Below are 57,141 nucleotides of genomic sequence, written 5' to 3'. Positions count from 1 at the left end.
AATTATCCTTGTCTTCCAGGAACAACGGCGAAAGTGTGTCTTCCGGTTTTATTTCCATTTGAAGTTGTTGCCAGAATGGCGAGTCATTTTTGATTTTTAGGCTTTGCTCATTGGTATCGTCGATTAAGCCCTTATTAAGGGTGATACTGAGTGAGCCTCTGAGGTTTTGGTCGAGTGTATCCAATGGTGTTTGGTTATCTTGTTGTGATTTAATCGCGCCGTTGATATCCAGTTTAAGCGGATAGGCTTTGGTACCAGGATAGGTGTTCAAATTCAGCGTAATTGTTGAGTTGTCTATGCTTAAATCTAATCCTTTCCATTGGTTTTCAATATATTTTTCTATGGTTTCTGAGGTGAAATAGGCAGAACACAGTGGCGCTGCCAGACCGGAACAAAATTGCGCTTCTGCCAGTTTCGGGTAATTGTTGACGGTAAGTGGAAGACTGACGGCAAGATCTTCAATTTGTATTTGTGCTTCAGGTAGTGCCAGTTTTTGCATGGAAAGTGTGGATGCGCCGCGATATTGATGGTTTTCTTCCATTGATTGGCTTTTTACGGATAAGTTCTCAGACACAACATTGCCATAATTGAATGATTGCAATGCAATTTCCGCGTTGCTATTGCCACCGGATTCTTTTGCCCATTTCTCTTTCAATTTTAACAAGACTTTGTTGTCTTCTTTCGGTGGGGTTTTTACCGTGAAGGAATCCAGATAAAAAGGAATGAATGCTAACTCATTTTCCAAGTTGTAATTTTCCAAGTGATAGATAATTTTGGCGCCTTTCGCCTGCCATTGCTTGTTTTGATCTTCCGGTGTTTGTTTGACGTTACCGACATTAAGTTGCAGATTAATATCTGCATTGTCGAGATGACGATTGTCCATTTTGAGGCTGAAGGTCGTGTCATTCAAATTGAAATAAGGTTTTTGATTTTTCGGGGCTTCAACGGATTTTACGGTAAGCGAACCTTTGAGCTCTTCATTTTGGGTCAACACGGCAACCAAAAAATTGACGGCATTTTTTATGCCTTGGTTATCATTGGTGAGTTTTTTAAATTCATCGGCAAAATCGACCGCACTTTTCACGCCTTGTTGGGTGAGATTGAGGGATAATCCGTTAATGGTGGTCTGGCTTTCTTCTGTGGGGCGTTCTTTGTTGGCAACGCGGAGGATATCACTGCTGAATTTGGTGGTTAAATCGCGCTGTTGTGCTTCTTCGTTTTTCTTAATATCAAACTGATATTTCGCACTTTTAAGCTGAATTTTAGTATTTTCACCGTTCATTAAATTTAATTCGGCATTTTTTATGTTAAGTTCAATGGAGGAAATATCATATTGATTATCACCCACAGGTACGAAATGAAACTGCCCGTTAATTTGTTCCAGTTTGCTGTTTTTATCGTAATTGAAGCCGCTTAAATCGGTTTTAATGTTGACATCTTTGTTTTCTGCGTTGAAATTTAGGGTAACGGCAAGGTTTTGTGATTTATTGGTGAAGTCACGGAATCCGGTTAACACATACGATTGCAGGTAATCTCCCATCGGCGAGAATTTACTGTTAATGGTATTTTTATCAATAGTGATGTTGAGATTTTTGTTTAATTGGTGCACCAGTTGATCGGACAGTTTGGATTCCGCTGTGATAAAAAACGGGAGAGCAGTAAGCTTGGCAGAAATCACATCGGTGGTTTTGCCATCAGGATTTTCAAGGCTAAAGGTTAAATGGCGGCTGAAAAAATTGTTATTCGTTTCGGTTACATTGAGGCGAAGTTGATTATCCAAGGAATAAGGGAATTTTTGTAGCACCTGCTCCACTTGTTGATTGGTGTAAATTTGTGCACCGCTACCGATAGCAACGATGATAGCGGCAAGTGTTAACGTGACTTTTCTTTTTTTGCTCATGTTGTCCTCAAGTTTGAATTTTATCGGTTCCCCAAAGGGGAACACCTATACCCAACCATAGGTAATTTATTACCTATGGCAGTTTCTAAAACGTCGTAAATGATTACTCATAAATCACAAAAAGTGATTTATTCGCCCCTATGGGGCCGCTGGCAGAGCCAACGTTCAAAAAACGTTGTTTTTTGTGCCCGCACTTAAGGCTTGTGTGCTCATTAAAACACACAAGCCCTAATCTTTTGAATACAAAGTGCGGTTAAAATTTCAATTATTTTTTAATTTTATTCATTTTTTAACAGGAAAACCCCTTGTTCGGAAAGTTGAATATAAGCTTCCTGCAATGTCGGGTTGAAGTGTTCCGGGCGGCTGTTAATCAACAAATCTTTGCCATGCCATTGCGCCACCACTTCCCAATGGTTACCCATGTACACCGCACTTTTAATGGTGCAACGTTGGGCTTCGCTGCCGGTTTCGGAAAGATAAACCGCTTCCGGACGAATCCCCACCAGGCAATCACTATCTGCCAAATGAAATTGTGCAGCGTCTTTCAGGGTTAACTCATAGCCGTCAATATTGACGGTGTTACCTTGCAATTTTGCCGGGAAAATGCTGGATTCACCCATGAAGTTGGCAAGAAATAGCGAGTTCGGGCGTTGATAAAGATCTTTCGCCGACGCTTTTTGCATAATTTTGCCTTTGTTCATTACGATAACTTCATCAGACACCGCGAAGGCCTCCGTTTGGTCGTGGGTCACATAAAGCGACGTGATGCCGAGACTTTGTTGTAATTCACGGATTTTTTCACGCATAGCGCGACGTAAGTTGGCATCCAGGTTACTTAGCGGCTCATCGAACAATAACACTTTTGGTTTGAGCACAAGCGCACGGGCAAGTGCCACACGTTGCTGTTGACCGCCTGAGATCTGATCCACATAGCGCTCTTCAAACCCGGCTAGATCCACCAATTCCAAGGCTTCTTTCACCCGCTGTTTACGTTCTTCTTTGCTCACGTTTTGCATACGCAAGCCGTAGCCCACGTTATCGCCGATGCTCATGTGCGGGAATAAGGCGTAGGACTGGAACACAATACAAATATCGCGGTTTTGAATGGAGGATTTGGTGACGTCTTCGCCGTCAATAAAAATTTGACCGGATGTCGGGTTTTCCAAGCCTGCAACCAAGCGTAAAACTGTAGTTTTACCGCAACCGGACGGACCGAGCAGGGTGACCATGGTGCCACGTTTAATGGTTAAATCCAAATTATCAATGACGACGGATTCGCCGAAAGATTTGGTGATATTTTTTAATACTAAGAAATCATTGTTCATATTTTTACCTACAACTTAATTCATTTTTTTCGCTTTGGAACGGGAAATGCGGGTGTCACCGACAATCCAGTCGAAGAATAAAATAATCGCCATCATTACCACGATTAAGAGGGAACCATATGCTATCGCGATACCATACTCGCCGTCTTCTACGCGGTTTAAGATATATGAGGTAGCTACCCTGGTATCTGCAGTAACTAAGAAGACAATCGCACTAACAGTTGTCATTGCACGAACAAAGCTTGTTACTAACGCAGATAGCAGCGCCGGTTTTAATAGCGGGAAAACAATAAAACAAATTGTTTTGAATGAGCTGCCTTTAAGAGATAAAGAGGCTTCATCTAATGATTTGTCTAATTGCCCTAAACCTGCAATTGCAGCACGCATACCTACAGGCATATTACGCATGATCATTGATAGAATAACAATGAGGCTGGTACCTGTAATGTAAATAGGCGCGTCATTAAAGGCAAGAATATAAGATACACCGGCTACCGTGCCCGGTACGGCAAAGCAAAGCAAAGTGAGAAACTCTAATGTTTTCTTACCTTTAAATTCTCTTCGTACAGTAATGTATGCAATTAATAAACCAAACAATGCAGTGATCGGTGCAGCTGTAGCTGCGAAGATAACGGTTTGAATCAATGATGGCCATGCTCCATCGCTGAAGCCTTGTCCAAATAAGGTAATGTAATTTTTCAGTGTTAGAGTGTAGTTTACACCCCAGTTTACGGTGAAACTACCGTAGAAAATACTACCGTACAATAATATGTTAAATACTACCCAACCCCCTAAAATAAAGGTAATGGCGTATTTCATTGTGGTTGGTAATTCTTGTACATCACCTCGATAAGATTTACCTGATACAGTTGTATAGGAACGATTGCCTATCCACCAATATTGGATGATAAAGATACCTAAAGAAAAGACTAACAATATTGTACCCAAGGTACTTGCAGAGGCGTAGTCCAGTTGGGAACCGGCTATATAGAAATAAATTTGTGATGATATAACATCAAAACTACCACCTAAAACTAATGGTGTACTAAAGTCAGCGATAGACTGGATCGCAACGACTAAGAATGAATTAGCTAATGCCGGTTTCAATAATGGGAAAATAATATTAAAGAAAGTTTGATAGCGATTAGCTCTTAACGTATAGGAAGCTTCCTCAATAGATGGATGAATAGACTTTAATGCCCCTTCTAAGATCATAAAAGACATTGGTGTTAATGCAAGAGTATGGGCAATAACAATACCTGTGAACCCATATAACCAATTACTATCAAATCCCAAGTATTCGACTAGATACCGGGTAATGTAACCGGAGCGTCCTAACATTAGAGTTACCCCTAATCCAACTACAAATGGTGGGGTGACAATAGGTAATATAGAGAATATTTTACCTATTACGGCACTACGTTTGGCAATTCTTGTTGTGTATAACGCGAATATCAAACCAAATGCTGTAGCGAGTACGCCTATTGTGCCGGCAACAGACAGTGAGTTTAGGATGATTCTGACAACATAAGGCTGCTTTATAATATCTATGACTTGCCCGGGAACAAAATCTGTCCCTTTATAGAACATTGACATAAAGATCGCCAATGTTGGATAAACGATAAAAAAGAATATTAATAGGACAATGCTAATTAAAGAGCCAATGATGAATTTATCACTTTGCATGACTTTCATTTTGGCAAGTGCATTCGTAGAAACTCCGATTAGTGCTATGGTGAGAACAAAAATAGAATAGCCCAAACTGATTTTTGCAATTGTGGCTGAGACCATCACAAATCCAAAAATTATACAGGATAAAATGAACTCTATTTTTCCCTGATACACAGCTCCTTTCTGTTTACATAGACGAGAAAATATAGGAATAAGGAATAATGAACCAAACCATAGCCAACTTAAATTAGGTTGACTCCACCCCATTGCGGCAAGTATTTCATCCGAAGTGGAATCCGATATTCCGTAATATAATGCCAATGATGGCAGGAAAATAAAGCCTGCCATTGCTAACATTACCCAAAAGAGATTGGAATTGAGAAAATTATACTGCTTTCTCATAAAGCCTCCGTTTCCAGGTTTACAATTTTATTTATTTAATTTGACTTCATGTACCCAACGATCAATCAAACGACTCCGTACATCGGAAGAACCAAATTTATCAAAATCATATTTAATTAAATTCAATTCATTTGATTTTAATGCGTAAGGAGAACCCTCGGCATTTATATTGGTTAAAATATGGTGAGATTGTCCTGTTTTCCAAGAGAGTTCTTGAGACTCTTTAGACATAGCCCAGTCAACAAATAATTGAGCATTTTTTAAATTACGGGCGTTTTTAATAATGCTTACACCGCCTAGCTCGTAACCGGTACTTTCGCAAGGTACGATGACTTCAATTGGCGCGCCATTTTGTTTTTCAAAAGAATAATTTTGTAAGAATCCAATTCCTACTGTGGTTTCCCCACGGGCTAAATTATGTGCGGGAGCCGTCCCTGCTTTTGGATACTGAGAAATATTTTTATCAAGATCTTTTAAATAGTTAAATGCAGCATCTTCGCCCCAAAGTTGAACAAAAGTGGCAATAGCAGTATATGCGGTTCCTGCGCTTTGAGGATCTGAAATTTGAATTTCATTTTTGAATCTTGGATCTAATAAATCTTTCCAACATTTTGGAACATCAGTAATACCAAGTTTCTTTAATTTCTCTGTATTAACACCAAAACCCAGAACTCCCATATAAACAACAGAGCTATAGTTGCCTTTACGGCGCCCCGGGTCTTTGAATTCCGGCATAACTTCCTTCAATAAAGGAGATTGATATGCTGTTAATAAATCCATTTCAGCTGCCTGTGAGTGGGGATCAAACGTTCCGCCATACCATACATCGGCTTGTGGATTATTGGTTTCTGCTTTTATTTTGGCTAGGGTGCTTCCTGAACTATTACGGATAAAAGTGGCATTTACATCGTATTTTTTAGCAAAAGCTTGGACCTGAGTTTCACACACTGAATTCTGCGCACTGCAATAGACGACTAATCGCCCTTCAGCGAGGGCATTAGTTGAGAAAAAAATGCCACTAAGTACGGTTGCAGATGCGGATACTGTTAATGCGATTTTCGAGAGTTTCATTTGAACACTCCTGTGTTTTTTATTTTATGATGGCGTGCGTCTCCTGACGCGTGTCCTCGGGATAGTGATAAGCGTGTGTCAGGAGACGCACTATCAAACTGCCCCTACGAATAAAAGTGCGGTTAAAAAAACACATGGATTTTTAACCGCACTTTTCAGCGCTATTTCGCTAATTTTACCTCTTGTACCCATTTTTCAATCAGGGCTTTTCGTTGTTCGCTGGCGCCGTATTTTTCAAAGTCGTAATTAATAAGGTTGAGTTTGTTCGGGTCAAACGCTGTTGGAGATTGTTCTGCGGTGGTGTTAGTTAGAATTTGTAAGGAATCCCCTTGTTTCCATGCCAATTCCTGCCCTTCTTTGGATAACGCCCAATCCACGAACAATTTGGCATTGTCGAGGTTGCGCGCGCCTTTCAAGATGCTCACGCCGCCTAATTCATAACCGGTGCCTTCACACGGAACCACCAATTCCAACGGTGCACCTTGGCGCTTTTCCAGAGCATAATCGTGTAAGAAACCGATTCCTACTGCGGTTTCGCCACGGGCGGCGTTACGGGATGGGGTGACGCCGGATTTGGTGTATTGGGAAACGTTCGGATGTAAGGCTTTTAAAAAATCAAAGGCTTGTTCTGTGCCCCACAATTGTACGAAAGTAGCTAACGCAGTGTAAGCAGTACCTGCGCTTTGCGGATCGGCAATTTGTACTTCACCTTTAAAACGTGGATCCGTTAGGTCTTTCCAGCATTTCGGTATGTCTTTAATACCTAACTTTGCAAGACGTTCGGTGTTCACACCGAAGCCCAAAATCCCCATGTAAATGGCGGAGACGTAGTGACCTTTGGTTTTTGCCGGATCGCGGAAGCGTTCTATGATTTCGTCAATGTGTTTGGATTGATAAGGCTCAATCAAACCGAGTTCGGCAGCTTGTGCTTGCGGATCGAAAGTACCGCCGAACCAAACATCTGCTTGCGGGTTATTTTTTTCTGCTTCCACTTTGGCGAAGGTGCTGCCGGAACCGTTGCGGATGAAGGAGGTTTTTACATCATATTTTTCGCTAAAGGCTTTGGTAGTGGTTTCACATAAAATGTTCGTTGCACTACAGTACACCACCAAGCGCCCTTTGGCGGTTGCCGCTTGTGAGGCGAGTAATCCGCCGGCTAAAAGTGCGGTGGAAATGGCGAGAGAAAGTGATTTTAATTTCATACGAATAACCTCTTTAATTGTCCATGAGATATAAAAATTTAATGCCAACCTGCGTTGGCATTTTGTTTTAGGTTATGAAGAATATTAACGAAATTTTTTCAGAATTAATGTGATAATTCTCACAAAAACAATAATTTTATGGAGTGAATTTATCGTTTCAGCTTCTGATTGTAAAAATTTTGTTTATCTATGTTGCTGTAAGGCAGCTGAATTCTAGACAGTAGCTCTATAAAAATCGGATTTTTTTCTTTATAATTCCCCGAATTTATTTACGTGCCTATTACACGCCAAAAGGGAAGGAAATCGGTATGTCAGATACTCAAAATTCATCTTGTATTATTATCGCCATCGCGGGGGCGTCCGCCTCCGGAAAAAGCTCTATTGCGTCCACTGTTCATAGAGAACTGTGCAATGAATTAGGCTGCGAAGAAATCGGCATTATTGCGGAAGACAGTTATTACAAAGATCAAAGCCATCTGGAAATGGCAGAGCGGGTGAAAACCAATTATGACCACCCCAATTCTATGGATCGCGATTTGCTCATTCAACATTTGAAATCCCTCAAGGTCGGCAATGCCGTCGATATTCCTGTTTATAGCTATGTTGAACATACTCGTACCGACGACGTCACCCATTTCACCCCGAAAAGAATCGTGATTTTAGAAGGCATTTTGTTATTAACCGATGAACGTGTGCGTCAGTTGGCGGATATTTCCGTGTTCGTAGATACGCCGCTGGATATTTGCTTTATTCGTCGTTTGCAGCGTGACATGGAAGAGCGAGGGCGTTCTCTGCAATCGGTGATCGACCAATATCGCGCCACCGTGCGCCCGATGTTCCTGCAATTTATCGAACCGTCCAAACAATATGCCGATATTGTAATCCCACGCGGCGGCAAAAACCGCATTGCCATCAATATGTTAAAAGCGCAAATTATGCAGTTATTAAGCCGAAAATAGGAGGCGCCCATGAGATTATGTGATACCGACATTGAACGTTATCTGGATGAAGGGCTAATCTCCCTCAATCCGCGCCCGTCGAACGATAAAATTAATGGCGCCACAATTGATGTGCGTTTGGGCAATTCCTTCCGCGTATTTCGTGAACATTCCGCCCCTTACATTGATTTGAGCGGTCCGAAAGAAGAAGTGTCGGCGCAGTTGGAATCGGTCATGAGCGATGAAATGATTATCGGTGATGACGAAGCCTTCTTTTTACATCCCGGCGTGCTGGCGCTTGCCACGACTTTGGAATCAGTAAAACTGCCGGCGAATATTATCGGTTGGCTGGACGGGCGTTCTTCTTTGGCGCGTTTGGGGTTGATGGTACACGTCACCGCCCATCGTATCGACCCAGGCTGGGAAGGCAAAATCGTGTTGGAATTTTACAATTCCGGCAAATTACCGTTAGCGTTACGCCCGAATATGATTATCGGCGCCTTGAGTTTCGAAGTGTTAAGCGGACCGGCGGCGCGTCCGTACAGCAGCCGCAAAGACGCAAAATACAAGAACCAACAAAATGCCGTTGCCAGCCGCATTGATGAGGACAAATAAATGAAAAAGATCGCAATTATTACTGTGGTCGTCATACTTGCGATCTTTGCATTTTTTGATGTCCAAATTCAGAAACTGGAAACGGTGGTTTCCGCGAAACTGGCGCAACATGAAACCCAATTTCAAGTATTTAGTCTAGGGTTTTTCCCACAACCTTACCTTGCTTTTGAAAACGTTAAACATAACCAAATCAGCATTGAAAAACTGACCGGTAAATTTCCGTTATCCGCGTTGTTTTCTGGGAATGTCAAATTACAGGCGCTGGAAATCCAAAACGCCAAATGGTCTAAAAACGCGCAGAATAGCGCCGATATTCAAATGCGTTTTTCCGATTTCTCCCTTGATAATATTTCTTCCGATGGCATTGTCTTTAGCGGCGATAATTCAGTTACGGTGGAATTGGCAAAACCCTTGTACGGCAACAATAAAATGTTTAATTTTCGTTTTATTAATGGCGTGCTTCAGCGTAGCGACGAGCGAGAATTTACGGCGCAGTTCGATCATGCCGTTTTAAATGAAGAAACTTTAGGCTTTATTCAGGCGGATTTGGATTTATCCCAATACACCAAGCACCTGACCGCAGACATTAATTCTTACTGCCTGCCTGATTCGCCTTGTACCGCACGCTTGGATTATGTCAGTGAGCCGGAAAAAAGTGCGGTCGGTTTTTCCGCTAAAAATTATCCGCTGGAACGCCTGCTAACCTGGCTCACCTTCCCGAAAACCATTACCGGCAATGCCGATGTGGACATCGCCGTGCAATTCGCCCATTCCCAAATTATCGACGGTAAATTCTATTTTGATGCGAGAAACGGCGAATTATTGGGGCTAAATTTGCTGGAACTGGCAGGACGACATTTGCCGATTAACTGGGATGTTTCAGCGTCAAAAGACAGATATAATACTAATACCAAATACGACCGGATGACCAGTAGCTTCCGTTTACAGGGGCATCAACTTGATATTGAAAAAATGATCTTGAAAACCACCGCACTTTTAGGTGAGGGGCGTGGTCGGGTGAATTTGCAATCCATGCAATGCTATGTTGACCTGAACCTTCGTCCAACCGATGAAAAATATACGGACATTGTGCTACCGATTCATTTCTTTAATAGTTGCTATTCGCCGCAATATGAAGTGAATATCGACAAAGCATTTCGCAATAAAATCAAAGAACTTCTTCGACGTAAATTAAAACAATAATATGGTCTCTTTAAAAATTGTGCGACGCCTGAAATTTTTTCGCGTTGTGTTATTGGCATTTGCCGCGTTTATTTTCAACACCACCGAATTCTTACCCGTCGCCTTGTTATCCGACATTGCGCAAAGTTTTGAAACCCCGGTGCAGCAAGCAGGGCTGATGATCACCGTTTATGCCTGGATTGTTTCCCTGATGTCGCTGCCGTTTATGTTAATGACAGCAAAACTGGAACGGCGCAGCCTGCTGATTAAACTCTTTATTGTGTTTGTCGCCAGCCATATCCTTTCCGTTGTGGCGTGGGATTTTTGGATTCTGCTGTTATCCCGTATCGGCGTGGCGTTTACCCACGCAATTTTCTGGTCCATTACCACATCCCTTGCGGTGCGGGTGGCACCGAAAGATAAAAAAGCACAGGCGATCGGGTTGCTGGCAATGGGTAGCGCGTTGGCGATGGTGCTAGGCTTGCCCCTTGGACGGGTTATCGGACAGTATTTTGGTTGGCGTGAGGCATTCGGCATTATCGCGTTCCTGGCGTTTGCCGTGTTAGTATTGCTTTATCGCTTCCTGCCGCACTTGGCGAGCCTCAATGCCGGTTCGTTGAAATCCGTTCCTTTGCTGTTTAAACGTCCGCTGCTGGTAGGATTATATGTGCTGACCATTCTGATTATTTCTGCGCATTTCACCGCTTACAGTTATATTGAACCGTTTATTGTGCGTATCGGCGCAATGAGCGATAGCACCGCCACGGCGATCTTATTGATTTTTGGCTTATCGGGCATTACCGCCAGTTTGTTGTTTAACCGCTTTCACCGTTTCGCACCGGCAAAATTTTTGTTGAGCACCATGGCTATTTTAGTCCTTTCTCTGCTGCTGTTATTGCCGTTCAGTCAAAATCAAATCGCCATGTTCCTGTTGGCGTTTATTTGGGGCGTAGGCATTTCCGGTATCGGTTTAAGTTTGCAGGTGCGGGTGTTGCAACTGGCACCTGATGCCACCGATGTGGCAATGGCGATTTATTCGGGGCTTTATAATATCGGTATTGGCGGCGGCGCATTATTAGGCAACCAAGTCATGCAACATCTCGGACTTGCCAACATCGGCTTCTCAGGCGCCTTGTTTGCAGCGCTTGGGTTGATGTTGTTTGTGTCTATCCATTTTCGTTATGGAAAAGCCAGTAGCGAAAATTTAACGCATTTATAATGAACCGAATTATTCATTAATAGATTAGAGAATATAAAAGTGCGGTGATTTTCCACCGCACTTTTTGCTTTATCTTTTCGCTTTCTTAATAAACTTCATCAAACGTTTACGCTTACGTAATTGGTTCGGTGTGAGTTTATTGCGTCTGCCGGCAAACGGGTTGTTGCCTTCCTGGAATTGCAGGCGAATCGGCGAGCCAATGATTTTCAGGCTACGACGGAAATGGTTGGACAAATAACGCTTATAAGAATCCGGTAATTTATCCACTTGGTTGCCGTGAATTACAATAATCGGCGGGTTGTAACCGCCGGGGTGGGCGTATTTGAGTTTTACCCGACGACCGCTAATCATCGGCGGTTGATGTTCCTCCGTGGCGATTTGCAGAATGCGCGTCAGCATGGAGGTAGTCATCTTTTGCGTGGCGCATTCGTAGGCTTCTTTGATGGAATCAAACAAATTGCCGACGCCGCTGCCGTGTAAGGCGGAAATAAAATGCACGCGGGCGAAATCAATGAAATCCAAACGGCGATCCAGTTCCGATTTCACCCGATTTTTTACTTCTGTATCCAAACCGTCCCATTTATTTACCACGATAACCAGCGAGCGCCCGGCGTTTAAAATAAAGCCGAGCAGGGATAAATCCTGATCAGAGATGTTTTCGCGCGCGTCGATGACCAGCAGCACCACATTGGCATCCTGAATGGCTTGCAGGGTTTTGATAACGGAGAATTTTTCCACCGCCAAATGTACTTTGCCCCGTTTACGCACGCCGGCGGTGTCGATTAGGGTGTAATCCTGATTGTCGCGTTCCATGGGAATATAAATGCTGTCGCGGGTGGTGCCAGGCAAGTCGTAAACTACCACGCGATCTTCGCCTAAAATGCGGTTGGTCAGCGTGGATTTACCGACGTTCGGGCGCCCTACAATGGCGATTTTGATATTTTTCTTGTCGGGCGTCTGTTCCTGCGCCAGCTCTTCGTCTAAAAGTGCGGTGTCTTCTTCATTTGAAAAATCAAAATCCTCGTCCCATTCGTCGAATTCGGCAGTGTCGGCATCATTGGAAGAAACGTCGGGATTTTCCACTGCACTTTCTTCCGTCATTTGCTCTGCCAGCGGGCTGAGTACCTGTTCCATTAAACTCACAACGCCGCGCCCTTGAGAAGCGGCGATTTGGGCAACGTCGCCCAAGCCTAATTGGTAAAATTCGGCGCAGTGGGAATCCGCATCAATGCCGTCCACTTTATTGGCGACCACCACGGTGGTTTTGTTTTGGCGTTGGCGTAAATAATTGGCGATGCCAATGTCCGCCGACGTTAATCCTGCGCGGGCATCCACCAAAAAGAGAACAATATCCGCCTCTTCAATGGCGAGCAGCGATTGCTCCGCCATTTTTTCTTCTACACCTTCTTCCGTGCCGTCGATACCGCCCGTATCAATGACGATAAAATCATGGCCGGCAAGGTGGGCATGACCATATTTGCGATCGCGGGTTAAACCGGGAAAATCGGCGACGAGGGCGTCGCGGGTACGGGTCAGACGATTGAATAGCGTGGATTTGCCGACATTCGGGCGACCCACCAAGGCAACTACGGGAGTTGTCATAAAAACCTCTCATAAATGAAATGTGCCACGGGAAGATTGATATCGGCACTTGAAAAACGGCAGGCATTATAGCGGATTTTAGCCATGATGAGAAATGACAAGGCTTTGGCGTGATAATTTATTTCTAAAAATCACTTTAAAAATTTTCTGTCGGCATTATATTAACCAGGTGAAATTTTATACTGGTCATCTCATCAATTCATTAAATGCTCTGAGTCGTTCTTGTACTTAGCGGCGAATCAAACCGAATAATATAATTTATAAACATTAAGCAATTAAGGATAACTATGGCAAAACAAAATTATTACGAGATATTAGGCGTGGATAAAAATGCCGATCTCGATGCAATTAAAAAAGCGTATCGCAAATTGGTGCGCAAATATCATCCCGATGTCAGCAAAGATCCTGACGCGGTGCAAAAAACCGCCGAGGTGAATGAGGCTTATGAAACCTTGAAGGATACGCAGAAACGGGCGGAATACGATGAAATGCTGGCAAACCCGTTTGGGCGCGCAGGGCAAGGTAATCCGCTCGGCGGTGCTTATCAGGGCAATCCGTTTGAAGGCGCGTATGACGATGGCAGTGGCTTCCGCCGTTATGAATTCCATAGTGGTGCGGGCGGTGAGCCGTTCGGTCAGGGGGATTTCCACTTTGAGGATTTATTCTCCGCTTTCGGTCGTCGCGGTCAGCAACAATCACAAACGCGCCAAACCGGTCCGATAAAAGGCGAGGATCAACACGCCGAACTCAGCATTGATATTTCGGCGGCGTATCACGGTGCGGAGCGTTCTTTAAGTCTGAATATGCCGACCATTGACGAGCACGGGAGAATTATTCAGCAAACCAAAACCCTGAATGTGAAAATTCCGAAAGGGATTGCCGAAGGGCAACAAATCCGCTTGTCAGGTCAGGGCTTACCGGGCATCAACGGCGGTACAAACGGTGATTTGTATTTGAAAATCCGTTTCCATGAACAGCCGGATCTCTATGTGAAAAACAAAAAAGACGTTTGTCAGACTATTGATATTTTCCCATGGCAGGCAGCGTTGGGCGGTAAAACCGTGGTATCCACTATTGCCGGAAAAATGCAAATCAATCTGCCGACGAACAGCCAAAGCGGTAAAAGCATTCGTTTGAAAGGCAAAGGTATTCCGGCAAAAGAAGCGGGCGATTTGTATTTGAATATTCGCATTGTGGTACCGACAGTGGAAAATGACGCGGATCGTGCCGCATGGGAACAATTAAGCGCGCATTTTGCCGCGAAGGCGTAACATCAAGTAAGGAATTTACGTTATGAAACAAAATATTGATATTAAACTGAGTTTTAGTGAAATGTTGAATGTGTGCGCCGGTGAGCGGCAGTGGTTGCTGGCATTGATTGACGAAGGAATTATTTCCGTGGAAGGGCAGCCGGAACAGGCAGTATTTAGTGGCTTTCAAATGGCGCGCGTTCGTCGCGCTCATCGTTTAAGCCATGATTTTGAAGCCAGCGTGCCTGCTTTGAGTTTGATTATGCAACTACTTGATGAGGTGGAGGAATTGCGTAAGCAAACGCGCTCCATTTCGTTGTTAAGCGATCATTAAAAAACATTTGAAAAACACACCGCACTTTGAAAGTCTGAAAGTGCGGTCGTTTTTCTATGCGTTTTTACACGGCAAATGGGTCTTGCAGAATCATGGTTTGTACGCGATCCGGTCCGGTGGAAAGAATGGCTACCGGTACGCCGGTGACTTCTTCGATGCGTTTGATGTAGTCGCGGCAGGTTTGCGGCAATTGGTTAACATCGGTGATGCCGAAGGTGTTTTCTTTCCAGCCCGGCAAGGTTTCGTAAATCGGTTCAACGCCTTCCCAATCTTTCGCGGCGAGCGGGGCGTATTCCACGATGTCACCGTTCGGCATTTTGTAGCCGACGCAGATTTTCACTTCATCGAAACCGTCCAGCACGTCTAATTTGGTCATGCAGAAACCGGAAATGGAGTTCAGTTGAATAGCGCGACGAATTGCCACCGCGTCAAACCAACCGCAACGACGCGGACGACCGGTAACCGCGCCGAATTCGTTACCTTTACGGGCGATTTCAGCACCTGTTTCATCAAATAATTCCGTAGTGAACGGACCGCCGCCCACGCGGGTGCAGTAGGCTTTGATGATTCCCAACACATAATCCAGATTGCGCGGACCGAAACCGGAGCCTGTCGCTACGCCGCCGGCGGTGGTGTTGGAGCTGGTTACATACGGATAGGTGCCGTGGTCGATGTCCAACATGGTGCCTTGCGCGCCTTCAAATAAGATGTTGTCGCCGTTTTTGCGTGCGGTATCTAAGATGGTGGTGATGTCGGCGACCATGCCGGTGATAATATCGGCAACGGCGAACACGTCATCTAAGGTTTTTTGATAATCAACGGGTTCGACTTTGTAGTAATTGACCAGTTGGAAGTTGTAGTAATCGAGGATATTTTTGAGTTTTTCGGCGAAGGCGGCGCGATCGAATAAATCTCCTACGCGTAAACCGCGACGTGCCACTTTGTCTTCATAGGCAGGGCCGATACCGCGTCCGGTGGTGCCGATGGCCTTTTTGCCCAACGCCGCTTCACGGGCGTGATCCATGGCAACGTGATAGGGCAGAATTAACGGACAGGCTTCAGAGATCAATAAACGGTCGCGCACATTCACGCCACGACTTTCCAGTTCGCCCATTTCCTGCATGAGTGCCGCTGGGGAAAGCACCACGCCGTTACCGATTAAACAGGTGACATTATCGCGCAGGATGCCTGATGGAATTAAACGTAGAACGGTTTTTTCACCGTTGATGATTAAGGTATGACCGGCATTATGACCACCTTGGTAGCGCACCACATATTTCACGCGATCGGTGAGCAGGTCAACGATTTTCCCTTTTCCTTCATCGCCCCACTGAGCGCCGAGAACGACAACACTTTTACCCATAATTTTCTGCCTTTTTTAGCTTGAGGTTATAAAAATCAACGGTTGCCTACTTTACTCTTTTCGGCTTGGAATCTCAATGCAACTCCTTTATTTATTCGCCAAAAGGACCGCCCTTTTAGGCGCGGGATAGCCTTCGATGGTTCTGCAATAATCATTGGGATCGAGAAAATCCGCCAGTGATTCATTTTCCAGCCAGTCGGTTTTGCGCTGTTCTTCCAATGAGGTTACCGCCACATCCACACAACGCACATGATTAAAACCGGTTTTTTGTAACCAATGAATTAACGCGGCAACGGAAGGAATGAAATATACATTTTTCATTTTGGCATAGCGATCCATCGGCACTAACACAGTGTTTTTGTCGCCATCCACCACTAAGGTTTCCAGCACTAATTCGCCGCCTTTAACCAGTTGGGCGCTCAGTTGGGAAAGATGATCCAACGGCGATTTGCGGTGATACAGCACGCCCATGGAAAACACCGTATCAAACGCCGCTAGGGGCTGCATTTGTTCAATGCCGAGAGGAATCAGATTGGCGCGGCGATCGTCGTTTAGCAATTTACGCACTGCTTCAAATTGGCATAAAAACAGTTCCGTCGGATCAATGCCGACCACCATTTTCGCCCCTTCACCCACCATGCGCCACATGTGATAACCGCTGCCGCAGCCGACATCTAAAATAATGCGATCCTGCAACGGTGCAAGATGGGGCAGCACGCGATCCCATTTGAAATCGGAGCGCCATTCGCAATCCACATGAATGCCAAGCAAATCATAGGGGCCTTTACGCCACGGCATGAGCTGTTTGAGGTGGTGCACAATACGTTGCCGTTCGCCTTCGGAAAGAGGAGAAACGCTTTCAGATTTGACCGCACTTTTCAAGTCAATGCGGGATGCTGCCAAGTGCGGTAGAAATTCCAAGACTTTTGCCCATTTGGCATAGTCGCCATGGGTTTGTTGCTGCCATTGTTTGAGTTGCAGGGGCAGCGTTTCAAGCCATGGCGAAAGGTTGGTGGTGGCGATTTGTTGATAAAAAGGACGAAAATCGATCATTTTGCTATCTCGCTTATAAGGCTTCTTTGTACGCTTTTTCGGCTTTGTCAAAGGTGTCGGTAATTTCCGCATCCGGTTTTGCCGACAGCAACGAAACCACGAAAATAGCAATGGTTGCTAGTAAAAAGCCCGGAATCATTTCATAAACCTGAGCCAATTCTGTGTTTTGCGGCAACCATTTTTTCCATGCAATCACGGTGATGGCGCCGGTCAACATGCCCGCCATGGCGCCCGAGGATGTCATGCGTTTCCAGAATAAGGAAAATAACACGACGGGTCCAAAAGCACTGCCGAAGCCCGCCCAAGCGAATTCCACCAGTTTTAACACCAGGCTTTTTTCATCTTGTGCAATCCAAATAGCAATGCCGGCAATCACCAACACCATGGCGCGACCAAGCCAGATAAGTTCTTTTTCCGACGCTTTCGGGCGAATGAAGCCTTTGTAGAAATCTTCTGTAATCGCCGTGGAGGAAATGAGTAATTGCGCACTTAAGGTACTCATTACCGCTGCAAGAATAGCGGATAGCAACACGCCGGCAATCCACGGGTTAAACAGAATACGGGATAATTCAATGAAAACCTGCTCCGGTTCTTTATTGACCAGGGCAGCCGATTCAGTGCTGGCGTTGGCGTAAAAATAAATTATGCCGAAGAAGCCGATAGCGATAGCGCCCACCAAACAAAGCATCATCCAGGTCATGCTGATTTTGCGTGCGTTGTTGAGAGAATGGACGGAATCTGCCGCCATGAAACGGGCGAGAATATGCGGTTGTCCGAAATAGCCCAAGCCCCAAGCGGCAAGACTTAGCAAGCCGACGGTGGAGGTGCCGCGGAATAAATCCGTAAAGTCTTTTTGCGCGCTAATTTCCGCTTGTTGTAAGACGTTTTGCAACTCGTTAATGCCGCCAATGGAAATCACCACGAAAACCGGCGTGAGCAATAACGCGAAAATCATTAACGTGGCTTGAATGGTGTCCGTCCAGCTGACGGCAAGGAAACCGCCGATGAAGGTGTAAATGATGGTGGCGAGCGCGCCGTACCAAAGTGCGGTGGAGTAGTCAATTAAAAACAGATTGCGGAATAATTTCGCACTGGCAACCATGCCCGAGGCGCAATAAATGGTGAAAAACACCAGAATAATGGTAGCGGAGACGATCTTCAATAAGTTATGGGACGTGCCGAAACGGTGATGAAAATATTCGGGCAGGGTTAAAGCGTTATTATTGAATTCTGTGTAAACGCGCAGACGACCGGCGATAAACAGCCAGTTCAGGTATGCGCCGAGGGTTAAACCGATGGCGATCCATCCTTCAACCAAACCGGATAAATAAACCGCGCCGGGCAAGCCCATTAACAGCCAGCCGGACATATCGGAAGCGCCGGCGGACATGGCGGTGACGAAACTACCCAAACGGCGACCGCCGAGAATGTAGTCGGAGAAATTTTGGGTGTAATAGTAAGCGGCAATCCCGATACCGAGCATGCCGACGATATAAATAACAAATGTGATAATTGTTGGATCTAATCCAAACATCGTACCAACCTTAGTACATAGACTGCTGAAAAATGTGAAAAGAGGCGCATTTTACCGCATTTGCCCCTATTATTCTATTTTCCTTTTCGTTAGACTTATTAGACGAAAAAAAAATTAGCAAACTTAAGAGCAGGGACATTATGGATTCGGTCGAATTATTGGTCAATGTGACACCCAACGAAACTCGCATTGCCCTTGTAGAAACAGGTATATTAAAAGAAGTACATATTGAACGCCAAGGCAAACGCGGTATTGTGGGAAACATTTATAAAGGGCGCGTGACCCGCGTGCTGCCGGGAATGCAGTCGGCGTTTGTGGACATCGGCTTGGAAAAAGCCGCCTTTTTGCACGCCTCAGACATTGTCTCGCACACCGAATGCGTGGATGAAAACGAACAAAAGCAATTTGTGGTAAAAGACATTTCCCAGCTGGTGCACGAGGGGCAGGATATTGTCGTGCAGGTGGTGAAAGATCCGCTCGGCACCAAAGGCGCGCGCCTTACTACGGACATTACGCTGCCTTCCCGCTATTTGGTATTCATGCCGGAAAACAGCCATGTGGGCGTGTCGCAACGCATTGAAAGCGAGGAGGAACGCGCCCGCTTAAAAGAACTGGCGCTGCCGTTATGCGATGAGTTAGGCGGCTTTATTATTCGCACCGCTGCCGAAGGCGCAAGTGAGCTGGATTTACAACAAGACGCGGAATTCCTGAAACGTTTATGGCGCAAAGTGCTGGAACGCCGCGCTAAATACCCGACCCGCTCCATGTTATACGGCGAACTGGCGCTTACCCAGCGCATTTTGCGCGATTTCATCGGCGCCAAATTAGATCGCATTCACATTGACTCCCGTCTCTGTTTCAATGAAGTCAAACAATTCACCGAAGAATTCATCCCGAATCTAACCGACAAACTGATTTTATACTCGGGAAATCAACCGCTCTTTGATGTCTATAGCGTGGAAACGGGCATTCATAACGCGTTGGATAAACGGGTGAATCTCAAATCCGGCGGCTATTTGATTATTGAACAGACAGAAGCCATGACCACCATCGACATTAACACCGGTGCTTTTGTGGGGCATCGCAATCTGGAAGAAACCATTTTCAATACCAACATCGAAGCTACCAAAGCCATCGCCCAACAGCTCCAACTGCGCAATCTCGGTGGCATCATCATTATCGATTTTATCGATATGCAAAAAGAAGAGCACCGCACCCGCGTGTTGGAATCCTTGCAGGAAGCCCTTGCCGGCGACCCGGTGAAAACCAATGTCAATGGTTTCACTCAGTTGGGGCTGGTGGAAATGACCCGCAAACGCACCCGCGAAAGTTTGGAGCGCGTGCTATGCGGCGATTGCCCCGCCTGCCAAGGGCGAGGAAGGGTGAAAACCGTGGAAACCGTGTGCTATGAAATCATGCGCGAAATCATTCGTGTACACCATGTATTTGCCAGCGAACAATTCGTGGTTTATGCCTCTCACGCCGTCGCCGATTATCTGATTAACGAAGAATTCCACGGCTTACTGGCGGAACTGGAAGTGTTCATCGGCAAACAAATCCAAGTAAAAACCGAAGTGTTTTATACTCAGGAACAGTTTGATGTGGTGGTGATGTAGCCTTGACGATGTAAAAGTGCGGTGGATTTTGCCGGTGTTTTTAGGTCATGGAGAGGCATTAAAAAACACTGCCAAAATCCACCGCACTTTCTGTGAAAACTAACAAAGGAGAGCTTATGAAACTCTATGTTTACGACCATTGCCCGTTTTGCGTGCGCGCCCGCATGATTTTCGGCTTGAAAAATGTTCCCGTTGAACTCGTGACCATCTTAAATGACGACGCGGAAAAGGCATCGTTTTCCCGCCGAAAGTCAACGTCTATGTGGAAACCCTGTCCCGTTTGAACCAGGTGCCGTTGTATTGGGATAAAACGATTTAAATGAGGAGGGAAAATATGAAACCCCTTTGTGTTGTCCTAAGCGGTGCGGGCATCAGCGCCGAAAGCGGCATTCCTACTTATCGCGCGGAAGACGGCTTATGGGCAGGGCATAAAATTGAAGACGTGTGCACGCCGGAAGCCCTGCAATGGAACCGTAAACAGGTGTTGGCTTTTTATAACGAACGCCGCCGAAATTGCGCCGAAGCCAAACCTAATGCGGCGCACAAGGTGTTGGTGGAATTGGAACGCTCCTATAATGTACAGATCATCACGCAAAACGTGGACGATTTACACGAACGCGCGGGCAGCACCAACGTGCTGCATCTGCACGGCGAATTAACCAAAGCCCGTAGCAGTTTTGACCCTGATTACATTGTGCCTTGCATGGGTGATCAATCGGTGAACGACAAAGATCCGAACGGACATCCAATGCGCCCGCACATCGTTTTTTTCGGTGAAAGTGTGCCCGTGTTGGAACCGGCCATTGATTTGGTTTCGCAAGCAGACATTGTGCTGGTCATCGGTACATCCCTGCAAGTTTACCCGGCAAACGGTTTGGTCAACGAAGCTCCCAAGAACGCTCAAATTTACCTCATCGACCCAAACCCGAACACGGGCTTTATCCGTCATAAAGTCAACGTAGTAAAAATGAAAGCAGGCGAAGGCGTGCCTAAAGTGGTGGCGGAATTATTGGAGAAGGCAAAAAACGGTTAGAAAAATGACCGCACTTTGATCTGCACCCCAAAAGTTGGACATCACACCCAACCAATTAAGGTGCAGATTTTTATGGGCACACATTATTCACTCAAATTCAAATATCACATTGTCAAGCTTGTCTTAGAAGAACATTGGGGCGTTCGTGAAGCCGCACAGCACTTCCATATTGCCACCCATTCCTCGACCTTTATCAGGCAAATCAGGGGCGGGATGGTTACCACATGATTCGGTTCAAGTTACAGCGGGAAGGGATTTTTCTCAGTGGCAAAACGGTGTTGTCGCACATGCGGGCGCTGGAGATTCGTTCTTGTGTGAAAGTGAAACGACGTAAGAACGCGGGGAAAACGAGCCATATTGCACCGAATTTACTGCAACGTAATTTTACGGCGACGAAGTTGAAGGAGAAATGGGTGACGGATGTAACCGAACTTCGGGTGGGACGTGAGAAACTGTATCTTTCTCCTATGATGGACTTAGCCAATCAGGAAATTATCGCCTTTACAACGGGACGTCGCCCGACATTTTGCTTGGTTTCGTCAATGTTGAAAAAGACGCTGATTCGGTACTTGAAGATAAATACTGTTCTGAATTTATATTTTCGGCAGTACTAATTTCTTTTGAATCACTATCGTTAATCTTAGTCTCAATATATACCTCTCCAGCAAAAAAATCAGGGCGATCATTGATGTTTTCCCAAATTATTTCCGGTTTTATTTTTAAAAGTGTAAATGGTTTGGGTGGGCACCATCCCGAATCTGCTTTTATTCTACAATGCCAAATAGCAGTGTTGTCAGGCGTGGATTCGACAATATTAAGCGATTGCATTTCACTAAATAATTTAGGGTTATCTGAAGGAACCGATATTCCCTGCTCCAGTAGATAGGCTCTAATTTGATCTGCCGTAGATTTGCTCATTAACCAAAGACCATCGTTTGTATACCAACCATCTGCCGGGCCTTTAGATGTATTGATCTTTAATTTATTTTGTAATAGGTGGCGTAATGCGAGAATTACCATACCAAGCAAACCAACGTGAACCATTTTGAAGTTGTATTTCTATATCAGCAATAACTTTTCCAATATCGTGAACAAGTGCCTGATAAATGACAGCAGCAGTCCAGGCATCTCTTTGCCTTGATTGTTCTTCAGGTGCAGCATTCGGTGGTAAAACATAGTTTTGCCGTAATTTTGCAGCAAAAGAAAGCACCTCCAATCCATGATCAAGCATTCCTCCTAAATGGGAGTGGTGATGGGTTTCTGAGGCAGGTAACAATTGAACAATCTCAGCATAGCGTTCAATTGGTTTTTGGTATAGCGACTCAAACATATCTTGAGTCATGGATACTTGTTGCCAAATTAGATTTAAGTATTTTTGGCGTAATTCACTTTTTAATAATTCCACCGCAGATAATGGGCTGATCCAACCATCATTATCAATCACCGACAGTGTTGGCTGGGTAGAAATACCAAGGGATTCGGTATTACTTTTTTTACTTAGCATTTTATGAAAAATAGAAAACATTATAGTTGCTTCATGTTTTAGTAAGGGGAACTGTTTAATGTTGCAGAATACAAGTGATGGACATCAAAACAACAAATAAGTGATCATTAAAAACGAACAAATATAGTGAGTGTAGTTCCAGCCTTTTGAAAAGGCCTTTTGACCTTTTTAGGTAAGACCTTTCCCTTGGGAAGGTTATCCTTAAATTTTACCCTTAGCCCGATAGGGCTCCCTTGGGCCTTTTACCTTTTGGCAATTTTGTTGTATGATTCCAAGATAGATCATTATTACAATCCGCGCGCGTTGGAGAAAATATGTTAAATCAAGCTAAATCAAAAAATGGGCAAACTCATCTTCAAGAAAGAGTTTTATCAATGTTTGACCAATCCTTAACAGAAGAGCAGCGCTTTTTACAAGGTGTCTTAAATGGAAAAATTAAGACTTACTCACATGAAGATGTAATGAAAGATTTGCGCAAGGCATTGAAGCGATGAAACAAGACTACATTGTTCAATGGTCTGAAATGGCTAGATTTCAGCTTTTAGATAAAGCAGAATATATTTACACACAAAGCCAAAATAAGGAAGTAGCTGACAAATTCATTGAGGAAATAGAGTGTCTATCAGAAAAACTTAGTTATATTGCTGATGCCTATACCGACGGGAAGTTTCATATTTTCCCTCTTAAAAATGGGCATTCAGTAAAGTTTCTTGTTGTTGGAACCTATATTATGATTTACGCTTTTTTGCCAAAAGGTGTGAATCATTAAAGGAGAAAGTGTGTATCATTGGGAGCGGAGCATTTAGAATGTTATTTAAAGAACCCGAATATGAAGAGTTTTTGGTTCAAAAAATTCAAACGGGGTTAGCAGACCTTGCTGAGGGGCGTTACTCAACTGCTGAACAATTTAAGCAAGAAATGGAACAATTATTAGTTCGTAAGGAACGTGATTTACAGCAATTAGAAGGTAATATCACATATGGCTAAGCCGAGGGTTATTTCTGATAATGCTAAGCGTGATATTGCTGAGATTTTAGATAACGCTATTGAGTATACGACTCATACTGCTATTGGTGTAGGGGCACGCGGGTAAATATTGCCTCACGTATCTCCATCTTACCCATTTCTCGCATTCTCGGTGTAAGTCATAACTCTGGATAAACGGTATTGTCTAAAAATTGAGATATGGCCCCCTGCGGATGTTCAATAACATCCACATTCTTGAAGACCATTTGCGAATATTGTTTGGTTACCGGTTTATTCTGGTATGCTCCCTGCCCCTCCCCCTTTAAATACCGTTGCCTAGGCTTCCGACTTCAGCTCAGGGATTTTGTCCTCTGTGATTATACTTGGATACAACCTGTTCCGGTAAAAGTGTGTATTTTGCAACCAAAGTTTGTACGAAACAGCCAGTAACACATTCCCCAATTTTGTAATCTGCGCATTGTGGAGAAGCGCTGGCAGCCATAGAAAATTATTTTTTAAATTCGATAAAAAAAAGATTGAAATGGTGATATTAAAGTAGTATCATCATTAAAAATGATAGAGGAGGTTTTTTTATGCAATTGAGACAACAAGCAACGTTAGGTCTGTGGGGAAAGTGTATCGGTTTACGATTAACAGGCAATTTACGTACAGTCCCTCAGTTTTCAGCGGGTGATATTGTGGATATCGAGATTTCTGAAAATGGTTTGTACATTTCAAAAAGCCAAAAAAAACTGACTGAAGCTGATTTATTAAAAGGAATAACGACTTATAACGCTCATGCAGATGAGTTTAACGTCGCTGCTTTACCGCAGGAATTGGACTATTAAGTATGTATGTACCAAAACGTAACGACATTGTTTGGTTGGATTTTGAGCCGAAGAAAGGAAAAGAAATCGGGAAATATCGCCCGGCATTCGTTTTAAGCCACGAAATTTATAATAAATCAACCGGGTTGATTATTTGCTGTCCAATCAGCACGAGTATTCGTGGTGCGGTAACGGAAGTGCCTATCGAAGGATTAGATAGTCCGAGTGTGGTTGCAACTACATTAGTCCAAACATTAGATTGGCGTGAAAGACATATTAAATTTATTAAACAGGCTGAACCACACATTTATGATGAGGTCCTCAAACGGGTAATCCTGTTACTGGGTGGTGAACGTCTTTTGCGATAAACAGATAAGTTTTGACTCTTTTATGGTTATAGCATACGTTGTGGCATATATATCAATCTTGGACTTAAAATACAGGAGGAGACATGGAAAGAACTGCGAAATTATTCAGAAACGGACGCAATCAAGCCGTACGGTTACCGGTGGAGTTCGAATTTGATGCTGAACAAGTATACATTCGTAAAGAACAAAATGGAGATATTGTACTTTCATTGACTTCTTCAAGAGAAGCTTCTTGGCAGCGGTTGTTTAAGTTACTTCCCAAAATAAAAAATTGTGATGATTTTCTCAGCAAAGAAGAGCGGAATCAAACGATTACGACCCGTTACCCGTTTCCCGGGATAGGTGAATAATAGATGTATATGCTTGATACTAACACGGTAAGTTATATTTCCTACTTAACAGATTTATTCATATTTTTATTTCAACAGATTTCAAAAACTATATTGAATCAAAAAACAATTCCTCTTCCTTTTTTATATATTTTATCTAGTTTTATTTTATCAAAAAAAGGATAAAATAAGAAAAATTTGCCCTTTTAAATTTAAGGATGGATCTAAGGAGAGGTACAATGAAAAAGTTTTTACCTGGTCTTTTATTGATGGGTTTAGTGGCTTGTTCGTCAAATCAACGAATGAGTGACTATTCTCAGCCTGAATCTCAATCTGATTTAGCACCTAAATCTTCAACAACACAATTCCAACCCCAACCCCTATTATCAAAAGCATCTTCAATGCCATTGAATTTGCTCTCTTCATCCAAGAATGGACAGGTATCGCCGTCTGAACCATCAAACTTTATGACTTTGATGGGACAAAATGGGGCACTGTTGACTGTCTGGGCGCTAGCAAAACGCAATTGGTTATGGGCTTATCCCAATATATATTCGCAGGACTTTGGAAATATTCGTAATTGGAAGATAGAACCTGGTAAACACCGTGAATATTTTCGTTTTGTTAATCAATCTTTAGGTACATGTATTGAAGCTTACGGTAATGGTTTAATTCATGATACTTGTAGTCTGGACAAATTAGCACAAGAGTTTGAGTTATTACCTACTGATAGTGGTGCGGTTGTCATTAAAAGTGTGTCACAAGGACGTTGTGTCACTTATAATCCTGTAAGTCCAACATATTATTCAACAGTTACATTATCAACTTGTGATGGCGCAACAGAACCATTACGTGATCAAACATGGTATCTCGCTCCTCCTGTATTAGAAGCAACAGCGGTTAATTAAGCTAAGGAGTTTATATGCAATGGGTAAAGCAATTAAATGTGGTTTTCTGTACGATGTTATTTAGCTTTTCAAGTTATGCTAACTTGAGTGATTTCAAAGTAGCAACTTGGAATCTGCAAGGTTCTTCAGCTGTAAATGAAAGTAAATGGAATATTAATGTGCGCCAATTATTATCGGGAGAACAAGGTGCAGATATTTTGATGGTACAAGAAGCGGGTTCATTACCAAGTTCGGCAGTAAGAACCTCACGAGTAATTCAACATGGGGGAACGCCAATTGAGGAATATACCTGGAATTTAGGTACTCGCTCCCGTCCAAATATGGTCTATATTTATTATTCCCGTTTAGATGTTGGGGCAAACCGAGTGAACTTAGCTATCGTGTCACGTCGTCAAGCCGATGAAGCTTTTATCGTACATTCTGATTCTTCTGTGCTTCAATCTCGCCCGGCAGTAGGTATCCGCATTGGTACTGATGTATTTTTTACAGTGCATGCTTTGGCCACAGGTGGTTCTGATGCGGTAAGTTTAATTCGTAATATCTTCACTACTTTTACCTCATCACCATCATCACCGGAAAGACGAGGATATAGCTGGATGGTTGTTGGTGATTTCAATCGTGCGCCGGTTAATCTGGAAGCTGCATTAAGACAGGAACCCGCCGTGAGTGAAAATACAATTATTATTGCGCCAACAGAACCGACTCATCGGTCCGGTAATATTTTAGATTATGCGATTTTACATGACGCACATTTACCACGTCGAGAGCAAGCACGTGAACGTATCGGCGCAAGTTTAATGTTAAATCAGTTACGCTCACAAATTACATCCGATCATTTTCCTGTTAGTTTTGTTCGTGATCGCTAAGGAGAATACTATGAAAAAATATTTATTGAGCTTCTTATTAAGCATGATATTGACTTTGACGAGTCATGCAGAATCAAATCCTGATCCGACTACTTATCCTGATGTAGAGTTATCGCCTCCTCCACGTATTAGCTTGCGTAGTTTGCTTACGGCTCAACCAATTAAAAATGACCATTATGATTCACATAATTATTTAAGTACACATTGGGAATTAATTGATTACAAGGGAAAAGAATATGAAAAATTACGTGACGGTGGTACGTTGGTTCAATTTAAAGTGGTCGGTGCAGCAAAATGTTTTGCTTTCCCAGGCGAAGGCACAACTGATTGTAAAGATATTGATCATACTGTGTTTAACCTTATTCCAACTAATACAGGTGCGTTTTTAATCAAAGATGCCCTATTAGGATTTTGTATGACAAGCCATGACTTTGATGATTTGAGGCTTGAACCTTGTGGAATTTCAGTGAGTGGTCGAACCTTTTCGTTGGCGTATCAATGGGGAATATTACCTCCTTTTGGGCCAAGTAAAATTTTAAGACCACCGGTGGGGAGAAATCAGGGTAGCTAATATTTTACATATAATTTTATTTCTTCAAATCAAGATGCTTAGTGGGGCGAGGGAATGTAATTTTATTATTATGCTTATTTCATTTTTGCTTTGAGACAGGAAGTAAATGACACAGTTATCCATTGCATTAATAGTGAGTTATCTGAAGATTCGGACTCTAAAAATATTACTATTTATACAACAAGCTCCTTAGTAACTGAAAAAGCGCTAGAAATAAGAATAAATCTATCTACTCGCAACTCTCTTAATAAAGTATAACTTATCAAAGAAACACCTGAACTGCTTTTTGATGGCGATAAGTTAATTGTATTAGAGGTTGATAGTCTTGATAAATTGCATGAAGTATATACTTTTGTAAGTTGTCATATGCGTAAATTTGGTGAATTACATCATTTGGAATTAACTTGTTAAGTTTTGAATAACATAGAAAGGTGAAAGTATGAATTATGCCTTAATAGGAATTTTATTATTTTTAATGTCCACTAATTTAACATCAGGGCTGAAGGGAGCGGATCGAAAAGTAAAAATAAAAGTAGCTCTATCTTATCTTTGTTTTTTTCTTCTTTTTGGTGTATTGATGGTATCTTACCACTTTGCTAGTTCTAATTTGTTAGAAAATCCAATAATGCAAAAACTAACTCAATAGATAAAGCTAGGTGTTCAATGTCATCCGTTTGTAATAAGGTTAATAAGTCATAATAGAAGCGAATTTTGCTCTCCGGTGATTCGATATCTAACGGGCGCATGCGATAGCTATAACCAATCTTCCGTATTGTCGGTCGTATTGTCTTCGTTGCAACGGGAAAGACTGTTTTGCCAGATATCATCGAATTGGATATCGGTATTGAATTGATAATTTTGCCAGACAGACAATCAACAAATCCAGTTCGGCTTCAACACTATCGGCGGAGTCCCCTTTCCATGGCTTGTATAAACATTCGATGGACCAAAAGCGCTGATCCTGGGTTTCGGTGAAAAGTTCTTTTAATGCCTGAATTCGGGTATTACCACCATCTGCGATAATATAATACGGTTCACCCGGGCGTTGAGTAATATTGGGTTTATGATCCAATCCGCGACGACGAATTGATTCTTTAATCATTTCAAAATTCGGGTTGCGGGTTTTCCGTGGGTTATGCTCATAAGGGCGTAACTTGTCCAGGGTCAACATCACGCAGCGATAGAAACTCATGAATTCCGCCGGGAGCGGTTTCAGCTAAACTATAGTAAGAACTTAGTGTCGGTTGTGTATCTGTATCAATCAGTAAGGTTCTTAAACCATGGTCCGCACAAAATGCACCGATATTGGCAGCATTAGTGCTTTTGGCAGAACCACCTTTTGTACAGGATATTGTAATAATGTAAGGTTTTTTAGAAGTGTGGTTAATGCACATATTTTACTCACTTAACAGAAGATTAACGTTAAGGAGTATTTGGGCAACCGGTCCGGAGCTTTAACTTTTTGGTGGGTCGTGAAGGATTCGAACCTTCGACCAACGGATTAAAAGTCCGCTGCTCTACCGACTGAGCTAACGACCCGTGTGCACTTTTCTTTGGAGGGTAGCTATTTAATAAGAAAGGTATTATTAAATGGTGCCCGAGGCCAGACTTGAACTGGCACGCCTCGAAAGGCGAGGGATTTTAAATCCCTTGTGTCTACCGATTCCACCACTCGGGCTTGGAGCGGGAAACGAGGCTCGAACTCGCGACCCCGACCTTGGCAAGGTCGTGCTCTACCAACTGAGCTATTCCCGCATCACTATTTGGTAGCACCAAATAACGGGGTGCATTTTACGGATTTCTTTCTGTTAGTCAAACGGAAATTTTAAAAATTTATTTAACTGATTAAAAATAAATCAAATTTAAGTTATGATCAGTGGCAGTTCGTTAAAACACCTTGAAAAAGGACCGCACTTTATTTGTGGAAGTCTTCCAACAAGCTGTCTTTTGCTGCAGTGAGATATTGCAACATTGACCAAATGGTTAAAATCGCAGCAATATAAAGCAGGACAATGGCAATTACTTCCATGGCAAAGTTATAACGCCATAACAACCCGCCTAACGCCAACATTTGTGATGTGGTTTTGACTTTTCCCAACCAAGATACCGCAACTTTGCTACGACTGCCTAATTCTGCCATCCATTCGCGCAACGCGGAGATAATAATTTCGCGGGAAATAACCACAATGGCCGGCAATGTGATCCAAAAAGTGTGATTGTATTCCACAACCAATACAAGCCCGGCAACCACCATGACTTTATCCGCAACGGGATCCAAAAATGCGCCGAAGCTGGTGGTTTGTTTCCATTTGCGTGCTAGATAGCCGTCCAACCAATCGGTCACTCCGGCGATGAAAAAAATTAGAGTAGTTAAAAATGGCGCCCAATCAAAGGGGAGGTAGAAAGCGATGATAAAGAAAGGAATTAAAATAATCCGAAATAGCGTCAGAAAAATGGGGATGTTAAATTTCATAGGATTGCTTTAGGTTGCCATTGATTGGAGAGTTATTGTAAATCAGATTATGCCTTTTTTAAATGGTAATTTCGTAAAATTTTGTCGCAAAAAGGGTTTTGTTATCAGACCGGATTAGCGTTAATATGCTTGTCAACTTATGTATAAATCATCAAAATAATTTATTTGCTCCGCCAGAGTTGTTAGCTATGCCAACGTTTAAAAAATGTAAATTTTGGTGACCGCACTTTTTCTTTGATTTTATAGGACTCTCCATGTCAGAAAAATTCTCTTTAGCCACCACATTCGTTCATGCCGGCAGAAAAAAACGTTATACCCACGGTTCCGTCAATCCGGTAGTACAACGCGCTTCATCGTTGGTATTTGATTCTTTAGCGGATAAGAAACACGCCACCATTAATCGTGCCAAAGGTGAATTATTTTATGGCAGACGGGGAACCTTAACCCATTTTGCCTTGCAAGATGCGATGTGTGAATTGGAGGGCGGGGCAGGTTGCTATTTGTATCCGTGCGGTGCGGCTGCCGTGACTAACAGTATTCTTTCTTTTGTACAAACCGGTGACCATATCTTGATGACCGGTGCGGCATATGAACCGACGCAGGATTTTTGTAATATCGTGCTTAGAAAATTAGGGGTAACGACCACCTTTTATGATCCGCTGATGGGAGGTCAAATTGCGCAATTGATTCGACCGAATACAAAAGTATTGTTCCTTGAAGCACCAAGTTCGCTCACCATGGAAGTGGCGAATATTCCCGCGATGGTGAAGGCTGTGCGGGAAGTCAATCCGGAAATTGTCATTATGATTGATAATACTTGGGCGGGCGGTGTGCTATTTAAAGCCTTAGAACATGATATTGATATTTCCATTCAAGCGGGCACAAAGTATTTGGTAGGGCATTCCGACATCATGATTGGCACGGCGGTATCCAATGCGCGCTGCTGGGATCAGCTACGGGAACATTCCTATTTAATGGGGCAAATGGCGGATGCTGATAGTGCCTATATTACAGCGCGTGGGTTACGCACATTGGGCATTCGCTTGAAGCAACACGAAGAAAGCAGCATAAAAATAGCGCAATGGTTGACGCAACAACCGGAAGTTAAGGCAGTTTATCATCCGGCACTACCGAGCTGTCCCGGGCATGAATTTTTTAAACGGGACTTTCTCGGCGCCAGTGGTTTATTTTCTTTTGAATTAAAACAAAGACTTACGCAACAACAATTGGAGATTTTTATGAATCATTTCCAATTATTTACCATGGCATATTCTTGGGGCGGTTTTGAATCGCTCATTCTTTATAACCAACCGGAAGAGATTGCAAAAATTCGTTCGAATATTCAGAGAAAATTAGAAGGCACATTAATTCGGCTGCATATCGGATTAGAAAATGTTGATGATTTAATTGCAGATTTAAGCGCCGGATTTATGCGTTTAAAATAATCAATTTATGATTATTTTTTCTTCATTTTTATGTGTAAAATGTGATCTGTATCAGAAAATTGGAACAAAAAAGTGAACTTCTGATTGACACTATTATTTTTCTTTGCCAAGATTGCGAGGCTTCAAAAAGGAAGTAGCTTGAACTCTTCATCATCAAGTGAAGAGTTCAATTTTTACCCTATAACAAATGATTTCTGAAAAGGAATGAAGATTATGAAAAAGACAGTAATCGCATTAGCAATCGCTGCATTAGCAGCAACCGGCACGGCAAGTGCTGTAAAAGTTTATAATCAGGATGGTACGAAAGTTGAGCTTGGTGGTTCAATGCGTATCTTCTTAGGCAAGTTAGGTAAAAATCAACGTGGTGACCTTGTAAATGATGGTTCCCGTATTAAAATTAAAGCGTCTCAAGAATTAGATAACGGCTTATCTGCATTTGTTAGTTATGAGCTTCGTTTCGAAAGAGAAGCTCTTAAAAACAAGCAAAAGGCAAGTAATAATTTTGGTGATCCGACAACTCGTAAATTATTTGTTGGTTTAGGCTTCAAAGATGTGGGTGAGTTAAGTTTTGGTCGCCAGTCTACTAATGCAGATGATGTTTTGGGTGACAGCCTATATTATGGTTCAGGCGATTTAAGTGACTTGACCACTCGTTCTGACAAATCTGTTAAATTCCGGTCTGCAGATTTTAATGGGTTTAGTTTTGGTGTGGATTACTTATTTGGTAATGCAGAGAAGTATAAAGGAACAGCTAATGCGAATCGCTATAAGAATGGTTATGGTGTAGCGGCTTTTTACAATTATGATTTTGCAGAAAATCATAAAATTGACTTTGGTGCTACTTATGCGGTTGACCAATATGATACGTTGACAAGTTCATCAACCAACCGTAAAGAACACAAGTGGTTGCTTGCAACTCACTATCAGCTTGATGCATTGAAGTTAGGCGTAGCATATGGACAATATCATTCTAAAACTAAAGGTGTAGAAGCTGTTAAAACTCGTTATATTTTCTTAGAAGGTAAGTATGACTTGAATGAACTTACAGGTATTCCAACAACCTTTGGTTTACAATGGGAAAGAAAGAGTGCAAAACAAACTTCAGCAGCGCCAAGCCATATTGAAAATCACTATATTGTGAATGTTGATTATGAATTTAATAAACATGTAATTCCTTATGTGTCATATATTCGTGCAACTGATAAAGATGATAAAATCCGTAAAAACGAAAATATTTACGGTGCAGGTTTGCGTGTATTTTTCTAATTTGAGTTAAATCTCATTGAAAAGACCGACTTTAAGTCGGTCTTTTTTTGCTTATTAGGAAAAAGAAGTGTTTTTGGACTGTACTTGATTTTTGTTCTTATTAGGCTAAAATGTATCACAAAATGATACGTTGAGGTGAGGTAATGAATACAAGACTAGAAATTAAACAATGGGGAAATAGCAAGGCAATTCGCTTACCGAAAGATTTTATTCATACACTAAATCTTGATACGGGTGATTTTTTAGAATTAAACCAAGTGGATAATAAATTTATTTTAACGGTTATTCCTAAAAACAGCCCAAAGAAACGATTAACCTTAGATGAACGTTTGCAAAATGAAAACTATCAGATTTTAAATGATTGGGACAATTTTCCTATTGCCGGTGAGGAGTTAATTTAATGTATATTCCTGAACGTGGCGATATTGTAAGAATTTGTTTAAATCCGGTTGTTGGTAATGAAATTCAGGGGGAACAACGACTGGTTTTAGTCATTAGCCCCATCTTCGCCCTCAATCATTAACGATTGCCGTGATAATATCTTGGACTTCCTGCACTAACTCAATGGGTGCAGTTTCCACTTTCTTAATCGCTCGATTACGCCAATCTAATGTTCTGGATTGATTGGCTACAACGCCACCTAATGTATCCAAACCATATCCCATTAAACTCACATAAAAGCCACCTTTTCTAGAAATTGAGGCTTCACCTTGCGTGATCGGGCAGACTAAAATTAATCCATATTGATTAAAACGTTTGATGCGAATAAAAAGTACGGTAGAAACACCAAAAATTTCTACCGCACTTTTCTGTTTTTAAACTGGTTTACTTCGTCAGATCATCAAAGAAACGTTTTACGCCATCTAAGAAGCTGGAGGATTTCGGACGTTGCTTGGTTTGTCCTTCCAGGCTTTCCTCCAGTTTGCGTAATAATTCTTTTTGCTCCTCGTTTAATTTAACCGGGGTTTCTACAATAATTCGGCAAGTTAAATCCCCTGCGTAGCCGCTTCGGGTTGACGTGACACCTTTCCCGCGCATACGGAATAATTTTCCGGTTTGGGTTTCTTCCGGGATTTTTAACTTCACACGACCATCCAGTGTCGGCACTTCAATTTCTCCACCAAGGGCAGCCATGGTAAAACTGATCGGTACTTCACAATAGAGGTTGCTGCCGTCACGTTCAAAAATATGGTGTTCTTTAACATGAATCACCACATATAAATCGCCTGCCGGGGCGCCGTTTTCACCTGCAGCGCCTTCACCTGAAAGACGTAGTTGATTGCCTGTGTCCACGCCCGCCGGGATTTTAACGGAAAGATTTTTCGCTTTATTGACTCTGCCGTCACCATGGCAGGTTTTACATGGTTTCTCAATTTTCTTACCGGTGCCATGACAGAAATGACAAGGTTGTTCTGTTACAAAGAAGCCCTGTTGACGACGTAAACGACCGGCACCATGGCAATGCGGACAGGTTTCGACTTTCGAACCCGCTTCAGCGCCTGTGCCGTGACAAGTATCACATGGGGCTAAGGTATGAATTTTTATGTCTTTTGTAGTGCCTTTTACAGCTTCTTCCAGCGTAATTTCAATGTCGTACCGCAAATCGTCACCACGCACAACGCGTTGGCGCCCACGTCCGCCACCACCGAAAATATCTCCGAACATATCGCCGAAAATATCCCCGAAATCCGCACCGCCAAAACTGCCGCCACCAAAGCCAGTTCCTTGTTCAAACGCCGCGTGCCCATATTGATCATAGGCAGCGCGTTTTTCTTTATCGTTTAGCACTTCATAGGCTTCTTGAATTTCTTTGAATTTTTCTTCTTTCTCTTTATCGCCCTTGGTTCTGTCAGGGTGATACTGCATCGCGAGCTTTTTATAAGCACGTTTGATTTCTTTTTCATCGGCGGATCGGGAGATGCCGAGGAGTTCGTAGTAGTCTTGTTTTGCCATTAGGTGGTTTCCGTTTTGGTCTTGGTTTTGTTCTCTGTTTGAGGAATTTTTCTTCGTTAATTAGTATCGGGTTTCGCCGATGGCGACCTACTTTTCTTTGCTTGTGCAAAGCAAAGTAGGCAAAAGAAACACACCCCGGATAAGCCGCTTTTCCTCTTTCCAATAGGATTTTCCTTACGGAAATTTTCGAACTCGCTACGCTCAAACAAGCGAAAATTTCCTAAAAATCCTATCTCCATTCGGGCGTCTTATACGGGGACCCCGTTTTATTCTTTCTCCGAATTTTCCCCTCTTTTGTAAAGAGGGGGGGGGAGATTAAAAGTGCGGTTAAAAATCATTTAAAATTTGACCGCACTTTTGTTTATCGGTTAGTTATGAGTAAATACACGAAAAGGGCGTAATAATACGCCCTTTGTTATTATCTAACAAATCAATTACTTGTTATCTTTCACTTCTTCAAACTCTGCATCAACAACATCATCATTTGGTTTGCTGTTGCTTTGAGCTTGTTGTGGATCGCCGTGTGGTTGAGCGGTTTGTGCAAGTTTTTGTGCAACTTCGGCTAATGCTTTGATTTTTGCTTCGATAACTGCTTTATCTTCGCCCTTCGCCGCTTTTTCCAAGTCACTTAATGCGCTTTCGATGGTGCCGCGATCTGCTGCAGGTACTTTGTCACCGGCTTCGTCCAATTGTTTGCGTGTGCTGTGGATTAAGTGATCCGCTTGGTTGCGGGCTTGTACCAATTCTTCAAATTTACGGTCGGATTCGGCATTTGCTTCAGCGTCGCGTACCATTTGTTGAATTTCTTCATCGCTTAAACCGGAAGAGGCTTTAATGGTGATTTGTTGTTCTTTACCTGTGCCTTTATCCTTCGCAGAAACGTGGATAATACCGTCTGCGTCGATGTCGAAGGTCACTTCAATTTGCGGCATGCCGCGTGGAGCCGGATTGATGCCTTCAAGATTGAATTGACCTAACGATTTATTGGCTGACGCTTGTTTACGCTCACCTTGTAACACATGAATGGTTACCGCACTTTGGTTATCTTCCGCTGTTGAGAACACTTGTGATTTCTTGGTAGGAATCGTGGTGTTTTTCTCAATTAAGGTGGTCATTACGCCGCCCATAGTTTCGATACCCAATGATAATGGGGTGACGTCTAACAATAATACATCTTTCACATCACCGGCTAACACACCGCCTTGTACCGCAGCACCGATAGCGACCGCTTCATCCGGATTCACGTCTTTACGTGGTGCTTTGCCGAAGAATTTTTCAACTTCTTGTTGAACAAGCGGCATACGGGTTTGACCGCCGACTAAAATCACATCGTCGATTTCAGACGGGGATTTGCCTGCATCTTTTAATGCAATACGTACAGGCTCAAGGGATTTCGCCACTAAATCCTCAACCAAAGACTCTAATTTTGCACGAGTCAATTTGATGTTTAAGTGTTTAGGACCGGTTGCATCCGCTGTGATGTAAGGAAGATTTACATCGGTTTGTTGGGCGGAAGAAAGCTCGATTTTGGCTTTTTCTGCCGCTTCTTTTAAACGTTGCATTGCAAGCGGGTCGTTGCGTAGGTCGATGCCCTGTTCTTTTTTGAACTCATCCACTAAGTAGTTGATGATACGGTTATCAAAGTCTTCACCACCTAAGTGTGTATCACCGTTGGTTGCTAATACTTCAAAGGTTTTTTCGCCGCCTACTTCATCGATTTCGATGATAGATAAGTCGAATGTACCGCCACCTAAGTCGTATACCGCGATGGTTTTGTTGCCAGTGCCTTTGTCTAAGCCATAAGCTAATGCCGCGGCGGTCGGTTCGTTGATGATACGTTTAACGTCTAAACCTGCGATACGACCTGCATCTTTTGTTGCCTGACGTTGTGCGTCGTTAAAGTATGCCGGCACAGTAATAACCGCCTCGGTAACCGGTTCGCCCAAATAATCTTCGGCAGCTTTTTTCATTTTTTTCAATACTTCAGCAGAAATTTGCGGAGGCGCTAATTTTTCTCCTTTCACTTCAACCCACGCATCGCCGTTGTCTGCTTTGGTAATGGCGAACGGCATAATGTCGATATCGCGTTTTACTTCCTCATCTTCAAAACGACGGCCGATTAAACGTTTGATGGCGAATAAGGTATTTTTCGGGTTGGTTACCGCTTGGCGTTTTGCCGGTTGACCGACTAAAGTTTCATTGTCATTTGTATAAGCAATGATTGACGGAGTAGTACGATCGCCTTCTGCGTTTTCGATAACACGAGGTTTTTCACCTTCCATGACGGCAACGCAAGAGTTGGTTGTACCTAAGTCAATACCAATAATTTTTCCCATTTGTTTTCTCCTAGTGAAATTTAATTCTGTGTAATGATTTACAAATTGTAAGATGTGGATGCTTTTCCGCATTTCAAGTCATATTTTTAAAAATTTTTGACAGAGGAAAAGTGCGGTCGATTTCCTGTTCGTTTTCGTAGAATAAGGTTAAAAATATGAACTTCAAGGGAAAATGAAATTTTTTTCATTTTTGTTTTGTGAATGAATTGATCCCTTTTTTATTTATGTTAGATTAGCCGAAATCATTATTATTGCGTATCATCTATTATATAAAGGACATATTGTATGAAAAAATCAGCGTTAGCTTTAGGGGTGGTTGTGGCGTTAGGAGCGACTTGGACCGGTGGTGCTTGGTACACTGGCAAGGTGGCAGAAACGGAATTTGCCCGTCAAGTGGATATTGCCAATAAAGATCTTAACAAATCCGCCTATTCTTTAGGCTTAGATATTCGATTTGATAATGTTTCTTTTGAACGCGGCTTATTCAGCTCTAAAACCAAATATAAAATTCTGGTTTCTGAGCTTGATAATCCCGGTAAAACCTGGGCATTGCCGTTTGAAGGCATTTTATACCATGGTCCGTTGCCGTTAAATCAACTTTCCCACTTTAACTTCATGCCAAGTATGTTCTCGAGTGTAGATTTCATAACCAAAAACGAAACCACAACGCCTTGGTTTGACGCCACGAAAGGTAAAACGCCGGTTATGTTGACGACCTCCGTCGGCTATAACCAAAGTGGTTCATCCAAGGTGGAACTGGTACCTTTTGAGGCACTAATGAAAGACGGTACATTAGCAGCTAACGGTTTTGATGTGAAATTCGGCTTTGTACGCGAAGGCATTAATAAACTGGATTTAGACCTCACCAAACTAGTGTATAGCAAGTCGGATAGTAAAGATTCCATTGAGTTGAATGATGTAAAAATCGACGTGGATTACCGGCGTATTCCGGAGTGGGAATATCTTCCTATCGGTAAAAAATTTTTGTCCGGTGGCGTAATTAAAATTAACGACACAGATGCCGAAGGTAAAACCAATAATGTTGAATTTAAAAACTGGAAAATTGATTTCGATACGGCCAGAAAAGACCAATTTCTGGATTTCGGTGCGAAAATTGCATTTAACGGCATGACTATTCGTGGTATGGGCTTTGGTGATTTGACTATTGATTCTGCTTTTAATCACGTTGACGGTGAAACTTTTAATCAATTAATTCAGGTTTATACCGAGGCGGCGAAAAAGCAGCAAGAAGAATTTGCCGAAGCCAAATTACAGGCAGCGAAGAAATTCCTTGATACTCAACCGCAATTTGTGTTTAGTCCGACATTAACTAATCAAGTCGGTAAAATTGCCTCAAATTTAGATATTTCTATTGCAAGCTCTGATTTTGAAAATTCTATTAGCAAAGGAAAAATCTTCAATCTATTTAATCACTTTATTTTCAAAGTGGATGCGAACAAAGATGCTTTAATCGAAGAAATGGCGAACGCACTGCAATTGAAAAGCCCGGATAGAGAGCAAGCAATGAAAATGGCAGCCACACAAGTGAATGAAGGTGTGAAAAGCGGTGTTCTGCAAGGTGTATTGGTCGAAGACGGTAAACAAGTAAAATTGGATCTCGTATTGGAAAAAGGCCAGCTGAAATTAAATGGTCAGGTGATTTCGGAAGAACAAGTGGCTTCTATGTTATTCTTAGCCGCGATGTCAATGGGACATTAATTTCTCGTCTGGCAAGAACCGAAAATTCGTTAATTTAATTAAAGTGCGGTCATAAAAAATATTATTTTTTATGACCGCACTTTTCATTTGTAAAGCGAACTTTAGTTAAGGTAAATTTTTTGTAAAACAGTAGGTTATGTCACATTTATTCGCAATAATGGTTTGCCTTCCAGTCATTAATTGAGTATCCTTAGCCGCAACAAAAACAAGTGCTATATAAATAGCCAAACATATTTTGCTTTCCGAGTAGTGCCTCCTGTGAGGCACTTTTTTTATCCGATTTTTTCTCAATAACCTAGCAAGTTCCAAAATAAAAAATCCCGCGCTGAACGAACGGGATCTTTTTGAATTGGATGAAACTACATTCTCTCGACGGTTTTAATGCCCAGTAAATCTAATCCTTGTTTTAAGGTTCTTTCTGTTAATAACGCCAGTTTTAAACGGCTGAGTTTTACCTGTTGGTCTTCGTTATTGAGAATCGGGCAGTGCTCGTAGAAAGAAGAGAACACGCCTGCCAATTCATATAAATAGGCACAAAGAATGTGTGGCGTACCGTCTTTTGCCACGAGTTGAATGGCTTCTTCAAATTGCAGTAATTTGATTGCCAACGCGCGTTCTTTTTCATTCGTTAAGGTTAATGGCGCCTGTTTTACCTCTCCGGGGCTGATTTGGCTGCGGTTAAAGATAGAACGAATGCGAGTGTAAGCGTATTGCATATAAGGCGCAGTGTTGCCTTCAAAGCTTAGCATATTGTCCCAATCAAACACATAATCGGTGATACGGTTTTTGGATAAATCTGCGTATTTTACCGAACCGATACCTACCGCCTCGATCACATCGGCTTTTTCCTGCTCGGAAAGTGCGGTGGATTTTTGCGATATTAATACGCCGGCACGTTCAATGGCTTCGTCCAATAAATCCGCCAGTTTTACGGTGTCGCCACTGCGGGTTTTGAATGGCTTGCCGTCTTTGCCGAGCATCATGCCAAAATTTTTGTGTTCTAATTGGAAACTGTCCGGCACATAACCGGCCTTGCGGGTAATCAGCCAGGCTTGTTGCATATGTTGGCTTTGGCGGGTGTCGGAGAACACCAATGCACGGTTGGCTTTTAAGGTTTCATAGCGATATTTGGCGGCGGCAATATCGGTGGTGGTATAAAGAAAACCGCCGTCTTTTTTCTGCACGATAACGCCCATCGGGCCATCGTCTTTATTTTTAAATTCATCTAAATAAACCACCCATGCACCGTCGTCTTCTACGGCGAGACCTTGTTTTTTAAGACCTTCTACAATGCCCGGCAGCATTGGGTTATACAGGCTTTCACCCATGACATCTTTTTCGGTTAAGGTCACATTTAAACGATCGTAATTGTGTTGATTTTGTTGCATAGTGATTTTTACCAGCTTTTGCCACATGGTACGGCAATATTCATCGCCGCTTTGCAGTTTCACTACATAATTGCGGGCTTTCTCGGCAAATACCGGATCTTCGTCATAATGTTTCTTCGCTGCACGATAAAAGGCTTCCAAATCGCTGAGTTCCATTTCAGAGGCGTGTTCGTTTTCCATTTTTTCCAAATAGGCAATTAGCATGCCGAATTGTGTACCCCAATCGCCTACATGGTTAGCACGGATAACATGATTGCCTAAAAATTCCAACGTACGCACTACAGCGTCGCCGATGATGGTGGAACGTAAATGCCCCACGTGCATTTCTTTGGCAACGTTCGGGGAAGAATAGTCTACCACCACTGTTTGTTTATCCTGATGGTGAATGCCTAATTTCGAATCTTTCACAGCGTTGCCGATATTCTCCGCTAACCAGCCGTCTTTCAGAAAAATATTAATAAACCCCGGGCCGGCAATTTCGGTTTTTTCCGCAATATCTTGCAATTCGGCCTTCGCTAACACCAGTTGCGCAAATTCACGCGGGTTTATGCCTAATTTTTTGGCAGCAGGCATGATGCCGTTGGCTTGATAATCGCCGAATTGCACCTTGCCCGATTGGCGAACCAACGCATTACATTGTGCATCGGCGCCGGCAGCAAGCATCGCCTGTTTGATTTTTTCGGATAAAATAGATTGAATATTCACGGTTAAACCTTAAACTTTTTAAATAAGTTGGGCTGATAAAAATAGCTGGGTATAATACCGCTCTTTAACGTTTCAGAAAAGCCAAAAAGGAAAATTATGTCGTTTCGTTTCCCTCATAAAATGTTTGAAAAACAGACCGCACTTTTCACTGATTTTGAAGATTTTGAACAAAAAATTCATACTTTGGCGCAACGGCTTGATTTAAATTTGTCGGAATATGAAATTGACCATCTTTCTTTACGTGTCAATACCGAGCAAGCGGCGCAAGCATGGTTGGCGTTATTGTTAAAGCAAGGTTCGGTGTTACGTGATAATGTAGTGAACGGGCGTGTGATCTATCTTATTCAGCTTAATGAGCCTATATGCTTTGTCGGGCAATGGGTGGATGTGGTGGAGTTGCCGCTGCCGAAAGATAAGCATTACCCGCAAGAAACCTGGGAGCATATTGAGGTGGTTGTGCCGTTTTGGGCGAACGAAACAGCAGATGAATGGGTAGCACGCATAAAAAAATCGTTTTTGCGGAACCAATTTTCAGATCTGACAGTCAAAGCGAGCAAACCAAAAGCAAGCGGTGAAATACTGGATAATTTATCCGTGGCGGTGAGTTTTTTTGATAAAACACACAACCATACTTGCATTAAGTTTCATCCATATAGTATCAAAAAAATCATTAATGCGGTATGATAGGTCTGATTTAATAACTTCATAATTTTAAGGAGCATTTTATGAAAAAAATCGTATTAGCTGTTTTAGTGGGCTTAACTGTTGCCGGTTGTGCTAATCAAGATGTTTATAGTGGCAGTGTGTATTCTTCGGGACAAGCAAAAGAAGCGCGTTCTATTAGTTATGGTACCATCGTTTCAACCCGCCCGGTGAAAATTCAGGCAGATAACCAGGGCGTGATTGGTACTATTGGCGGTGGTGCAATTGGTGGTATTGCCGGATCTGCAATCGGTGGTGGTACAGGTAGAGCGCTTGCAACGGCTGTTGGAGCAATTGCCGGTGCAGTTACCGGCAGTAAGGTTGAAGAAAAAGTCAGCCAAGTTAGCGCCTTGGAAATGGTAATCAAAAAAGATGACGGAAAAGAAATTGTTGTAGTGCAAAAAGCCGAACCTAACTTAGTGCCGGGTGCTCGGGTACGTATCGTCGGCGGTTCACGTTTGAACGTTTCTGCACTTTAAGTGCTACCTATTCCTAAAAGGCTTTTGGCGAAATCCGAAAGCCTTTTTTACAGCCTAAACTTCAACAACATTTTCATTCTGTGCTAGAATGCTCCGATTTTTTTATTTCCTTTTCTATTTTCCTTCTGAAGGTCAAATAATGAAACCCTCTATTATCAATAAATTAGATAGCTTAAAAGAACGTTATGAAGAGCTGGAAGCCTTGTTAGGCGATGCTTCCGTGATTAGCGATCAGGACAAATTCAGAGCCTATTCCAAAGAATATGCACAACTTGAGGATGTTGTGAAAAGTTTTAACCGCTGGAATCAGCTCAATTCCAATCTGGAAGAAGCGCAGCTTTTGCTGGACGATCCCGAAATGAAAGAAATGGCGCAAATGGAGATCGAAGAGTCCAAAGCGGAACTTGAACAGGTTGAACAGCATTTACAAATTCTCTTATTGCCGAAAGATCCGAACGACGAATATAACTGTTATCTTGAAATCCGCGCCGGTACCGGTGGCGATGAGGCGGGCATTTTCGCCGGTGATTTATTCCGTATGTACAGCCGTTATGCGGAAACCAAACGTTGGCGTGTTGAAGTGCTCAGTGAAAATGAAAGCGAGCAGGGCGGATTTAAAGAAATTATCGCGTTGGTCAGCGGTGACGGCGTGTATGGTCAGTTAAAATTTGAATCGGGCGGCCACCGCGTGCAGCGAGTGCCGAAAACTGAATCACAAGGGCGTATTCACACCTCTGCCTGTACTGTTGCCGTGATGCCGGAATTGCTGGAATCGGAAATGCCGGAAATTAACCCGGCGGATTTACGCATTGACACCTACCGCGCGTCGGGTGCGGGCGGTCAGCACATCAATAAAACCGATTCCGCGGTGCGTATTACGCATATTCCGACGGGCATGGTGGTGGAATGTCAGGACGAACGTTCACAACATAAAAACAAAGCCAAAGCTTTATCGGTGCTGGCCTCCCGTCTGGTGCAACAGGAACAGGAAAAACTGGCGCAGGAGCAAGCTGACACCCGTCGTAATTTATTGGGTTCCGGCGATCGTTCCGATAAAATCCGCACTTACAATTACCCGCAAGGGCGCGTTACCGATCACCGTATTAACCTGACGATTTACCGCTTAGACGAAGTGATGAACGGCAAAATTGATGACTTGATTCAACCGATTATCACCGAATATCAAGCGGATCAGTTGGCGGCGTTGTCGGAGCAGAATTAACCATGAGAACGAGCTTAACGGCTCGTTCATTTTTTAACGATGAACTACCAACAATGGCTGCAACAGGCCATACAAGCGTTAAATCAGGCGAATCCCTCGGAAAATGGCAAAACCGATGCACAGGTGTTATTGCAATTTGTGACGCAAAAGTCTCGCGCTTTTATTCTGGCTTTCGGTGAAACGGCATTGGATGAAAAAACGCTGGAAAAACTGACCGCACTTTTAGCCCGCCGTTTGCAGGGCGAACCCATCGCTTATATTCTCGGTGAAAAAGAGTTTTGGTCGTTGCCGTTAAATGTTTCGGCAGGCACGCTGATTCCACGCCCCGACACGGAAATATTGGTGGAGAAGGCAGTGGCGATTGCCATTGAAAAGCTACAAAAGTGCGGTCAAAATTCGCAGCGTTTTCGCATTCTCGATCTTGGCACCGGCACCGGCGCGATTGCTTTGGCATTGGCTTCGGCGTTAAAACCTATTGCACAAAAACACACGGTTCAGTTGGATATTATTGGCGTTGACCTCACGCCTGAGGTGGTGGCATTGGCGAAATCTAACGGGGAAAAAAATCAATTGAATGTGGCTTTTGTGCAAAGTTGTTGGTTTGAAAATGTTACGGGGACGTTTGATTTAATCCTGAGTAACCCGCCGTATATTGATGCCCATGACGAACATTTAACGCAGGGTGATGTGCGTTTTGAACCCTTGTCCGCATTGGTTGCAGCGGAAGAAGGTTACGCGGATTTACGCCATATTATCGCCAATGCGCCGAAATTTATGCGGGAAAACGGCTATTTGTTGGTGGAACATGGTTGGCAGCAAGGGGAAAAAGTGCGGTCGATTTTCCAAGAGAATTTTTGGTCTGCGGTTGAAACTTTGCGGGATTACGGAAATAATGAGCGCGTCACATTAGGTTGTTGGGCGCAAACTGAAAATAAATAAGGAAGGCGTATGCAAAATAAACTCATTCAATTAGGCGATATTCAAATTGCCAACGATAAACCCTTTGTTTTATTCGGCGGCATGAACGTGCTGGAAAGTCGTGACATGGCGATGCGCGTGTGCGAAAAATATGTGGAAGTGACGCAAAAACTGGGCGTACCTTATGTGTTCAAAGCCTCTTTTGATAAGGCGAACCGTTCTTCTATTCATTCTTATCGCGGTCCGGGCATGGAGCAGGGGCTGAAAATTTTTGCCGAGCTCAAACAAACTTTCGGTGTAAAAATCATTACCGATGTACATGAAATTTATCAATGTCAGCCTGTTGCCGAGGTAGTGGATATTATTCAGTTGCCGGCATTTCTTGCCCGTCAAACGGATTTGGTGGAAGCCATGGCGCGCACCGGCGCGGTGATTAATGTGAAAAAACCGCAATTTTTAAGCCCGGGACAAATGGGCAATATCGTGGAAAAAATCGCCGAGTGCGGCAATGATAAAGTGATTCTGTGCGATCGCGGCACGAATTTTGGTTACGATAATTTAGTCGTAGATATGTTGGGTTTCAGCGTCATGAAAAACGTGTCGAAAGGCTGTCCGGTAATTTTTGACGTGACCCATTCATTGCAATGTCGCGATCCGTTCGGTGCGGCTTCCGGCGGACGCCGTGCACAAGTTACCGAACTTGCCCGTTCCGGTCTGGCGGTAGGATTGGCGGGGCTGTTCTTAGAAGCCCATCCGGATCCAAGCAACGCAAAATGTGACGGACCATCGGCGTTACCGCTAGATAAGCTGGAGGCTTTCGTGAATCAAATGAAAGCGATAGATAATTTGGTGAAATCTTTTCCCGAATTGGATACGGCGAATTAATCCTTTCAGTATTCGATATACATTCAACATATAGTGCATAAAATTCCATTTATGCACTATATATGCTAAAAAGTACGATATTTTTATTAAATTAAAGTGGATTTTTACTTAAATTTACGATATTATCCCGCTCAGTTCTATAAACGTAAAAAACCTATTTAAAATAACTACTTAAATTTATGTTCAAAAAATTATTGATTATTATCCCTTTACTCGTCTTAACCGCTTGTTCAACCGGCACAGCCTCATACCAACCGGATCAAGATGAAGAACAGCTTAATCAATTAATTACCTCCCAATTAAAAACCAACAAACCCCGTCAATACTCCGGCATTATGGACAAACGCCTTTCCAAAATTTATCAGGAATGGGCAGGGACCCGTTATCGTTTTGGCGGCACCACAAAAAATGGCATTGATTGTTCCGGCTTTATGCAAACCACCTTTTTAGATGCGTTTGGTGTGACATTGCCGCGTTCGACTTCCGAACAGCGTTATGTCGGTAAAGCGATTCAAAAGAAAGAACTGAAAGTGGGCGATTTGGTTTTTTTCCGTATAAATAATCATGTAGGCGTATACGTCGGCAACGACCAGTTTATGCATTCCAGTACAAGCCGAGGCGTGATTATTGAGTCCTTAAGCGACAATTACTGGGCGAGAACGTATACCCAATCCCGTCGGGTTCTTTAAGTTTGATTAGATTGAATAAAAAGTATTCTGCATCCCAATCAGATACCACAACCAACTAAACTATGGATTTTTATGGTCAAACATTATTCAATCGAATTCAAACATCATATCATCCGCCGACGTAAGCAAGCGGAAAAAAACGGTCATATTGCGTCAAACTTACTCACGTGCAATCTGATTACCAGAAACTCAAAGAGAAGTTAGCCACAGACTCAGCTGAGTTTTTGGCAGAGAGTGAGAAACTGTATCCTTTCCTCAATGTGAGCTTAGCCAATCGGGAGATTGACTCCTTTACAACTGTATGGTGCCTGACTTTCGGCTTAGTCTCGCCAATGCTGGAAAGCGATATTTAATTAGGTTTATTTATCTATCCAAGTTTTTGGGTGCAGAGCACTTTTAAAGACTAAACAGCCAATCATCTTTCTTCGGTGTTTGCAAATAAAAGCCTTTTTCCCTGATATTTTGCAAAACCTCCGTTTTGTCTGCATTCACCAGCGGCTTTTCGCCAGTCAGGTTAAACAACATGACAAAAATTGGTTTTCCAAATATCTTTAGCAGCGCCTCAGGTACACCATCAAAATGACTGCGCTTTTCAATATAAAGATACATGCCCGCTTCCTTCGGGCTTTTATAAATGGCACATAACATAATTTTGCTCCAAAATGAGGTTCGAGTTGCTGATTTTGCAATAATTCTTTATTATTAGAAGCTCTTTTTCTTGGAATTTCGTGATGGCTCAAGATATTATCGAACTACGAACAGGTCAATTTTCCGCCGTATTTATCAGTATCAACAGTTCAAGCTTAACGGCGATCAAACGTGCGCTGGCAAAAAAAGCTAAAAACGCACCGTCTTTGTTTCAGAATATTGAAGTGATTTTACAGTTCAATCCGGTGTTGGAAAAAGTCAATTTAACCGTGTTGAAAGCCTTACTTGCCGAATACAACATTCATGTCATCGGTGTAGCTGACTGGCAAAACCATCTGCAAAGAGAATTAATCCTCAGCGCCGATTTACCGATTCTCGGCAACATTGATAAACCTGTCTGAAATTCTTCCCGAACCGCGCTATCAACCGACTAAAGTTATCGCCTACAACGTGATTGGTAAACAGGTGATCTACGCCAAAAACAGCGATTTAATCATTCACGGTGATGTGGAGCATGGCGCCGAAGTGGCGGCAGACGGCAATATTCACATTTACGGCGAATTATTAGGGCGCGCCATGGCGGGCGTCAACAGCAGTTCAGGATCTATTTATGCACAATATTTAGATGCCGAATTCGTGGCGGTAAATAGCCGTTTTCTGTACAAAGAAAAAATCCCAACTGAATTTTTATATCGTTCAGTCAGGATTTTTGCGGAAAAGGATAAATTAGTTTTTGCCCCGTTTTAAAAAGCAGTTTAGACTGCTTTTTTATTTGCTTTCAGTTTCGCTTTTTACCGCGTCTTTCATTTCATCAGTTTGCGTTGCGGTGGCACCCATTTTTTCAGATACGGCATCTTTCACTTCGGCCATTTTATCTGCCGCTGCGTCTTTTGCATCTTTGACTGCTTCAGCTGCTGTATCTTTCATTTCATTGACTTGTGTTGCCATGGCATCCATTTTTTCAGATATGGCATCTTTCACTTCTGCCATTTTATCTGCCGCTGCATCTTTTGCATCTTTGGCCGCTTCAACTGCAGCATCTTTCATTTCACTGGCCTGCGTTGCCATGGCATCCATTTTTTCAGATACGACATCTTTCACTTCGGCCATTTTATCGGCTGCCATGTTTTGTGCATCTTTGGCAGCTTCAACTGTAGCATCCTTAACATCATTTGCGGCGTTTACTACAGCATCTTTAGCCTCGGAGACACTTGTTTTCGCCTGCTCGGCTTGTGGTGAAGTTTTGCTGTCATCACAACCGGTTACACTTAAAGTTACGCCTAACACTAATGCGGCTAATACTGATTTTTTCATCGTTACTCCTAAATTAACAATTGAAAGATAAACGCCTTACAATATTGTTCTGTAAGACACCTATAGTGTGTAACAAAAATTTACAAAGGCAAGTATTTTTTTGTTAAAACTTGCTTAAAAATAGCAAAGTACAATTAATAAAAAGTCACAATAAGATGAAATATATCGTTTTTTAGATTTTAATTTTGAAGCAAAATAAAATTTACAAAAAATTTAATATAGGTCAAAATTTATCCAAATATTTAATTCCGATGACCTCAGCGCACTCATCACCGAGATAAATTTCCGCAATGGTTGCCGGGTAAAAACTCGCGGGATTTCGACCGCACATTTCTTTCACAATGTCGCCAACTAAAGGCAAATGAGAAATGATTAACACATTTTCCACACCTTCTTCAGCTAACACGGAGAGATAATCGCTCACAATGCCGGAATCGCCGTAAGGCGTGATACCATCCCAAATTTTCAGTTTGTCGGTTAGCTTTTGTTCATAAACTTCATTAATTTGATTAAAGGTCTCCAACGCGCGGGTATAAGGGCTGACCAACACTTTATCCAAGTCAAGTGCGGTGGATTTTAACCAAGTTCCTTGCAAAGTGGATTGTTCCTTACCGCGCGCATTAAGACGGCGTTCCTTATCAGAATTCACCATTAATTCCGCTTCGCCGTGACGCATAACAAATAAACGCATGACCATTAAATCCTAGTTGGCTTCTTTTACTGCTGCTGCAATTTCTTCTGCACATTGCTGTGCCAAAGTGCCATCTTCACATTCCACCATGATGCGGATAAGCGGTTCGGTACCTGATTTACGCAACAAAATTCGCCCTTTGCCCGCCAACCGTTTTTCCATCTCGGCAGCAACCATTTTCACCGCACCACTTTCCAACGGATTTTCACCACCGGCAAAACGTACATTGATTAGCACTTGCGGGAATAATTTGACCGCACCCGCCAATTCATTAAGGGACAAACGATGTTTTGCCATCGCAGCCAATACGGCAAGAGAAGCAATAATGCCATCCCCGGTAGTGTTGCGATCGGCAATGATAATATGACCGGAGTTTTCTCCGCCTAAGCCCCAACCGCGTTCCTGCATTTTTTCCAATACATAACGATCGCCCACATTGGCACGCACAAATGGAATCGCTAATTGTTTTAACGCCAATTCAAGGCTCATGTTGCTCATTAATGTGCCGACCACACCACCTTGCAAACGACCTTCACGCAACGCTTCGCGGGCAATAATAAATAAGGCTTGGTCTCCATCGACTTTATTACCAAGGTGATCCACCATAATTAAGCGGTCGCCGTCGCCATCATACGCCAAGCCGACATCCGCATTGGTTTCTACCACTTTGGCTTGTAACGCCGCGATGTCGGTTGCACCACATTTTTCATTGATGTTCATACCGTTCGGATGCGTCCCGATTTCAATGACTTCCGCGCCCAGCTCGCGCATGACATTCGGCGCAATGTGGTAAGTCGCACCGTTGGCACAGTCCACCACGATCTTGTAGCCTTCCAGACTCAAATGCGCCGGGAATGTACTTTTACAAAATTCGATATAACGACCCGCCGCATCTTTAATTCGGCTGGCACGCCCTAATTCGGCAGATTCCACGCAATCCATCGGTTGTTCTAACATGGCTTCGATTTCTTCTTCCACTTCATCCGGCAATTTCGTGCCTTGCGTAGAGAAAAACTTGATTCCGTTATCGTAATACGGGTTATGTGAGGCAGAAATTACAATGCCGGCTTCAGCGCGGAAAGTGCGGGTTAAATAAGCCACTGCCGGGGTCGGCATTGGTCCGGTAAAAGCGGCAGACAAACCGGCAGCCGCCAAACCCGCTTCAAGCGCGGATTCCAGCATATAACCGGAAATACGCGTATCTTTACCGATTAACACCACGCGGGAGCCATGATTTGCCAGCACTTTGCCCGCAGCCCAACCGAGTTTTAACACAAAATCAGGGGTAATCGGATGAGATCCCACTTTCCCACGCACCCCGTCGGTGCCGAAATATTTACGTTCAGCCATGTTTAATTCCTTTTTTTAAATACGTTATTTAACTGTTTAGGGTTGCCTGCCAGATTTTTAACGCATCGGCAGTTTCGCCGACATCATGTACGCGCAAAATACGGGCGCCATTCATCGCGGCAATTAAAGCAGCGCTGACACTACCGACGGTTCGTTGTTCCACTGGTTTATCCAGCACCGCGCCAATCATTGATTTACGGGATATGCCCGCCAGTACAGGATACCCCTGCTGGCAGAAAACCCAGAGTTGTTGCAATAAGCGATAATTATGTTGCACGCTTTTGCCAAACCCGAAGCCCGGATCCCAAATGATGTTATCTTGTTTGATTCCTGCCGCCAGACATTGTTCCGTACGTTGCTGCATAAATTTTAAAACGTCGGCGACCACGTCCTCATAGTGAGGATTTAACTGCATAGTGCGGGGCTGCCCCTGCATATGCATAATGCACACCGGCAACGCCAGCTGTGCGGCAGTCTCCAACGCTTGCGGTTCCTGCAATGCACGAATATCGTTAATCAAATCCATGCCGGCATTTGCCGTTTCACGCATGACCTGCGGTTTTGATGTGTCTACCGAAATCCAGCAATCGAATCGTTGACACACTGCCTCGACTAAAGGCACAACACGTTGCAATTCCTCTTCCAAAGTGACTTCATCCGCCATCGGTCGGGTGGATTCGCCGCCGATGTCAATAATCGATGCGCCCAGCCTTAGCATCTTTTCCACTTGTGCTAACGCTTTGTCTAACTGAAAAAACTTGCCGCTATCGGAAAACGAATCGGGGGTGAAATTGAGAATCCCCATAATTTGGGGAGTAGAAAGGTCTAAAACTTTATTGTTGGCGGTTAACTTCATGAGGAATTCACTTGCTTGTCTATGCAAAAATGATACGCAAACCTATGCGTAAAAGTGCGGTGCATTATAGCGGAGTTTCTTAACCTTGCCAAAATAATCCGAAGCATGATGTGCGTTATGATTCAAGTGTCAACAGTAAGCGCTAAATCATACACTCATCACAAAACCCTTACCACAGGCTCATTTGTTCCGATTGTTTTTCTTCCGGCAAAGTGACGTGCAAGCCGATTAAACGCACACTGCGCCCTTGCTTGCGTTGCCAAATTTGCGCCAACAGCAGGCGAAAATTTTCTTCGGAAAAATCCACCGCACTTTTTTCCAAGGTAGTGACCTGAAAATCTTCAAATTTTAGCTTCACCCCGATTTTGCGAAATTGCGCCAGCGGAATATTCGGACAGGCACGCTGCACCCGCGCCACTAATTGAGAATACAGTTTTTTCAAAACATCATCTCCTTGGGCAAGCTGCTCAATATTTTCTAATAACGTGGTTTCCACGCCCACCGATTTACGCTCCCGATGAGGTTGCACCGGGCGTTCATCAATGCCATGGCTATATGCCCAAATGTGCTGCCCCACTTTGCCGAACAAATTAAACAGCGCATTGCGATCGTATTTTTGCACATCGGCACAGGTCGCCAGACCCATTTGCAGTAATTTTTCCGAGGTCACTTTGCCCACGCCGGGAATCTTTTTCAACGGTAATGCGGCGACAAAATCCGCCACCTCTTTCGGTTCGATCACAAACTGCCCGTTCGGCTTGTTTTGATCAGAGGCGATTTTCGCCAAAAATTTCAACGGTGCCACGCCCGCCGACGCGGTTAAATGTAATTCATTAAAAATCGCCGACCGAATATCTTGTGCAATCCAAGTGGCGGAACCGGCACATTTATCGCAATCCGTGACATCCAAATAGGCTTCGTCCAGAGAAAGCGGTTCAATAATAGAAGTATAACGTTGAAATATTTGATGAATTTGCTGCGACACTTCGCGATACAGCGGCATATTGACGGGTAACAGAACCAGATTCGGGCATAATTGCAGGGCTTGCGCGGTAGGCATGGCGCTATGCAAGCCAAACTCGCGCGCTGCATAATTGCAAGTGGTCAGCACGCCGCGTTGCTCCGCTCTGCCGCCTACCGCAACAGGTTTATCGGCGAGGGAAGGATTTTCACGAATTTCAGTGGAGGCATAAAAGCAGTCCATATCAATGTGAATAATTTTTCTGGGTTTGCGCGTAAGAGAATCTGGCATAAAAAAGTGCAGTTAAAAAAACAATCAAATTTTTGACCGCGCTTTATCACACAAAACTGTATAAATAAACAGTAATTAATTGGCAACATTAATTTGTTGTCTGTCGGCGAGGATCAAATTATGCGTCACAGAATACACCTGAATCGGCTCCTGCAAATGGGTAAACAGGGAACGGTATTGCTCTGGGATTTGATTAAAAGGAATGCGTAAATTAACGGTGATTTTGGTTTTCGGCGCCATCGGCTGCACAAAATTTAACGACACATTCTGCGAATAAATCATTTGCTGATCGTACAAATACGCGGCAAAACGCTCCACGAATACGTTCATTACTACAACCATGAATGTATTCAAGTAAAATTAAAAGGACTAAGCCCTGTGGAATACAGAACTCAGTCCTTGAATTGAAGGCGTCTAACTTTTTGGGTGCAGATCAAAAATTCTCACTATCTTTTTTAATTCAATGCACGTTGCGAATCAAAATTGATTCCCCTAAAAGACCTAGTAAAAATGGCTCAAATTTTGACTAAACAGAATATGAATGCCGGGAATTTTTTAATTCCGAAAAATATTCTGCGTGAAATAAAAAAATTCAATGGAAACAGTATATTTTATCGTTAGCAATAAAATCTGACTTTCACTCACTTCTCAAAGAAAAAACTTTTCTTTTTTATCGCTTGACATACTGGATAAAATGCCAGTATATTATATCCTGTATAAACGAACAGTTAATTTTAACTAAGGATTCCCTATGAATTATCAAAATCATGCCGCAGTCCAAAATGATCAGTCTTTTTCTTATCAGCCAATGCCGTTTTTTGATGATATGAAACAAAATAACTTGTTCTTTAACAAAAAACTGGATCTTAACTTGTACTGCATCAGACGCCCGCAACAAACCTGCTTTATTCGCGTAACCAATCCGAATATGTTGGCGTGGGGAATTGATGTGGGTGATATGTTGATCGTAGAAAAAAATAATGAGTTATTCGTTGAAGAACTGGTTGTGCTTGAAGTCAATAACGAATTTCATGTGTATGAGTTTATCGCCCATACAAACGGCGAATTCGTTTTCTTATCGCTTGATTCCAAAACCGAAAATATTAAAATCGCCGACTGGCGCAAACTCCCTATCGTCGGCACCGTCACCAATGTGATTCATCAGCTGCAACGCAAAAACACCATGCGTTTTGCCGCGTAATATTGAATATAAAGCAAAAAAAGTGCGGTCGAAAATTTAATTCTTTTTTCGACCGCACTTTGATCTGCCTCCCAAAAGTTGGACAGGTTAGTTAACTTAAGTATTGAGCTCGGTACTGTACCGGGCTCAATACTTTTAAATCGAGTTTAATTCGTTTTGGTTTTAATACACCAAATTTACCCGGCTGTAATCTTGCTTAACCTGTTGATAATAAAAGGTTGAACGAGGTATTTCGGACACTTGCAGCAAGTCATTTGAGGCATGTTTTTCCTTTAACTTTGCGGTGACTTTTCTTTTTTCTGTTGTCGTTCTTGACTGCCCAATTCCACTAACTTTTTTAGATAATCAATCTTCGCTCTCGCAAGGGCGGGTTCTCGTTTGAGTTTTTTCAAGGCTTGTGGTGAAAAGTCGGTTGTTTCAGTCACTTCAATCTGCATTTTTTTCATTTTGGGTATTTTAGGTTTAGTATAAGGTGATTTTACGCCATCAAGTCCTCTTTCACGAAAGGCTTTTAATCAATAAATGACTTGAGAATGAGGAATCTGATGAAGTTTAGCCACCTCACGGATACCAAATCCTGTTCGGTGACCTGTTTGATAACTTTTAGATGAAATTGATAAGAGTAGGGCATAATCTGCACTTCAAATTAGATGCCCGGGTTTGGGGGCAGATTAAAGTGCGGTCAGTTTGAAAAAAGTTTTTTAAACCAACCGCACTTTTTAGGCGTTGAATTAGCTCATGCGGTAATTCGGTGCTTCTTTAGTGATCGTCACATCATGTACATGGCTTTCTTTAATGCCGGCGCCACTGATGCGCACAAATTGGGCTTTGGTGCGTAATTCATCAATGGTGGCGCAACCGGTTAAGCCCATGCAGGAGCGTAAACCGCCCATTTGTTGATGGATAATTTCTTTCAATAAGCCTTTATAAGGAATGCGTCCTTCGATACCTTCCGGCACCAGCTTATCCGCCGCGTTGTCCGATTGGAAATAACGATCGCTGGAGCCTTTCGCCATGGCGCCGAGGGAGCCCATGCCGCGATAAGATTTGAACGCACGTCCTTGGTACAATTCAATTTCACCCGGTGCTTCTTCCGTGCCGGCAAACATCGAACCTACCATCACGCAGCTGGCGCCGGCGGCAATGGCTTTGGCGATGTCGCCGGAATAACGAATCCCGCCGTCGGCAATGACTGGAATGCCACGATCTTTTAATGCTTCTGCGGCGTCGGAAATGGCGGTAATTTGCGGCACGCCCACGCCTGTTACGATACGGGTGGTACAAATTGACCCCGGGCCGATGCCCACTTTCACTGCGCTTGCACCCGCATCCGCTAAGGCAATGGCACCTTCGGCTGTCGCGATATTGCCCGCAATAATCGGTAAGTTAGGGTATTTCGCGCGGGTTTCACGCACGCGTTGCAATACGCCTTCGGAATGCCCGTGAGAGGAGTCGATCAATAGTACGTCAACACCGGCTTTTACTAAGGCATCAATACGTTCTTCATTGCTGGCGCCCGCGCCAACCGCCGCACCTACGCGCAAACGACCGAATTCGTCTTTACAGGCGTTCGGTTTTTGTTCGGCTTTTTGATAGTCTTTTAAGGTAATCATGCCTTTCAATTTAAAGTTATCATCCACAACCAAGACTTTTTCTACGCGGTGTTTGTGCATGAGTTGGAAAATTTCTTCACGTTGCGCGTCTTCTTTAACGGTTACCAAACGATCTTTCGGCGTCATAAAATCGGCAACGGTTTTATTGACATTGGATACGAAACGAATGTCACGACCGGTAATAATGCCCACTAAATTGTTGTCGGCATCTACCACGGGATAACCCGCGAAGCCGTTTTTTTGCGCAATGGCTTTTAATTCGCTGATGGTTAAATTAGGCGGAACGGTAATCGGATCCGACACCACGCCGCTTTCAAATTTTTTCACTTTACGCACGCGGTCCACCTGGCGTTCGATCGTCATGTTTTTATGAATAAAGCCAATACCGCCTTCTTGCGCTAATGAAATTGCTAATTTGGCTTCAGTCACAGTATCCATGGCGGCGGATAACATTGGAATGTTCAGGCGGATGGTGGAAGTGAGTTGGGTGGAAAGATTAGCAGTGTTCGGTAACACGGTAGAATGAGCGGGCAGGAGAAGAACGTCGTCAAACGTCAATGCCTCTTTTTGTATGCGTAATGCCATTGCAATATCTCTCTTAGTTGAGTGTTTAGGGAAAAATATTGCGGGAGAATTATACAGATTTTACGTTAAATTGGGAACAAAAATTTATAAAAAATGCCATTTGGCGTATGATAGAGGCAATTCTTTCAACAAGGAAACAGTATGGCGAAATTATTAGAGTTATTGGTGAGCGGCGTTGAAAATTCATTGGAAAATCTGACCGCACTTTTAGGCTGTGACGCGCAGCAATTGCAACAGGAAATCCTCCAATTGGAGCAGCAGGGGATATGTTTTGAGGTGGAAAACGGTCATCTTTATTTGATCCCCGAAATGCCGCTATTAGATGAAGCACGTTTGACACAAGCTTTAGCGCCTTATGGCGTAACGCTTAAACCGGTGATTTCCTCGACTAACCAATATTTGTTGGATCACTTGGAACAGTTACAAAAGGGGGATTTATGCTTGGCGGAATATCAAACCACAGGGCGTGGACGCCGTGGCAGACAATGGATTTCACCCTTTGCAGGGCAAATAATCATGAGTTTTTATTGGCAGCTGAATCCAACAAAATCTCTGGATGGATTGAGCTCGGTGATTGGTCTTGCCATTGTTCAAGCATTGGCGGAGTTGGATATGTACGGATTCCAAGTGAAATGGCCGAACGATATTTTAGTTAATGATCGAAAACTGGCGGGTATTCTGGTGGAGATCGTTAATCGCAAAAACGGCATGTTGAATCTGATTGTAGGCATCGGCATGAATATTTCCCTCGGACAGAATAAAAAAATCGATCAACCGTGGGCAGAATTAAGCGAATTTTTCCCGCAGGTTGATCGTGAACAAATTATCATCAAAATGACGAAAACCATTTACCGTTACCTCGAACGTTTTGAACAACACGGCATTGATGCCGAACTGCAACAACAGTGGCTTAATCACGATGCGTATTTCGGCGCGGAGGTCAATGTTATTACGGAAAAAAGTGCGATTTCCGGTACTGAACAAGGCATTGATGCTGCAGGACATTTATGCGTCATTACGGAAAACGGCAGACAATATTTCAACGCCGGAGAAGTGTCCTTACGCAAAAAATAAACTTTTTCATAAAAGCCAAGTCTAAAGCGGTGGGTAACAACGAGAACATTACTCATCTTATTTTAGTAATTTAATGAGGTTTTAAAATGAAAAAACGGGTTCAAATTCTTGGCATCGTGACGTTAGCCGTGGCTTTAACCGGCTGCCATAATTTAAGCAGAACACAAAAGAATACCGCTGTCGGCGCTGCAATCGGTGGTGTTGCCGGTAACGTTATCGGCGGTTCAACCGGTGCCACTTTAGGTGGTGCGGCACTTGGCGGTTTGATTGGAAGCCAAGTGGGCAAATAATTTATTTTACTTAACTCGGAAAGCCAAAAGTGCGGTCAGAAATTCAAGCGTTTTTCTGACCGCATTTTTTTGATCTCCATAATTTTTTATCTCAAAGGAAAACACAATTTGGCGAGTTTATGAGCAAATAATAAAAAAGTTCAATTTTTTGTAAAAAAACTCTTGCAAAGAATTAGTAAATACCTATAATACGCGGTCACAACGACGCGCCGTTGTAGGTTTTTATAAACAGTGCGTCGTTTTTTGTTCTTTAACAATCAATCATACAAACTGTGTGGGCACTTATAGATTCGTTTTAGATAATTTTAAGATTGAACTTAATAGGTGCCGGAAGATTCGTTTATTTATATTATTTATAATAGATTAATTAAGTCAGCTATTGAGGGATTAAGCTTTTTGAATTGAAGAGTTTGATCATGGCTCAGATTGAACGCTGGC

At 43.0% G+C, this 57,141-nt stretch carries 53 protein-coding genes, 3 tRNA genes and 8 pseudogenes (1 of these 64 only partly in view); 35 read left to right on the top strand and 29 right to left on the bottom strand.

Annotated elements, in window-relative coordinates:
• From A3CS_RS0100330 to A3CS_RS0100310, 5 genes are all read right to left on the bottom strand, one after another.
• Positions 1–1,900: the 5' portion of a hypothetical protein gene (locus A3CS_RS0100330; RefSeq protein WP_019518136.1), read on the bottom strand. 269 nt of this gene lie to the left of the window's left edge; the window shows 1,900 of its 2,169 coding nt (coding positions 1–1,900); the start codon lies at positions 1,898–1,900; the stop codon falls past the left edge of the window.
• 278 nt (positions 1,901–2,178) lie between these two features.
• A complete protein-coding gene (gene fbpC, locus A3CS_RS0100325; protein ID WP_019518135.1) occupies positions 2,179–3,225 on the bottom strand; it encodes a ferric ABC transporter ATP-binding protein in 1,047 nt (348 codons plus the stop codon).
• 15 nt (positions 3,226–3,240) lie between these two features.
• Positions 3,241–5,298, bottom strand: a complete 2,058-nt coding sequence (locus tag A3CS_RS0100320) for an ABC transporter permease (RefSeq protein WP_005546639.1) — start codon at positions 5,296–5,298, stop codon at positions 3,241–3,243.
• A gap of 27 nt (positions 5,299–5,325) precedes the next feature.
• Complete coding sequence (locus A3CS_RS0100315) at positions 5,326–6,369, bottom strand: ABC transporter substrate-binding protein (protein WP_005546640.1); 1,044 nt, start codon at positions 6,367–6,369, stop codon at positions 5,326–5,328.
• A 161-nt stretch (positions 6,370–6,530) separates the two neighbouring features.
• Positions 6,531–7,571, bottom strand: a complete 1,041-nt coding sequence (locus tag A3CS_RS0100310; RefSeq protein WP_005546642.1) for an ABC transporter substrate-binding protein — start codon at positions 7,569–7,571, stop codon at positions 6,531–6,533.
• Between the two features lie 308 nt (positions 7,572–7,879).
• Between A3CS_RS0100310 and udk the strand changes: the two genes are divergently transcribed.
• Genes udk through A3CS_RS0100290 form a run of 4 tightly spaced genes read left to right on the top strand, consistent with a single transcriptional unit; the run spans position 7,880 to position 11,525 of the window.
• Complete coding sequence (udk, locus tag A3CS_RS0100305) at positions 7,880–8,530, top strand: uridine kinase (protein WP_005546644.1); 651 nt, start codon at positions 7,880–7,882, stop codon at positions 8,528–8,530.
• A 9-nt stretch (positions 8,531–8,539) separates the two neighbouring features.
• Positions 8,540–9,124: a dCTP deaminase gene (gene dcd, locus A3CS_RS0100300; protein WP_005546646.1), complete on the top strand. Its 585-nt coding sequence runs from the start codon at positions 8,540–8,542 to the stop codon at positions 9,122–9,124.
• On the top strand, positions 9,125–10,327 hold the full coding sequence (locus tag A3CS_RS0100295) for an AsmA family protein (RefSeq protein ID WP_005546647.1): 1,203 nt from the start codon (positions 9,125–9,127) through the stop codon (positions 10,325–10,327). It abuts the gene before it with no gap.
• A 1-nt stretch (position 10,328) separates the two neighbouring features.
• Positions 10,329–11,525, top strand: coding sequence for a sugar transporter (locus tag A3CS_RS0100290; protein ID WP_005546649.1), 1,197 nt, complete (start codon positions 10,329–10,331; stop codon positions 11,523–11,525).
• Positions 11,526–11,594: 69 nt separating this feature from the next.
• On the opposite strand, the gene der is transcribed toward A3CS_RS0100290, so the two are convergent.
• Positions 11,595–13,127, bottom strand: a complete 1,533-nt coding sequence (der, locus tag A3CS_RS0100285; protein ID WP_005546651.1) for a ribosome biogenesis GTPase Der — start codon at positions 13,125–13,127, stop codon at positions 11,595–11,597.
• 287 nt (positions 13,128–13,414) lie between these two features.
• Here der and A3CS_RS0100280 point away from each other — a divergent pair, with 287 nt between their 5' ends.
• Together A3CS_RS0100280 and A3CS_RS0100275 are read left to right on the top strand one after the other, a co-directional pair.
• Entirely contained in the window at positions 13,415–14,398 is a 984-nt protein-coding gene (locus A3CS_RS0100280; RefSeq protein WP_005546653.1) for a DnaJ C-terminal domain-containing protein, read from the top strand.
• Positions 14,399–14,420: 22 nt separating this feature from the next.
• Positions 14,421–14,711: a chaperone modulator CbpM gene (locus A3CS_RS0100275; RefSeq protein ID WP_005546655.1), complete on the top strand. Its 291-nt coding sequence runs from the start codon at positions 14,421–14,423 to the stop codon at positions 14,709–14,711.
• A gap of 64 nt (positions 14,712–14,775) precedes the next feature.
• Here A3CS_RS0100275 and purA read toward each other — a convergent pair whose 3' ends face one another.
• From purA to putP, 3 genes are all read right to left on the bottom strand, one after another.
• A complete protein-coding gene (gene purA / locus A3CS_RS0100270) occupies positions 14,776–16,074 on the bottom strand; it encodes an adenylosuccinate synthase (protein ID WP_005546657.1) in 1,299 nt (432 codons plus the stop codon).
• 87 nt (positions 16,075–16,161) lie between these two features.
• On the bottom strand, positions 16,162–17,127 hold the full coding sequence (cmoB, locus tag A3CS_RS0100265; protein WP_005546659.1) for a tRNA 5-methoxyuridine(34)/uridine 5-oxyacetic acid(34) synthase CmoB: 966 nt from the start codon (positions 17,125–17,127) through the stop codon (positions 16,162–16,164).
• Between the two features lie 13 nt (positions 17,128–17,140).
• Entirely contained in the window at positions 17,141–18,661 is a 1,521-nt protein-coding gene (gene putP / locus A3CS_RS0100260; protein ID WP_005574244.1) for a sodium/proline symporter PutP, read from the bottom strand.
• A 140-nt stretch (positions 18,662–18,801) separates the two neighbouring features.
• On the opposite strand from putP, the gene rng reads away from it, so the two are divergent.
• From rng to A3CS_RS0100245, 3 genes and pseudogenes are all read left to right on the top strand, one after another.
• Positions 18,802–20,277, top strand: coding sequence for a ribonuclease G (rng, locus tag A3CS_RS0100255; protein WP_005546663.1), 1,476 nt, complete (start codon positions 18,802–18,804; stop codon positions 20,275–20,277).
• Positions 20,278–20,393: 116 nt separating this feature from the next.
• Positions 20,394–20,504, top strand: a pseudogene (locus A3CS_RS1000000112515) (glutaredoxin domain-containing protein); the annotation flags it as partial.
• A 107-nt stretch (positions 20,505–20,611) separates the two neighbouring features.
• Positions 20,612–21,310 carry an SIR2 family NAD-dependent protein deacylase gene (locus A3CS_RS0100245; protein WP_005574246.1) on the top strand — a complete coding sequence of 233 codons (699 nt, stop codon included), beginning with the start codon at positions 20,612–20,614 and terminating at the stop codon, positions 21,308–21,310.
• Positions 21,311–21,820: 510 nt separating this feature from the next.
• On the opposite strand, the pseudogene A3CS_RS01000000110725 reads toward A3CS_RS0100245, so the two are convergent.
• A pseudogene (locus A3CS_RS01000000110725) lies at positions 21,821–22,835 on the bottom strand (TraI domain-containing protein); the annotation flags it as partial.
• Between the two features lie 293 nt (positions 22,836–23,128).
• Here A3CS_RS01000000110725 and A3CS_RS0100225 point away from each other — a divergent pair.
• The 10 genes from A3CS_RS0100225 to A3CS_RS1000000111820 all read left to right on the top strand — a co-directional run bounded on the left by A3CS_RS0100225 (position 23,129) and on the right by A3CS_RS1000000111820 (position 28,295).
• Positions 23,129–23,308 (top strand): hypothetical protein, encoded by a 180-nt coding sequence (locus tag A3CS_RS0100225; RefSeq protein ID WP_019518131.1) that lies wholly within the window; start codon positions 23,129–23,131, stop codon positions 23,306–23,308.
• On the top strand, positions 23,305–23,583 hold the full coding sequence (locus A3CS_RS0100220; RefSeq protein WP_005540916.1) for a hypothetical protein: 279 nt from the start codon (positions 23,305–23,307) through the stop codon (positions 23,581–23,583). The genes A3CS_RS0100225 and A3CS_RS0100220 overlap by 4 nt, the downstream gene beginning before the upstream one ends.
• A gap of 38 nt (positions 23,584–23,621) precedes the next feature.
• Entirely contained in the window at positions 23,622–23,801 is a 180-nt protein-coding gene (locus A3CS_RS0100215; RefSeq protein WP_005540917.1) for a hypothetical protein, read from the top strand.
• Between the two features lie 572 nt (positions 23,802–24,373).
• Positions 24,374–24,628, top strand: a complete 255-nt coding sequence (locus tag A3CS_RS0100205) for an AbrB/MazE/SpoVT family DNA-binding domain-containing protein (RefSeq protein ID WP_005540922.1) — start codon at positions 24,374–24,376, stop codon at positions 24,626–24,628.
• A 2-nt stretch (positions 24,629–24,630) separates the two neighbouring features.
• Entirely contained in the window at positions 24,631–24,975 is a 345-nt protein-coding gene (locus A3CS_RS0100200; protein WP_005546678.1) for a type II toxin-antitoxin system PemK/MazF family toxin, read from the top strand.
• A gap of 83 nt (positions 24,976–25,058) precedes the next feature.
• Complete coding sequence (locus tag A3CS_RS0100195; protein ID WP_005540929.1) at positions 25,059–25,325, top strand: antitoxin; 267 nt, start codon at positions 25,059–25,061, stop codon at positions 25,323–25,325.
• 218 nt (positions 25,326–25,543) lie between these two features.
• Complete coding sequence (cdtA, locus tag A3CS_RS0100190) at positions 25,544–26,212, top strand: cytolethal distending toxin subunit Aa-CdtA (protein WP_005540930.1); 669 nt, start codon at positions 25,544–25,546, stop codon at positions 26,210–26,212.
• 14 nt (positions 26,213–26,226) lie between these two features.
• Positions 26,227–27,078 carry a cytolethal distending toxin nuclease subunit Aa-CdtB gene (cdtB, locus tag A3CS_RS0100185; protein ID WP_005546686.1) on the top strand — a complete coding sequence of 284 codons (852 nt, stop codon included), beginning with the start codon at positions 26,227–26,229 and terminating at the stop codon, positions 27,076–27,078.
• A 10-nt stretch (positions 27,079–27,088) separates the two neighbouring features.
• A complete protein-coding gene (cdtC, locus tag A3CS_RS0100180; RefSeq protein WP_005540933.1) occupies positions 27,089–27,649 on the top strand; it encodes a cytolethal distending toxin subunit Aa-CdtC in 561 nt (186 codons plus the stop codon).
• A 439-nt stretch (positions 27,650–28,088) separates the two neighbouring features.
• A complete protein-coding gene (locus A3CS_RS1000000111820; protein ID WP_053330099.1) occupies positions 28,089–28,295 on the top strand; it encodes a hypothetical protein in 207 nt (68 codons plus the stop codon).
• Between the two features lie 225 nt (positions 28,296–28,520).
• Here A3CS_RS1000000111820 and A3CS_RS0100170 read toward each other — a convergent pair.
• From A3CS_RS0100170 to pgsA, 6 genes and pseudogenes are all read right to left on the bottom strand, one after another.
• Positions 28,521–28,823: pseudogene (locus A3CS_RS0100170) on the bottom strand (ParB family protein); the annotation flags it as partial.
• Positions 28,801–29,043: pseudogene (locus A3CS_RS1000000111215) on the bottom strand (ParA family protein); the annotation flags it as partial. The pseudogenes A3CS_RS0100170 and A3CS_RS1000000111215, both read right to left, overlap by 23 nt.
• A 69-nt stretch (positions 29,044–29,112) precedes the next feature.
• Positions 29,113–29,188, bottom strand: a tRNA-Lys gene (locus A3CS_RS0100165).
• Positions 29,189–29,240: 52 nt separating this feature from the next.
• Positions 29,241–29,327: transfer RNA gene (locus A3CS_RS0100160), tRNA-Leu, on the bottom strand.
• 1 nt (position 29,328) lies between these two features.
• Positions 29,329–29,404: transfer RNA gene (locus A3CS_RS0100155), tRNA-Gly, on the bottom strand.
• Between the two features lie 160 nt (positions 29,405–29,564).
• Positions 29,565–30,122 (bottom strand): CDP-diacylglycerol--glycerol-3-phosphate 3-phosphatidyltransferase, encoded by a 558-nt coding sequence (pgsA, locus tag A3CS_RS0100150; RefSeq protein WP_005541115.1) that lies wholly within the window; start codon positions 30,120–30,122, stop codon positions 29,565–29,567.
• 254 nt (positions 30,123–30,376) lie between these two features.
• Here pgsA and metC point away from each other — a divergent pair, with 254 nt between their 5' ends.
• The 4 genes and pseudogenes from metC to A3CS_RS1000000112395 all read left to right on the top strand — a co-directional run.
• Positions 30,377–31,567: a cystathionine beta-lyase gene (gene metC / locus A3CS_RS0100145; RefSeq protein WP_019518129.1), complete on the top strand. Its 1,191-nt coding sequence runs from the start codon at positions 30,377–30,379 to the stop codon at positions 31,565–31,567.
• Positions 31,568–31,780: 213 nt separating this feature from the next.
• A complete protein-coding gene (locus A3CS_RS0100140; protein ID WP_005541120.1) occupies positions 31,781–32,833 on the top strand; it encodes a porin in 1,053 nt (350 codons plus the stop codon).
• A gap of 143 nt (positions 32,834–32,976) precedes the next feature.
• Positions 32,977–33,234 (top strand): AbrB/MazE/SpoVT family DNA-binding domain-containing protein, encoded by a 258-nt coding sequence (locus tag A3CS_RS0100135; RefSeq protein WP_005541121.1) that lies wholly within the window; start codon positions 32,977–32,979, stop codon positions 33,232–33,234.
• Positions 33,234–33,335: pseudogene (locus A3CS_RS1000000112395) on the top strand (type II toxin-antitoxin system PemK/MazF family toxin); the annotation flags it as partial. The gene A3CS_RS0100135 and the pseudogene A3CS_RS1000000112395, both read left to right, overlap by 1 nt.
• 10 nt (positions 33,336–33,345) lie before the next feature.
• Here the strand turns inward: A3CS_RS1000000112395 and A3CS_RS01000000110720 are convergent.
• From A3CS_RS01000000110720 to dnaK, 3 genes are all read right to left on the bottom strand, one after another.
• Positions 33,346–33,600: a type II toxin-antitoxin system PemK/MazF family toxin gene (locus A3CS_RS01000000110720; protein WP_267878832.1), complete on the bottom strand. Its 255-nt coding sequence runs from the start codon at positions 33,598–33,600 to the stop codon at positions 33,346–33,348.
• A 58-nt stretch (positions 33,601–33,658) separates the two neighbouring features.
• On the bottom strand, positions 33,659–34,786 hold the full coding sequence (gene dnaJ, locus A3CS_RS0100120; protein ID WP_005546699.1) for a molecular chaperone DnaJ: 1,128 nt from the start codon (positions 34,784–34,786) through the stop codon (positions 33,659–33,661).
• Between the two features lie 434 nt (positions 34,787–35,220).
• Positions 35,221–37,122, bottom strand: a complete 1,902-nt coding sequence (gene dnaK, locus A3CS_RS0100115) for a molecular chaperone DnaK (RefSeq protein ID WP_012820932.1) — start codon at positions 37,120–37,122, stop codon at positions 35,221–35,223.
• Positions 37,123–37,407: 285 nt separating this feature from the next.
• Here dnaK and A3CS_RS0100110 point away from each other — a divergent pair, with 285 nt between their 5' ends.
• Entirely contained in the window at positions 37,408–38,841 is a 1,434-nt protein-coding gene (locus tag A3CS_RS0100110; RefSeq protein ID WP_005544691.1) for a YdgA family protein, read from the top strand.
• A 359-nt stretch (positions 38,842–39,200) separates the two neighbouring features.
• Here A3CS_RS0100110 and argS read toward each other — a convergent pair whose 3' ends face one another.
• Positions 39,201–40,934 (bottom strand): arginine--tRNA ligase, encoded by a 1,734-nt coding sequence (gene argS / locus A3CS_RS0100105; RefSeq protein ID WP_019518127.1) that lies wholly within the window; start codon positions 40,932–40,934, stop codon positions 39,201–39,203.
• A 96-nt stretch (positions 40,935–41,030) separates the two neighbouring features.
• On the opposite strand from argS, the gene A3CS_RS0100100 reads away from it, so the two are divergent.
• The 6 genes from A3CS_RS0100100 to A3CS_RS0100075 all read left to right on the top strand — a co-directional run bounded on the left by A3CS_RS0100100 (position 41,031) and on the right by A3CS_RS0100075 (position 45,829).
• Positions 41,031–41,618: a VOC family protein gene (locus tag A3CS_RS0100100; RefSeq protein WP_005567779.1), complete on the top strand. Its 588-nt coding sequence runs from the start codon at positions 41,031–41,033 to the stop codon at positions 41,616–41,618.
• A 41-nt stretch (positions 41,619–41,659) separates the two neighbouring features.
• Entirely contained in the window at positions 41,660–42,115 is a 456-nt protein-coding gene (locus A3CS_RS0100095) for an outer membrane lipoprotein (RefSeq protein WP_005542443.1), read from the top strand.
• Positions 42,116–42,254: 139 nt separating this feature from the next.
• On the top strand, positions 42,255–43,337 hold the full coding sequence (prfA, locus tag A3CS_RS0100090; protein ID WP_005544683.1) for a peptide chain release factor 1: 1,083 nt from the start codon (positions 42,255–42,257) through the stop codon (positions 43,335–43,337).
• Between the two features lie 39 nt (positions 43,338–43,376).
• On the top strand, positions 43,377–44,276 hold the full coding sequence (gene prmC / locus A3CS_RS0100085) for a peptide chain release factor N(5)-glutamine methyltransferase (RefSeq protein ID WP_005544681.1): 900 nt from the start codon (positions 43,377–43,379) through the stop codon (positions 44,274–44,276).
• A 9-nt stretch (positions 44,277–44,285) separates the two neighbouring features.
• Positions 44,286–45,140: a 3-deoxy-8-phosphooctulonate synthase gene (gene kdsA / locus A3CS_RS0100080; RefSeq protein WP_005544680.1), complete on the top strand. Its 855-nt coding sequence runs from the start codon at positions 44,286–44,288 to the stop codon at positions 45,138–45,140.
• Positions 45,141–45,319: 179 nt separating this feature from the next.
• On the top strand, positions 45,320–45,829 hold the full coding sequence (locus tag A3CS_RS0100075) for an NlpC/P60 family protein (RefSeq protein ID WP_019518126.1): 510 nt from the start codon (positions 45,320–45,322) through the stop codon (positions 45,827–45,829).
• 396 nt (positions 45,830–46,225) lie between these two features.
• On the opposite strand, the gene A3CS_RS0100070 is transcribed toward A3CS_RS0100075, so the two are convergent.
• Positions 46,226–46,477: a YcgL domain-containing protein gene (locus A3CS_RS0100070; protein ID WP_005544676.1), complete on the bottom strand. Its 252-nt coding sequence runs from the start codon at positions 46,475–46,477 to the stop codon at positions 46,226–46,228.
• An 83-nt stretch (positions 46,478–46,560) separates the two neighbouring features.
• Between A3CS_RS0100070 and minC the strand changes: the two are divergent.
• Positions 46,561–47,224, top strand: a pseudogene (gene minC / locus A3CS_RS01000000110715) (septum site-determining protein MinC).
• Between the two features lie 21 nt (positions 47,225–47,245).
• Here minC and A3CS_RS0100060 read toward each other — a convergent pair.
• From A3CS_RS0100060 to A3CS_RS01000000110710, 6 genes are all read right to left on the bottom strand, one after another.
• Positions 47,246–47,791 carry a hypothetical protein gene (locus tag A3CS_RS0100060; protein ID WP_005544672.1) on the bottom strand — a complete coding sequence of 182 codons (546 nt, stop codon included), beginning with the start codon at positions 47,789–47,791 and terminating at the stop codon, positions 47,246–47,248.
• 223 nt (positions 47,792–48,014) lie between these two features.
• Positions 48,015–48,482: a phosphohistidine phosphatase SixA gene (gene sixA / locus A3CS_RS0100055; RefSeq protein WP_005544669.1), complete on the bottom strand. Its 468-nt coding sequence runs from the start codon at positions 48,480–48,482 to the stop codon at positions 48,015–48,017.
• Between the two features lie 12 nt (positions 48,483–48,494).
• On the bottom strand, positions 48,495–49,832 hold the full coding sequence (gene glmM / locus A3CS_RS0100050; RefSeq protein WP_005544668.1) for a phosphoglucosamine mutase: 1,338 nt from the start codon (positions 49,830–49,832) through the stop codon (positions 48,495–48,497).
• A gap of 28 nt (positions 49,833–49,860) precedes the next feature.
• Positions 49,861–50,688 (bottom strand): dihydropteroate synthase, encoded by an 828-nt coding sequence (gene folP, locus A3CS_RS0100045; protein WP_005544667.1) that lies wholly within the window; start codon positions 50,686–50,688, stop codon positions 49,861–49,863.
• A gap of 169 nt (positions 50,689–50,857) precedes the next feature.
• Entirely contained in the window at positions 50,858–51,940 is a 1,083-nt protein-coding gene (dinB, locus tag A3CS_RS0100040; protein ID WP_005544665.1) for a DNA polymerase IV, read from the bottom strand.
• 75 nt (positions 51,941–52,015) lie between these two features.
• On the bottom strand, positions 52,016–52,270 hold the full coding sequence (locus A3CS_RS01000000110710) for a hypothetical protein (protein ID WP_012820935.1): 255 nt from the start codon (positions 52,268–52,270) through the stop codon (positions 52,016–52,018).
• Between A3CS_RS01000000110710 and A3CS_RS1000000111200 the strand changes: the two are divergent.
• Positions 52,250–52,348, top strand: a pseudogene (locus tag A3CS_RS1000000111200) (IS3 family transposase); the annotation flags it as partial. The gene A3CS_RS01000000110710 and the pseudogene A3CS_RS1000000111200 overlap by 21 nt on opposite strands.
• 343 nt (positions 52,349–52,691) lie before the next feature.
• Positions 52,692–53,141 carry a LexA family protein gene (locus tag A3CS_RS0100030; RefSeq protein ID WP_005544663.1) on the top strand — a complete coding sequence of 150 codons (450 nt, stop codon included), beginning with the start codon at positions 52,692–52,694 and terminating at the stop codon, positions 53,139–53,141.
• Positions 53,142–53,413: 272 nt separating this feature from the next.
• Here the strand turns inward: A3CS_RS0100030 and A3CS_RS1000000112080 are convergent.
• Positions 53,414–53,772, bottom strand: a pseudogene (locus A3CS_RS1000000112080) (transposase).
• A gap of 100 nt (positions 53,773–53,872) precedes the next feature.
• A complete protein-coding gene (gene guaB / locus A3CS_RS0100020) occupies positions 53,873–55,339 on the bottom strand; it encodes an IMP dehydrogenase (protein ID WP_005548590.1) in 1,467 nt (488 codons plus the stop codon).
• Positions 55,340–55,480: 141 nt separating this feature from the next.
• Between guaB and birA the strand changes: the two genes are divergently transcribed.
• Entirely contained in the window at positions 55,481–56,413 is a 933-nt protein-coding gene (gene birA, locus A3CS_RS0100015; RefSeq protein WP_005567768.1) for a bifunctional biotin--[acetyl-CoA-carboxylase] ligase/biotin operon repressor BirA, read from the top strand.
• Positions 56,414–56,499: 86 nt separating this feature from the next.
• Positions 56,500–56,703, top strand: a complete 204-nt coding sequence (locus tag A3CS_RS0100010; RefSeq protein WP_005548595.1) for a glycine zipper 2TM domain-containing protein — start codon at positions 56,500–56,502, stop codon at positions 56,701–56,703.
• Positions 56,704–57,141 lie beyond the last annotated feature (438 nt).

It is taken from the genome of Aggregatibacter actinomycetemcomitans DSM 8324 (genome assembly GCF_000372365.1).
GTDB lineage: Bacteria > Pseudomonadota > Gammaproteobacteria > Enterobacterales > Pasteurellaceae > Aggregatibacter > Aggregatibacter actinomycetemcomitans.
Note: the sequence above shows the minus strand (reverse complement) of the source record. Positions and strands in the feature narration are given on the sequence as shown.

Bases quoted from the DNA above. Each gene is read 5' to 3' on its own strand.
- fbpC (WP_019518135.1), bottom strand. From the start codon at position 3,225: ATGAACAATGATTTCTTAGTATTAAAAAATATCACCAAATCTTTCGGC.
- A3CS_RS0100320 (WP_005546639.1), bottom strand. From the start codon at position 5,298: ATGAGAAAGCAGTATAATTTTCTCAATTCCAATCTCTTTTGGGTAATG.
- A3CS_RS0100315 (WP_005546640.1), bottom strand. From the start codon at position 6,369: ATGAAACTCTCGAAAATCGCATTAACAGTATCCGCATCTGCAACCGTA.
- A3CS_RS0100310 (WP_005546642.1), bottom strand. From the start codon at position 7,571: ATGAAATTAAAATCACTTTCTCTCGCCATTTCCACCGCACTTTTAGCC.
- udk (WP_005546644.1), top strand. From the start codon at position 7,880: ATGTCAGATACTCAAAATTCATCTTGTATTATTATCGCCATCGCGGGG.
- dcd (WP_005546646.1), top strand. From the start codon at position 8,540: ATGAGATTATGTGATACCGACATTGAACGTTATCTGGATGAAGGGCTA.
- A3CS_RS0100295 (WP_005546647.1), top strand. From the start codon at position 9,125: ATGAAAAAGATCGCAATTATTACTGTGGTCGTCATACTTGCGATCTTT.
- A3CS_RS0100290 (WP_005546649.1), top strand. From the start codon at position 10,329: ATGGTCTCTTTAAAAATTGTGCGACGCCTGAAATTTTTTCGCGTTGTG.
- der (WP_005546651.1), bottom strand. From the start codon at position 13,127: ATGACAACTCCCGTAGTTGCCTTGGTGGGTCGCCCGAATGTCGGCAAA.
- A3CS_RS0100280 (WP_005546653.1), top strand. From the start codon at position 13,415: ATGGCAAAACAAAATTATTACGAGATATTAGGCGTGGATAAAAATGCC.
- A3CS_RS0100275 (WP_005546655.1), top strand. From the start codon at position 14,421: ATGAAACAAAATATTGATATTAAACTGAGTTTTAGTGAAATGTTGAAT.
- purA (WP_005546657.1), bottom strand. From the start codon at position 16,074: ATGGGTAAAAGTGTTGTCGTTCTCGGCGCTCAGTGGGGCGATGAAGGA.
- cmoB (WP_005546659.1), bottom strand. From the start codon at position 17,127: ATGATCGATTTTCGTCCTTTTTATCAACAAATCGCCACCACCAACCTT.
- putP (WP_005574244.1), bottom strand. From the start codon at position 18,661: ATGTTTGGATTAGATCCAACAATTATCACATTTGTTATTTATATCGTC.
- rng (WP_005546663.1), top strand. From the start codon at position 18,802: ATGGATTCGGTCGAATTATTGGTCAATGTGACACCCAACGAAACTCGC.
- A3CS_RS0100245 (WP_005574246.1), top strand. From the start codon at position 20,612: ATGAAACCCCTTTGTGTTGTCCTAAGCGGTGCGGGCATCAGCGCCGAA.
- A3CS_RS0100225 (WP_019518131.1), top strand. From the start codon at position 23,129: ATGTTAAATCAAGCTAAATCAAAAAATGGGCAAACTCATCTTCAAGAA.
- A3CS_RS0100220 (WP_005540916.1), top strand. From the start codon at position 23,305: ATGAAACAAGACTACATTGTTCAATGGTCTGAAATGGCTAGATTTCAG.
- A3CS_RS0100215 (WP_005540917.1), top strand. From the start codon at position 23,622: ATGTTATTTAAAGAACCCGAATATGAAGAGTTTTTGGTTCAAAAAATT.
- A3CS_RS0100205 (WP_005540922.1), top strand. From the start codon at position 24,374: ATGCAATTGAGACAACAAGCAACGTTAGGTCTGTGGGGAAAGTGTATC.
- A3CS_RS0100200 (WP_005546678.1), top strand. From the start codon at position 24,631: ATGTATGTACCAAAACGTAACGACATTGTTTGGTTGGATTTTGAGCCG.
- A3CS_RS0100195 (WP_005540929.1), top strand. From the start codon at position 25,059: ATGGAAAGAACTGCGAAATTATTCAGAAACGGACGCAATCAAGCCGTA.
- cdtA (WP_005540930.1), top strand. From the start codon at position 25,544: ATGAAAAAGTTTTTACCTGGTCTTTTATTGATGGGTTTAGTGGCTTGT.
- cdtB (WP_005546686.1), top strand. From the start codon at position 26,227: ATGCAATGGGTAAAGCAATTAAATGTGGTTTTCTGTACGATGTTATTT.
- cdtC (WP_005540933.1), top strand. From the start codon at position 27,089: ATGAAAAAATATTTATTGAGCTTCTTATTAAGCATGATATTGACTTTG.
- A3CS_RS1000000111820 (WP_053330099.1), top strand. From the start codon at position 28,089: ATGAATTATGCCTTAATAGGAATTTTATTATTTTTAATGTCCACTAAT.
- pgsA (WP_005541115.1), bottom strand. From the start codon at position 30,122: ATGAAATTTAACATCCCCATTTTTCTGACGCTATTTCGGATTATTTTA.
- metC (WP_019518129.1), top strand. From the start codon at position 30,377: ATGTCAGAAAAATTCTCTTTAGCCACCACATTCGTTCATGCCGGCAGA.
- A3CS_RS0100140 (WP_005541120.1), top strand. From the start codon at position 31,781: ATGAAAAAGACAGTAATCGCATTAGCAATCGCTGCATTAGCAGCAACC.
- A3CS_RS0100135 (WP_005541121.1), top strand. From the start codon at position 32,977: ATGAATACAAGACTAGAAATTAAACAATGGGGAAATAGCAAGGCAATT.
- dnaJ (WP_005546699.1), bottom strand. From the start codon at position 34,786: ATGGCAAAACAAGACTACTACGAACTCCTCGGCATCTCCCGATCCGCC.
- dnaK (WP_012820932.1), bottom strand. From the start codon at position 37,122: ATGGGAAAAATTATTGGTATTGACTTAGGTACAACCAACTCTTGCGTT.
- A3CS_RS0100110 (WP_005544691.1), top strand. From the start codon at position 37,408: ATGAAAAAATCAGCGTTAGCTTTAGGGGTGGTTGTGGCGTTAGGAGCG.
- A3CS_RS0100100 (WP_005567779.1), top strand. From the start codon at position 41,031: ATGTCGTTTCGTTTCCCTCATAAAATGTTTGAAAAACAGACCGCACTT.
- A3CS_RS0100095 (WP_005542443.1), top strand. From the start codon at position 41,660: ATGAAAAAAATCGTATTAGCTGTTTTAGTGGGCTTAACTGTTGCCGGT.
- prfA (WP_005544683.1), top strand. From the start codon at position 42,255: ATGAAACCCTCTATTATCAATAAATTAGATAGCTTAAAAGAACGTTAT.
- prmC (WP_005544681.1), top strand. From the start codon at position 43,377: ATGAACTACCAACAATGGCTGCAACAGGCCATACAAGCGTTAAATCAG.
- kdsA (WP_005544680.1), top strand. From the start codon at position 44,286: ATGCAAAATAAACTCATTCAATTAGGCGATATTCAAATTGCCAACGAT.
- A3CS_RS0100075 (WP_019518126.1), top strand. From the start codon at position 45,320: ATGTTCAAAAAATTATTGATTATTATCCCTTTACTCGTCTTAACCGCT.
- A3CS_RS0100070 (WP_005544676.1), bottom strand. From the start codon at position 46,477: ATGTTATGTGCCATTTATAAAAGCCCGAAGGAAGCGGGCATGTATCTT.
- A3CS_RS0100060 (WP_005544672.1), bottom strand. From the start codon at position 47,791: ATGAAAAAATCAGTATTAGCCGCATTAGTGTTAGGCGTAACTTTAAGT.
- sixA (WP_005544669.1), bottom strand. From the start codon at position 48,482: ATGCGTTTATTTGTTATGCGTCACGGCGAAGCGGAATTAATGGTGAAT.
- glmM (WP_005544668.1), bottom strand. From the start codon at position 49,832: ATGGCTGAACGTAAATATTTCGGCACCGACGGGGTGCGTGGGAAAGTG.
- folP (WP_005544667.1), bottom strand. From the start codon at position 50,688: ATGAAGTTAACCGCCAACAATAAAGTTTTAGACCTTTCTACTCCCCAA.
- dinB (WP_005544665.1), bottom strand. From the start codon at position 51,940: ATGCCAGATTCTCTTACGCGCAAACCCAGAAAAATTATTCACATTGAT.
- A3CS_RS01000000110710 (WP_012820935.1), bottom strand. From the start codon at position 52,270: ATGAACGTATTCGTGGAGCGTTTTGCCGCGTATTTGTACGATCAGCAA.
- A3CS_RS0100030 (WP_005544663.1), top strand. From the start codon at position 52,692: ATGAATTATCAAAATCATGCCGCAGTCCAAAATGATCAGTCTTTTTCT.
- guaB (WP_005548590.1), bottom strand. From the start codon at position 55,339: ATGGCATTACGCATACAAAAAGAGGCATTGACGTTTGACGACGTTCTT.
- birA (WP_005567768.1), top strand. From the start codon at position 55,481: ATGGCGAAATTATTAGAGTTATTGGTGAGCGGCGTTGAAAATTCATTG.
- A3CS_RS0100010 (WP_005548595.1), top strand. From the start codon at position 56,500: ATGAAAAAACGGGTTCAAATTCTTGGCATCGTGACGTTAGCCGTGGCT.